The sequence below is a fragment of the Streptomyces sp. NRRL S-337 genome (assembly GCF_000720175.1).
GTDB classification, from domain to species: domain Bacteria; phylum Actinomycetota; class Actinomycetes; order Streptomycetales; family Streptomycetaceae; genus Streptomyces; species Streptomyces siderophoricus.
The window spans coordinates 1-43,060 of the sequence record NZ_JOIX01000081.1 but is presented as its reverse complement, the minus strand read 5'-3'; the positions used below and the strand labels follow the sequence as shown (position 1 = coordinate 43,060).

Sequence of the window (43,060 nt, the reverse complement as noted above, 5' to 3'; positions counted from 1 at the left end):
CAGATCCCGTAAGGGTCGCGAGGGCCCCCTGCGGGGCCACAACCGGACACGCGGGCGGAGCTATTCCCGGTTGTGTGGACGTAAAGCGTCAGCAGTCCACACAACCGGCCCCGGAGGCCCGTCACCGCACCCACCACAAACCCAGCCCGCCGCAGGCGCAACGGCCAGACGACCCGCGGCGGGACGGCCAAGTACGTACGAGGCGCCGCAAAGCCGCAACGGCGACCAAGCCCCGCGGCGGGACAGCCAGGTACGTGGGAGGCACCGCAAAGCGCAACGGCCGAATACACTCGCTTGCCGTGGATATGACGCTCCAAGATCCCCTCGTGGGCCAGCTGCTCGACGGCCGCTACCGCGTCCAGGCGCGCATCGCCGCAGGGGGGATGGCCACGGTCTACCGGGCCGTGGACACCCGCCTCGACCGGGTGCTCGCGCTGAAGGTGATGCACCCGGGCCTCGCCGAGGACGGTGCGTTCGTCGAGCGCTTCATCCGGGAGGCGAAGTCCGTCGCGCGGCTGTCGCACCCGAACGTGGTGGGCGTCTTCGACCAGGGCACCGACGGTACGTACGTCTATCTGGCGATGGAGTACGTCGCCGGCTGCACCCTGCGCGACGTGCTGCGCGAGCGCGGCGCCCTGCAGCCGCGGGCCGCGCTGGACATCCTGGAGCCGATCCTGGCCGCGCTGGGGGCCGCGCACCGCGCCGGGCTCGTGCACCGCGACATGAAGCCCGAGAACGTCCTCATCGGCGACGACGGGCGGGTCAAGGTCGCCGACTTCGGGCTGGTGCGGGCGGTGGACACCCACACCACCGCCTCGACCGGCTCGGTGCTGGGGACGGTCTCCTACCTGGCGCCCGAGCAGCTGGAGCACGGCACCGCGGACGCCCGGGTCGACGTCTACGCGTGCGGCGTGGTGCTCTACGAGATGCTCACCGGCACCAAGCCGCACACCGGCGGCTCCGTGGCGCAGGTGCTCTACCAGCACCTGCACGAGGACGTCACGCCGCCGTCCGAGCGGGTGCCGGGGCTCGCCGGGCAGCTGGACGAGCTGGTCGCGCTGGCCACCGCCCGTGATCCGCAGGCGCGCCCGCAGGACGCGGTGGCGCTGCTGTCGCGGGCCCGGGCCGCCCGGGCGGCGCTGACCGACGAGGAGCTGGACGTCGTCCCGCCGGGCGCCAAGGAGGTGCCGGCGGACTCGGACGCGGAGGCCACGGACGTGATACCCCGGCCCGGTGGCGTACAGCTGCCGCTGCCGGGTGCGGACGAGGCGGCGCTGAACCGCACCAGCCGCCTGGAAGTGCCCCCGGTACCGGAGGAGCGGACGGCTCGGCTGCGTCCGGCCCCGGCCGCGGCGCCCGCCACGGCCGCCGGGCTGCTGCAGCGGCACCGGCTGGCCACGATCGTCGCGGCCGTGCTGCTGGTCCTCGGCGCGGGCACGGGCGTCTGGTACATCACTTCCGGCCAGTTCACCAGCGTTCCCCCGGTGCTGGACATGACGCAGGCCAAGGCCGCCAAGACGCTGCGGGACGCGGGGCTGGGCGTCAAGGTCGTGCGCGGCTTCAGCCCCAACGTCGAGCGCGGGCACGTGATGAAGACCGACCCGGCGACCGGCGGGCGGATCCGCGGTACGGGGACGGTCACGATCACCGTCTCCCGCGGCCCGGATCACGTCGCGGTGCCCGATCTGTCCGGCACTCCGGTCGCGGACGCCAAGCGGAAGCTGCGCGACCTCGGGCTGCGGCCGGGCATCGTGACCCGGGCGTTCGACAAAGACGTCGCCAACGGCTCGGTGATCCGTACGGACCCGGCCGCGGGCAGCGAGCGGCGTCCCGACACGGCGGTGGGGCTGACCGTCAGCCGGGGCGCCCAGATCGACGTGCCCGGTGTGATCGGCAGCGAGCGGGCGGACGCCGAGGCCGCGCTGCAGGCCAAGGGGCTGCATGTGAAGGTCGCCGAGGAGCCGGTGTTCTCGCCGCAGGACAAGGGCACGGTCGCCCGGCAGGACCCGGCGCAGGGGGAGCCGGTCGGCACGGGCGAGACGGTCACCCTCACGCTCTCCAAGGGCCCGGAGATGGTTCCGGTGCCCGACGTGACCGGGAAGAACGTCGACGACGCCAAGAAGGAGCTGACCGCGCTCGGCTTCCGGGTCGAGGTGAAGAAGCCGTTCCTGTTCCCGCAGGACGAGGTGGACACGCAGTCCGTCGACCCGAGCGAGAAGGCTCCGAAGGGCAGCACGATCACGATCAAGCTGAAGGGCGCCCTGTAGCGGGGGTGCCCCTCGGGACAGGGGCCGTCCGGCGCCTGGCACCCTTGGAGGGTGAGCGAAACCCCCTCCCCCCAGGACGCCGGACGGTCCGCCCGGGCCCGTAATCCGGTCGGCGGCCATGTGCCGGTGGCCGGCGGGCTGGCCAAGACAGGTATCGCCTACGCCCGCGAGATGGGCGCCGAGGCCGTGCAGGTCTTCGTGGCCAATCCGCGCGGCTGGGCGACGCCGCCCGGCAACCCCGAGCAGGACGAGGCGTTCCGGGCGGCCTGTGCGCTGCAGGGCCTGCCGGTGTACGTCCATGCGCCGTACCTGATCAACTTCGGTTCGCACACCGAGGCCACCGTGGAGCGGTCGGTGGAGTCGTTGCGTCACTCGCTGCGGCGCGGCCGGGACATCGGCGCGCTCGGGGTGGTCGTGCACACCGGGTCCGCGACCGGCGGGCGGCCGCGTGCGGAGGCGCTGGCGCAGGTCAGGGCACGGTTGCTGCCGCTGCTGGACGAGCTGACGCACCCGGACGACCCGTATCTGCTGCTGGAGTCGACCGCGGGTCAGGGTGCGTCGCTGTGTTCCCGGACCTGGGACTTCGGGCCGTACTTCGAGGCGCTGGACGCCCATCCGAAGCTGGGGGTGTGCCTGGACACCTGCCACATCTTCGCGGCGGGGCACGACCTGACCGGGCCGAACGGGACGCAGCAGACGCTCGACCTGCTGGTCGATACGGTCGGCGAGGGGCGGCTGAAGCTGATCCACGCCAATGACTCCAAGGACGTGGTGGGCGCCCACAAGGACCGGCACGCGAACATCGGCGCCGGGCACATCGGCGAGGACGCGTTCCGGGCGCTGATGACGCACCCGGCCACCGAGGGCGTCCCGCTGGTCATCGAGACGCCGGGCGGCAAGGAGGGGCACGCGGCGGACGTCGAGCGGCTGAAGAAGCTCCGGGACGGCTGAGGCGCGACCCGGCCGGGGTCAGGCACGACCCGCCGGGGTCAGAGCTCGGGGCCCTCTCCGGGCTCCTCCTGGTAGGAGTAGCGCTGCTCCTGCCAGGGGTCGCCCAGGTTGTGGTAGCCGCGCTCCTCCCAGAAGCCGCGGCGGTCGGCCCGCATGTACTCGATGCCGCGGACCCATTTGGGGCCCTTCCAGGCGTAGAGGTGCGGCACGATCAGCCGGACCGGGAAACCGTGCTCGGCGGTGAGCAGTTCCCCCGAGCGGTGTGTGGCGAAAATGCAGTTCTCGGCGGCAAAATCCGCCAGCCGGAGATTCGAGCTGAAGCCGTATTCGGCCCACACCATCACATGGGTGACATCGGGCGCGGGCGGAGCGAGATCAAGAATGGTCTTGGTGAGCACCCCGCCCCATTCGGCGCCCAGCATGCTGAATTTCGTCACGCAGTGCATGTCGGAGACGACCGTGGCATACGGCAGTGCCGTGAATTCCTCGTGCGACCAGCAGTGTTTCGCGTCGTCCGCGGTGGCGCCGAACGCGCGGAACTCCCAGCGTTCGGGGCGGAACTTCGGGACCGGGCCGTAATGCGTCACCGGCCAGCCCCGCTGGAGCCGCTGCCCCGGAGGAAGCTGCGGATGCTCCTCTTCGCGGCTTTCCGGCTGACCCATGCCCTCCATGTTGTCAGACCGGAAGGGGTGCCGATGACCAGGGAGGGAGAGATTCGGGCAACTCGTACTAAGCGTGTACTTACTGGACGGTCCGCCGAGGGCGGTGCGAGGATGCGCGGCACCTGCCCAGTTCTCGCGTGGAAGGAGCCCGCAGCCATGCAGGGCGACCCCGAGGTCATCGAATTCCTCAACGAGCAGCTGACCGCCGAGCTGACCGCCATCAACCAGTACTTCCTGCACGCCAAGATGCAGGAGAACTTCGGCTGGACCAAGCTCGCGAAGTACACCCGCGCCGAATCGTTCGACGAGATGAAGCACGCGGAGGTGCTGACCGACCGGATTCTCTTCCTCGACGGGCTGCCGAATTACCAGCGGCTGTTCCACGTACGGGTCGGCCAGACCGTCACCGAGATGTTCCAGGCGGACCGGCAGATCGAGGTCGAGGCGATCGACCGGCTCAAGCGCGGTATCGAGCTGATGCGCAGCAAGGGCGACATCACCTCGGCGAACATCTTCGAGGACATCCTCGCGGACGAGGAGCACCACATCGACTACCTCGACAGCCAGCTGGAGCTGGTGGAGAAGCTCGGGGAGGCGCTGTACATCGCCCAGGTGATCGAGCAGCCGAGCTGACGGCTACGCGGCCTCCGGGAACGCCGCGGGCCCCACGGCGTCCTCCTCCGCGTCCGCCGGCGACAGCCCGTCCGTCGGCGACCGCCCGGACGATGCCCGCTCGGACGCCAGCGGGTCGGCGCCGTTCTCGATGAGCTCCCGGCGCGGGCAGGCACCCCGCCCGAGGAGCGCCTGGATGCGGCGCACGCAGTTGCCGCAGTCGGTGCCGGCCTTGCAGGCGGAGGCGATCTGGCGGGGCGTGCAGGCACCCGTCGCCGCGTGCTGGCGGACCTGCTGCTCGGTGACCCCGAAGCAAGAGCAGACGTACACGCGGTGTCTCCTCCGTGAGGGGCGGCTTGGGACGGTTCCGGCGACTGGTCGGCGGAAGGGCCTCGTCGACCGGTCCAGCCGATCTTGAGTGAGGTTACCCTTACCTTACCCGGCACGTCCTGGCTCCACAACGCCCGACGGGCCCCCGGCAACGCAATGGGGCGCGGATCACAGATCCGCGCCCCACTCACGTTCACCGGCGATCACTGATCGCGGTACATCTCCGCCACCAGGAAGGCCAGGTCCAGCGACTGGCTGCGGTTGAGCCGCGGGTCGCAGGCGGTCTCGTAGCGCTGGTGCAGGTCGTCGACGAAGATCTCGTCGCCGCCGCCCACGCACTCGGTGACGTCGTCGCCGGTCAGCTCGACGTGGATGCCGCCCGGGTGCGTGCCGAGGCCCTTGTGGACCTCGAAGAAGCCCTTGACCTCGTCCAGCACGTCGTCGAAGCGTCGGGTCTTGTGCCCGGAGGCCGCCTCGAAGGTGTTGCCGTGCATCGGGTCGCAGATCCAGGCGACCTGCGCGCCGGAAGCGGTGACCTTGTCGACCAGCTCGGGGAGCTTGTCGCGGATCTTGTCCGCGCCCATGCGGGTGATGAAGGTCAGCCGGCCCGGCTCACGCTCCGGGTCGAGGCGCTCGATGAGGGTGAGCGCGTCCTCCGCGGTCGTCGTCGGGCCCAGCTTGACGCCGATCGGGTTGCGGATGCGGGAGGCGAACTCGATGTGCGCGTGGTCCAGCTGCCGGGTGCGCTCGCCGATCCAGAGCATGTGCCCGGAGACGTCGTAGAGCTTGCCGGTGCGCGAGTCCACCCGGGTCAGCGCCGACTCGTAGTCGAGCACCAGCGCCTCGTGGGAGGAGTAGAACTCCACCGTCCGGAACTCCTCCGGGTCCACCCCGCAGGCGTTCATGAAGTTCATCGCCCGGTCGATCTCGCGGGCCAGCGCCTCGTAGCGCTGCCCCGAGGGCGAGGACTTCACGAAGTCCTGGTTCCAGGCGTGCACCTGGCGCAGGTCGGCGTAGCCGCCGGTGGTGAAGGCGCGCACGAGGTTCAGGGTCGCCGCGGACGCGTGGTACATCCGCTTCAGCCGCTGCGGGTCCGGGATGCGGGCCGCCTCGGTGAACTCGAAGCCGTTGACGGAGTCGCCGCGGTACGTCGGCAGGGTCACGCCGTCACGGGTCTCGGTGGGCTTGGAGCGCGGCTTGCTGTACTGGCCGGCGATCCGGCCGACCTTGACCACCGGCACCGAGCCGGCGTAGGTCAGGACGGCGCCCATCTGCAGGAGGGTCTTGAGCTTGTTGCGGATGTGCTCGGCGGAGACGGCGTCGAAGGCCTCCGCGCAGTCGCCGCCCTGGAGCAGGAACGCCTCACCACGGGCGACGGCTCCCAGGCGCTCACGCAGCTGGTCGCACTCGCCCGCGAAGACGAGCGGCGGATAGGACTCGAGCTCCGCGATCACATCGCGCAGAGCCTCTTGGTCCGGCCAGTCAGGCTGCTGCGCCGCGGGAAGGTGTCGCCAGGTGTTGCCACCGGCGTGGGTTTCAGCGTTCACGGTCACATGCCCCACATTACGGGGTCCGGTGGGGGTGTCCGTCCGGCATCCGGACTGTGAGACGCACGGCACCCGGACGGTCCGGTAGGGTGCGCCGCATGTGCACGCGACCGATGCCGACCATGAACTGGTGGTGGACCGCTCATCCGGCGGCCCACTGATTCGCGCGCACATCCCACACTCCGCGAAGGCCGCCCGAGGGGCGGCCTTCGGCGTTTCCGGCGGTCTTCCCCCTCTTTCCCGGCCCTCCGGCCCACCCGGAAGGAACCGCCATGCACCGCGCCCGACCCGACGTCCGCCCCGATGCCGCCGCGCTCGTCCGGCGGCTGCTCGACCCCGCCGGTCCCGCGTTCGCCCTGCTGCGCCGCCGCTCCCCCGGCCGGGAGGCAGGCTCCCCCACCATCGAGGTGCTGATCGGCGAGGTCACCGAGGTCGCGCGGCTGGCGGACATCCCACTGGGTGAGACGGCGCCCGGCGCGCCGGTGACCGACGCGCTCGCGCTGGTCCCGTTCCGGCAGATCCGCGAGCGCGGCTTCCAGGCCCATGACGACGGCACCCCGCTGGCCGTGCTGCGCCCCCGTGAGAGCTACGAGCTGCCGCTGGCGGAGGTGCTGGCGGCGCTGCCGGCGCACGACGTACGGGTGACGGACGGGGCGTTCGACGTGTCCGACGAGCGGTACGCGGAGATCGTCGACCGGGTGGTGCGGGAGGAGATCGGCACCGGCGAGGGGGCGAACTTCGTCATCCGCCGGACGTTCGAGGGCTCGATCGCGGACTTCTCGGCGGCCGACGCGCTGGCGCTGTTCCGGCGGCTGCTGGCCGGTGAGCGCGGCGCGTACTGGACGTACGTCGTACACCGCCCGGGTGTGCGCACGCTGGTCGGGGCGAGCCCGGAGGTGCACGTCCGGATGACCGGCGGGACTGTCGTGATGAATCCGATCAGTGGCACCTACCGGTACCCGGCCGGCGGTCCCACCGCGGAGAGCCTGCTGGCGTTCCTCGGCGACCGCAAGGAGGTCGAGGAGCTGTCCATGGTGGTGGACGAGGAGCTCAAGATGATGTGCACGGTCGGCGACCGGGGCGGGGTGGTGATCGGGCCCCGGCTCAAGGAGATGGCGCATCTCGCGCACACCGAGTACGAGCTGCGCGGCCGGTCCACCCTCGATGTGCGCGAGGTGCTGAAGGAGACGATGTTCGCGGCGACGGTCACCGGGTCGCCGGTGCAGAACGCCTGCCGGGTCATCGAGCGGCACGAGCCGGTCGGCCCGGACGGGCGGGGCCGCGGCTACTACGCGGGCGCGCTGGCGCTGATCGGCCGGGACGCGGGCGGTGCCCAGACGCTGGACTCGCCGATCCTGATCCGGACCGCGGACATCACCGCCGAGGGCCGGCTGCGGGTGCCGGTCGGCGCCACACTGGTGCGCGCCTCCGACCCGCGGAGCGAGGTCGCCGAGACGCACGCGAAGGCGGCGGGCGTGCTGACCGCGCTCGGCGTACGCCCGGCACCGGCGCGCCCGGCGGACGGCGGGCGGCCGCCGCGGCTGGCCGACGACCCGCGGGTGCGCGCCGCCCTGGACGCCCGCCGGGCGGACCTGGCGCCGTTCTGGCTGCGGATGCAGACCACCGCGCCGACCGCCGAGCTGAGCGGGCACGCGCTGGTGATCGACGCGGAGGACACCTTCACCGCGATGCTGGCGCATCTGCTGCGGACGTCGGGGCTGACCGTGACGGTGCGCCGGTTCGACGAGCCGGGGCTGCGCGCGGCGGCCCTTGCCCACGAGGGGCCGGTCGTGCTGGGTCCGGGGCCGGGCGATCCGTCGGACCCGGCCGATCCGAAGATGCGTTTCCTGCGGTCGCTGACCGCGGAGCTGGTCGCCCGACACCGCCACGGCCTGCTGGGGGTGTGCCTGGGCCATGAACTGCTCGCCGCGGAGCTGGGGTTGGAGATCGTCCGCAAGGAGGTGCCCTTCCAGGGGGCGCAGGAGCGGATCGACTTCTTCGGGCGGCCCGAGACGGTCGGCTTCTACAACACCTTCACGGCCCGCTGCGACGACCGCACGGAGGCCGAACTGGCCATGCACCGTGTGGAGTTGAGCCGGGACGCGGAGTCCGGTGAGGTGCATGCGCTGCGCGGTCCGGGCTTCGCGGGGGTGCAGTTCCACCCGGAGTCGGTGCTGACCCTGGACGGGGCCGCGGTCACCGCGCAGCTGCTGGCAGCTGTCCTCGTGTGACCAGCATGTTCTCGTTGGTGCGGTGGGCGAGGTGGTCCTCGACGTTGGTCACGGTGGCCTCGGTGATCTGGACCACCGCATCCTCGGTGAAGTACGCCTGGTGCGAGGTGACCAGCACGTTGGCGAAGGTCATCAGGCGGGCGAGGGTGTCGTCGTCGATGACGTCCAGGGACCGGTCGCAGTAGAAGAGCCCGGACTCCTCCTCGTAGACGTCCAGCGCGACGCCGGTGAGCCGGCCGGCCTTGAGCGTGCGGACCAGTGCGCGGGTGTCGACCAGGCCGCCGCGGCTGGTGTTGACCAGGATGGCGTCGTCCTTCATGAGGGCCAGCGCGGCGGCGTCGACGAGGTGCCGGGTCTCGTCCGTCAGCGGGAGGTGCAGGGAGATCAGGTCGGCCTCGGCGAACAGCCGCTCGCGGGGGACGTACCTCATACCCAGCGCAGCGCAGTGCGGGTTCTCGGCAAGGTCCCAGCCCAGCAGGTCCATGCCGAAGCCGTGGGCGATCCTGGTGAACGCCTCGCCGATCCGGCCGGTGCCGAGCACGCCGGCGGTGCGGCCGCGCAGGTCGCGGCCCATCAGGCCGTTGAGCCGGAAGTCGAAGTTGCGGGTGCGCTGGGCGGCCCGCACGATCTTGCGGTCGACGGCCAGCGCGAGCGCCCAGGCGAATTCCGCCACCGCGTACGGGGAGTAGTGGGAGACCCGGCCGATGCTCATCCCGAGATCGGCCGCGGCCTCCAGATCGATGTTGTTGAAGCCGGTGGAGCGCTGGGCGACCATCTTCGTCCCGCCGGCCGCGAGGGTCTGCAGCACGTCGGCGCCCAGGTCGGCGTTGACGTCGGAGCTGACGACCTCGTAGCCGTGGGCGATCGGGGCGGTGTCGCGGTCGAGGACCACGTCCAGGCTGCGGACCTGGTGGCGGCCGGCGAAGGCGCGCTCCAGAAACGGCCGCTCGTCCGCCTGCACGCCGAAGGCGACGATCTCCACGTTCCCTCCCGCCGGTACGTGCTCACGAGGAGCGATGGGCCGGATATGTCGCGTAGGGCGAATATACGGCCCCTCGCCCGGCGGTGCCGCCCGGAGCGGCGGCGCCCGGGTCAGCCGAAGAAGACCCCGGCCTCGGCGTAGAGCGCCGGGTCGACGGTCTTCAGCTTGGCGGTCGCCTCGGAGATCGGCACCCGGACGATGTCGGTGCCGCGCAGCGCGACCATCGTGCCGAAGTCGCCGTCGTGCACCGCCTCGATGGCGTGCAGGCCGAAGCGGGTGGCCAGCCAGCGGTCGAAGGCGCTGGGCGTCCCGCCGCGCTGGGTGTGGCCGAGGACGGTGGTCCGGGCCTCCTTGCCGGTGCGCGATTCGATCTCCTTGGCCAGCCACTCCCCCACGCCGGAGAGCCGGACGTGGCCGAAGGAGTCCTGGGAGTCGTCCTTGAGCACCATCTGGCCGTCCTTGGGCATCGCGCCCTCGGCGACCACCACGATCGGGGCGTAGCGGACCTTGAAGCGGGACTCGATCCACCCGCAGACCTGATCGACGTCGAAGCGCTGCTCGGGGATGAGGATGACGTTGGCGCCGCCGGCGAGGCCGGAGTGCAGCGCGATCCAGCCGGCGTGCCGGCCCATGACCTCGACGACCAGGACCCGCATGTGCGATTCGGCGGTGGTGTGCAGCCGGTCGATGGCCTCGGTGGCGACGCCCACGGCGGTGTCGAAGCCGAAGGTGTAGTCCGTGGCCGAGAGGTCGTTGTCGATGGTCTTGGGGACGCCGACGCAGGGGACGCCGAACTCGCCGGACAGCCGGGTCGCCACGCCCAGGGTGTCCTCGCCGCCGATCGCGATCAGCGCCTCGACCTCCTGCTTGGCGAGGGTCTCCTTGATCCGGCGGACGCCGTCCTCCGCCGTGAAGGGGTTGGTCCGCGAGGAGCCGAGGATCGTGCCGCCGCGGGGCAGGGTGCCGCGCACCGCGGGGATGTCCAGCGGCACCGTGTCGTTCTCCAGCGGCCCGCGCCAGCCGTCCCGGAAGCCGAGGAAGTCGTAGCCGTATTCCTGGGTGCCCTTGCGGACGATTGCCCTGATCACCGCGTTCAGTCCGGGGCAGTCGCCGCCGCCGGTCAGTACTCCGACCCGCATCGCTGCAATCACCTACATCCCGTCAGTGGCCGCGCACGGCCGTGGTTGAGCTGACGCCGGTCACGCTAATGGTGATCTGGGTCACTCCGGGATGCCGGAAGCGGCGGTTCCGGTGATTTTTGGGGGAGTTGACGCCCCGTCTTCACCCGTACGAGCGGATCGATCATGCCCGGCCGCCGTCTCCCTCTCCGGGAAGCCGGCCCGGGCGCGGCTCAGTCCTCGTCCAGGCCGCGCTCTATCGCGTACCGCACCAGCTCGACGCGATTGTGCAACTGCAGCTTGCCGAGGGTGTTCTGGACGTGGTTCTGCACCGTGCGGTGCGAGATGACCAGCCGCTCGGCGATCTGCTTGTACGAGAGGCCCTTGGCGACCAGGCGCAGCACCTCGGTCTCCCGCTCCGTCAGCCGCGGGGCGCCCGGCTCGTCGGGGGTCGCCGGGGCCGGCTCGGTGGCCAGCCTGCGGTACTCGCCGAGCACCAGGCCCGCGAGGCCGGGGGTGAACACCGCGTCCCCGGCGGCCGTGCGCCGCACCGCGTCCAGCAGCTCCTCGGTGCTCGCCGACTTCAGCAGATAGCCGGTCGCACCGGACTTGACCGCCTCCAGCACATCGGCGTGCTCCCCGCTCGCCGACAGCACCAGCACCCGCAGCGCCGGATTGGCGCCGACCAGCTCCTGGCAGACCCGTACGCCGGGCAGGCCCGGCAGATTGAGGTCCAGCACCAGCACGTCCGGCGAGGCGGCCTGCGCCCGGCGGACCGCCTGGAGGCCGTCACCGGCCGTCGCCACCACCTCGAACCCGGCCTCGGCCAGGTCCCGCGCGACCGCGTCGCGCCACATCGGGTGGTCGTCGACCACCATCACCTTCAGGCCCGTCTGCTCCGTCATGCCCGGGTCTTCCCCCGCCTTCCGCCCTCGGGCGCCGTGCCCTTGGGGACCGTCAACTCCACTTCCGTGCCCTGGCCGGGGACCGAGACCCATTCCGCGGTGCCGCCGAGGTCCCGCAGCCGGCCGCGGATCGACAGGGCCACCCCCAGGCGGCCCTCGCGCTCGGCGTCCGCGAGGCGGCCCTCGGGGATGCCGGGGCCGTCGTCGCGGACCGTCACGATCACCGCGTGCGGTTCGTCCTCCACCAGGATCCACGCCCGGGCGCCGGCCCCCGCATGGACCCGTACATTGTCCAACGCGGCACTGACAGCGGCCGCGAGCTCCGCCGCCGCGGCGGCCGGCAGCTCGACCGGGGCGCCCGGCTCGGAGAAGGTCACCCCGGCACCCGCGTACGGCGCGAGCAGCGCCCGGACGTCACAGGGCCCGTCGGCGGCCGGCGGCGGGGGCGGCACGGGCACCGCGGCCGGCGTCGGCGCCAGGACCGGGGCGGGCGGCCGCGACACCGGGCCGCCGGAGACCAGGGTGCGCAGCGCGACCTCCTGCTCGCCCGCCATCCGGCCCAGCTCCGCCGCCTCACCGCCGATCGCCGCCCCGCGCCGCTGCACCATCGCCAGGACCTGCAGCACGCTGTCGTGGATGTCGCGGGCCAGCCGCTCCCGTTCGCGGGTGGCGGCCTCGACCTGCAGGGCCCGGGCGAGGGTGCGCTCACTGGCCCGGGCGACCTCGACGACGTAACCGAGGCCGACGCTGGCCACCCACACCAGGATCACGTTGTGGATGGTGTCCCGGGCCAGCACCTCGCGTTCGACGAGGTTGGCGGCCGCCACGGCGCTGGAGGCCACCGCGGCCCAGCGCCAGCCACCCTTGATCGCGAAGCCGAGGACGGCGCCGGCCGCCCAGATGGAGGGCAGCGTGGGCGCGCCGCCCATGATGCGCGCGTGGCTGTCGACCACCGTCGTGAGCAGGATGCCGCCCACCGCGAAGCTCAGATCGGTGATGAGGAAGCGGCGGGTACAGCGCTCCGGCGAGGTCGTCCGCCGCCAGGTCAGCGCCATCCACAGGGTGAGCGCGCCCATGTAGGCGGCGGCCACCAGCGGGTGCGCGTACTTGCGGTACGACATCGCGGCCAGGACCAGGACGTAGAGGAGGGTGAGGATCCGGTAGCCGGTGAGCGCACGCCACAGCGGCAGCTCGACGGACATCCGCAGCACCTTCGGAGGGCGCTTGCCGTGGCGCCGGGCGGCGGCCATGCCGCCGGTCACCGTCCGTATGTCCGCATCCGTCATTGCCGGCCCCCACCCCTCACCGGACGCACCCGCGCCCGGCCTCGGCCCTGCCCGTCCTTGTCGGCCTATTCGGCGGCGGCCTTCTTGGCCTGCTCCGCCTCGGCCTTCTTCTTCGCCTCCGCGGCCTTCGCCGCGTCCGCGATCTGCCGCTTGGCGGCGGTCGCGTAGATGTCCACGTACTCCTGGCCGGAGAGCTTCATGATCTCGTACATCACCTGGTCGGTGACCGACCGCAGGATGAAGCGGTCGCCCTCCATGCCCTGGTAACGGGTGAAGTCCAGCGGCTTGCCGATGCGGATCCCCGGCCGGATCATCTTCGGCACGACCTTGCCCGGAGGCTGCACCTTCTCGGTGTCGATCATCGCCACGGGGATGACCGGCGCGCCGGTGGCCAGCGCCACCCGGGCCAGGCCGCCCGGCTTGCCGCGGTAGAGCCGGCCGTCCGGGGAGCGGGTGCCCTCCGGGTAGATGCCGAACAGCTCACCGCGCCTGAGGACCTCTATGCCGCTCTTGATCGCCGCCTCGCCCGCGCCGCGGGCGCCCGAGCGGTCCACCGGCAGCTGGCCCACGCCCTTGAAGAACGCGGCGGTCAGCTTGCCCTTGACGCCCGGGGAGGTGAAGTACTCCGACTTCGCGATGAAGGTGACCTTGCGGTCGAGCACCGCGGGCAGGAAGAACGAGTCCGAGAAGGACAGGTGGTTGCTCGCGAGGATCGCCGGACCCTCGGCGGGAACGTTCTCGATGCCTTCCACCCACGGCCTGAAGGCAAGCTTCAGCGGTCCCCCGATGGAAAACTTCATTGCGCCGTAGATCAACCGACTGCCTCCTGTGTGTGACGCAAAGACCTTAACCTGCCCGGGTGGCACGCTCGCCCCGACCGGGCCTCCAAGGCCTCCGGGGAGTACCGGCGGTCCGGCCGGGCCGCGCGCCGTCGGACCTATCCGCCCGCCGTCACTTTGCGTACCCTGAGGTAACTCGCCAGGTCCCTTCATCGAACGGAGTCCCCCGGTGCCGCTCCTTCCCGGAGCCGAGCCGTTCCGCCGCGACGGCGGAGAGGTCGGCGTCCTTGTGTGCCACGGCTTCACCGGCTCCCCCCAGTCCCTGCGCCCCTGGGCCGAATATCTGGCCGACCGGGGGCTGACCGTCTCCCTTCCGCTGCTGCCCGGTCACGGCACCCGCTGGCAGGACCTGCAGATCACGACCTGGCAGGACTGGTACGCCGAGGTCGACCGCGAACTGCGGGCGCTGACCGAGCGCTGCTCGAAGGTCTTCGTCTGCGGCCTGTCGATGGGCGGCGCGCTGGCGCTCCGGCTGGCCGCCAAACACGGCGCCGCGGTCAGCGGGGTGGTCGTGGTCAACCCGGCCAACAAGGTCCATGATGCCGCGGCGCCGCTGCTTCCGGTGCTGCGCCATCTGGTCCGCACGACCAAGGGCGTGTCCAACGACATCGCCAAGCCCGGCGCCGAGGAGCTGGCCTACGCCCGGGTGCCGCTGCACGCCGCGTACTCGCTGCGCCGGTTCTTCCAGCTGGTGGACTCCGAACTCCCCTCCGTCACCCAGCCGTTGCTGGTGATGACCAGCCCGCAGGACCACATCGTCCCGCCGGTGGACTCCGAGCGGATCCTCGCCCGGGTCTCCTCGACGGACGTCCGGCAGACCCTGCTGGAGCGCAGCTACCACGTCGCCCCGCTCGACCACGACGCGGAGAAGATCTTCGAGGACACCTTCGCCTTCGTCTCCCGGCTCGCCCCGCAGGCGGGCGCGGACACCGTGGACACGGCCCGGAAGGGGACGGCGGCCAGTGGCGGAGCGTAGCCCCCGCGACCCCCGGGACCCGCTGGACGAGGAAGCCGCCTGGGCGGAGATCGTCGCGGGCTACGGCAAGCAGCCGTCCTTCCCCGCCGCCGACGACGACGCGCCCGCCAAGCGGCCCGACGAGGACGGCGGGACGAAGGACCGCAAGGGCGGGCCCGGCGACCCGGGGAAGGCCGGCACCGACCGCCCGGGCAGCTTCGTGGTCTACGCACCGGGCGTCGGCCCGCGGGACTGGAACGCCGCCGAACCGTCCGACGACGACTTCGACGAGACCGACGAGGGCCACTTCACCCCACCCGAGCCGCCGCCGCTGCCGAAGGCCGACGTCACCAGCAAGTTCGCCTGGATCGCGGTGCTCGGCGGCCCGCTGCTGCTGATCGCGATGGTGATCTTCCAGCAGCCGGTGACGTGGTGGAGCACGGTCCTGGGCATCGGCGGCTTCCTCGGCGGCTTCGCCACGCTCGTGGCCCGGATGAAGCACGACGACGAGGACGACGACCAGCTGCCGGGCGGCGGCGCGGTGGTGTGAGTCAGTCCCCGGCCGGCACCCGCAGGGCGGCCAGCACCGGCAGGTGATCCGAGGCGGCCAGCAGGTCCGCCTCGCGTACGCCGGGGAGCCCGTGCGGCACCCCGCAGCCCAGCACCTCGACGCCGTCCGTGGTGAGGACGGCGTCGATGCGCTGCACCGGCTCGTGGGGCGTGGAGGTGAACTCCCCGCCCCACGGCTCGGCCGCCCAGGCATCCGTGAGCCGGTCCGCCAGCCGCCGGAAGCTGCGGCCCTCCGGCCGGTCGTTGAGATCCGCGCCGACGACCGCGTGCCGCGTCCCGAGGGCGGCCAGCCGCTCCAGCAGCAGCCCGGCCTGCTCGTACCGCTCCCGGTCGGCGAGGCTGAGGTGAGCGCTGACGACGCCGAGCCGGGCCCCGCCGATCCGGACCACGGCGGTGGCGAGACCGCGCTGGTGCAGGCCGGGGGTACGGGGCAGCAGGACGTCCTCGGTGCGCTCGACATGGGCGCGGAGCGTGGCGAGGATCATCGGGCCCGCGGTCGTGCCGCCGCCGGTGACGTACACCAGGCCGGCCGAGCGGGCCAGCCGCTCGGCGGCCTTGCGCCAGCGGAAGAACCGCGGCGCCTCCTGGATCAGCACGAGATCGGGGGCGCAGGCCCGGATGACCCTGGCCAGCGCCGCCCGGTCGTCGCGCATCGAGCGGATGTTGTAGCTGAGCACGCGGACCCGTACGGCGTCCTCCTCGGTGCCGGACGCCCGGAGTCCGGGGTGCTCGGCCACCACCGCGGTCAGCCCTGGCGTGCCAGGTCGGCCGCCCCCACCAGTCCGGCCTTGCCGCCGAGCTGGGCGGCGAGGACCTGGGCGTGCGGCCGGTACTGGTTGCCGACCAGCCAGCGGCGGAAGGACTTCCGGATCGGTTCGAGGACCAGTTCGCCCTCGTCCGAGACGCCGCCGCCGACGATGAAGGCGGACGGGTCGAACAGCGAGGCCAGGTCGGCGAGACCGGCACCGGCCCAGCGGGCCAGCTCCCGGAACGAGTCGATGGCCACCGGGTCGCCCTGGCGGGCGGCCTCGCTGACGTGCCGGCCCTCGATGCCCTCGGAGGTGCCGTCGCCGAGCGAGAGCAGGATCTGGGCGTTCTCGGGGGTGGCGAAGGCGCGCTGCCTGGCGTAGCGCAGCAGGGCGCGGCCGGAGGCGTACTGCTCCCAGCAGCCCTGGCTGCCGCAGCCGCACAGCAGGCCGTCCGGCACGACCCGGATGTGGCCGAACTCCGCGGCGACGCCGAAGCGGCCGCGGCGCAGCTTGTTGCCGATGATGATGCCGCCGCCGAGGCCCGTGCCGAGCGTGATGCAGATGACGTCGCTGTGGCCCTGGCCGGCACCGAAGCGGTACTCGCCCCAGGCGGCGGCGTTGGCGTCGTTCTCGACGACGACGGGGAGGCCGACGCGCTGTTCGACCTTGTCCTTGAGTGGTTCGTGGCGCCAGTCGATGTTCGGTGCGAACAGGACCGTGGCGCGCTTCTCGTCGACGTAGCCGGCGGCCCCGATGCCCACCGCCTCGATGTGGTGGCCGGCACCTACCGTGCGGACCGCGTCCGCGATGGCCTCGGTCAGGGCATCGGTGGCCTGGGGGGTCGGTACCTTGCACGTCTCAAGGATCGAACCCTCTTCGTCGACCACGCCGGCCGCGATCTTCGTGCCGCCGATGTCGACGCCGATGGTGAGTCCCATGTGTCCCTCAGTTTTTCGCTCGAACCCCGCCGGGACCCACCGTACCGGAGCCCGGGTCAGTCGAGATCGATTCGCTCGGTGCCGGTGGGACCGTCGTCGTCCCGCGGGTCGTCGGCACGGCCGGTGCCGGGCCGTTCGGTGGCGTCGTCGCGGGTCCAGCGGCGCTCGCTGCGCTCGACGGCGGAGCGGTAGGCGGCGACGATCTCGGAGCCGGCCGCGGCGAGGTGGTCGAAGACGTCGGGGTTGCGCTCGATGACCGGTTCGACGGCGGCCCGGGCCTGCTTGAACAGCTGGCTCACGGCGCTCTGCGCGGCCATCCCGCCGAGCGCGCCGGGCAGCTGGATGCCGGCGAGCTTGTCGGTCACCGCCTCGGCGAGCTTGCGCAGTTCCTCGGCGGCGCTGCCCGGCTGGGGGCCGTACTCGGAGCGGCGGCGGGCCTTCTCCGCGGCGAGGTCCTCGGCGCAGGCGGCCTCCCAGGCGTCGGCGTCGGGCCCGGCCGCGCGGTCGGCGGGGCGCTCGGTGGCATCGCTCATGATGAACTCCGTGGACTGCTGCGGCGGGGCGTACGGCAGGTCGGGACGGGTGCACGCGGGGGCGGGTTCCTGGCCCACCCCCGACGTTACCCGAACGGTGGTACCGCGTTCAGTCGCTCTTGGGCCACAGGTCGGGATCCGGGGTGAAGCGGATCTCCAGGGCGCCGTCGCGGAGGCCGGCACCGGAGACGGAGCAGCGGCGCAGCGCGGAGGGCAGGGTGCGGATCCGGCGGAAGCGGCCGACCGTCACCACGATCTCGTCGCCGCGGCGCACCAGGCCGAGGCCCCGGCGCTCGGCACCGGGCAGCGGTACCCGCCAGACCAGGATGCCGTCGGTGGCGAGCCGGTCCTCGACGGTCCAGGGGTCGCGGCGGTCGGCCGCCGCGGGGCCGGGGACGCCGATCCCGCCGTCCGGTCCGCCGATCAACTCGTCGAGCTCCGCGACGCCCTGGGGGTCGCGGCCCAGGTGCGGCACCTCGTGGACGGGGACGTCGGGGAACTCCTCGCGCAGTGCCTTGAGGGCGGTCTGCTGGCTGCCGGAGAGCGCGGCGAGGAAGGGGTCGACGGAGCCGGTGGGCAGCAGCCGGTTGACGACCACGCCGTCGGTGCGGCGGCCGTGCAGGGCCAGGCCGGCGCGGATGGTGCGCAGGTTGGCGGCGGCGACCGGGCCGGCCTCGGTGACCAGGCGGACGGAGGTGCCGGGGTCGTCGATGGCCTGCTGGACGGCGGCGAGTTCGGTCTCCCAGCGGCCGGCGGCGTCGTACAGCTTCTGGGTCGGCATGGGGACCCCGGCGAGCTGGGCGAGGACCGGGCGCAGCGCGCGGGCGGCCTGGCGCTCGGGTGGCAGCAGCCGGCGGAGGTAGCGGCGGACCTGGGCGGGGAGCGCCAGCAGCCGGATCGTTTCGGCCGCCGAGGGCATGTCGACGACGACCAGGTCCCAGTCGTCCGAGGCGTGTTCGGTGCGCAGCGCCTGGAGCAGGGCGAAGTCCTCGGCGCCGGGGAGTTCGGTCAGTTCGTCCTCGTCGAGGGGCGCGGCGCCCAGCAGGTCGAGGGCGGCGCCGGCGCGCTCCTGGAAGGCGAGGAATTCCTGGCGGAAGCGGTCGCCGGGGTCGATGCGCCGGGCGTGCAGGCCGGGCGCTATCGGGGTGGGCCGCTCGGCGCCGAGGGGGGTGCCGAGCACCGCTTCGCAGGCGCTGGGCTCGGTGGTGAGCAGCAGGGCCCGGGCGCCCTGGCGGGCGCCGGCCAGGGCGGTCGCGGCGGCGAGCGTGGTGCGGCCCGCGCCGCCGGGGCCGGTGACGAGGACGGTGCGCACGCTCAGAGCTTCTTGGCCTCGTCGGCGGGCGCGGACTCGTCGGCGGGCGCCGGGCCGGCGTCGGGGCGGCTCTCGACGCGCCGCTTCAGCCCTTCCAGGGCACGCTCGATGATGACCTTCTCGGCCTTGCGCTTGATCATGCCGAGCATCGGGATCTTGACGTCGACGGTGAGCTGGTACGTGACCTCGGTGACGGTGCCGTCCTTCAGCGCGGCGAGGCGGTAGGAACCGTCCAGGGCGCGCAGCATCTGGGACTTGACCAGGGACCAGCTGACCTCGTCGGCGCCGGTCCAGGTGTAGGCGAGGGTGTGGTCGTCCTTGATCGCGCCGGCGTCGAGCAGCAGGCGCACCTGTACGGCGCGGCCCCGGTCGTCCGTGGCGAGCACCTCCGCCTCCTTGACCTCTCCGGTCCACTCCGGGTAGCGGTCAAAGTCGGCGATCACTCCCATCACTTCGGCGGGCGCCGCCTCGATCGTGATGCTAGAGCTGGTGTGTTCGGCCATCGCCGTGACTCCTCCATGCCGATTCATGCCGGTCCGCCGACGCTCACGCGGTGTCCGCAAGGTGCTGTCTCTGCTGCTGAAGGCTACCGCGCGGGGAAACGGGAGCGAACGCAGCCGGACGCAGCCGGATGCAGCCGGATGCGGGCCATACGCGGCCGACCGCGCCCGCCCGGGCTCACCACGTCAGGACGTAGGGCCTGCCGGTGGCGTTGAAATGGCCGACATTGACGCATTCGGTGTCGCCGACGCGCATCCGGCGGGCGAGCGGCTGGTGGACGTGGCCGAAGAGGGAGTAGCGGGGGCGGGTGGTGCGGATGGCGTCCAGCAGGGCGCTGCTACCGCGTTCGAAGCGGCGGGCGACGGTGTCGTAGCAGAGCTCGGGGACGTCCGGCGGGATGTGGGTGCACAGCACGTCCACCTCGCCGACCGCCTCGATCTTCGCGGCGTACTCCTCGTCGCTGATCTCGTACGGAGTCCGCATGGGGGTGGTGAGGCCGCCGCCGACGAAGCCGAAGACCCGGCCGCCGATCTCGACCCGCTGACCGTCGAGGACGGTGGTGCCGGGTCCGGCGTATTCGGGCCACAGGCGCGGCATGTCGACGTTGCCGTAGGTCGCGTACGTGGGGGTCGGGAAGGCCGCGAAGAGTTCGGCGTACTGCTTGCGGACCGCGCCCTCGATGACCGCCTCGCGACTGTGGCCGGCGGCGTCGAGTTCGGCCCAGAGCCGGCGGCCCAGTTCGCGGGCCTCGTCGAAGCGGCGGGCGGTGCGGAGTTCGACGAGGGTGTCGGCGTGCGCGACGCCGAAGAGGTCGGGGAAGATGCCGCGCGAGTGGTCGGCGTAATCGAGGAAGAGCACCAGGTCGCCGAGGCAGACCAGGGCATCGGCACCGTTCCCGGCCGCCGCCAGGTCCCGGCTGTTGCCGTGAACGTCACTGACCACATGCACACGCATGGCGTCACCCTAGATCGCCCGCCGGGCGACGGGGAGGGCCCCCACCGGTTCACCGGGGCCGCGGTTACTTTCGGGTCACCGACCCGCTGGTCTAGTCTGCGCGGAAGAGTCCCCATGGCGTGTCCGCAAGCGTGTGACGCATCAAACATCTGGTCGCGACCCCCTATCCCAAAAGCAATACCGGTGGGTAACGTCCGGGCAGTCCAATCCCCCAGCTTGATCATGGACCGCCGCCGGTGTGCACACAGCGTCGTGGCGCCGGCGCTTTTGAGGAGCAGCAGTCTTGCGCGAGTTCAGCCTTCCGGCCCTGTACGAGGTCCCCGCGGACGGCAATCTGACGGATCTCATCCGCCGAAATGCCGCGCAGCACCCGGATGTTGCCGTCATGGGGCGCAAGGTGAACGGCGGGTGGCAGGACGTCACCGCCGCCACCTTCCTCGCCGAGGTCCGCGCCGCCGCCAAGGGCCTGATGGCGTCCGGCATCCAGCCCGGGGACCGGGTGGGGCTGATGTCGCGTACCCGTTACGAGTGGACGCTGCTGGACTTCGCCATCTGGAGTGCCGGCGCGATCACCGTGCCCGTGTACGAGACCAGTTCCGCCGAGCAGATCCAGTGGATCCTCGGCGACTCGGGCGCGGTGGCCTGTCTGGTGGAGACGCCCACCCACGAGGCGACCGTCGAATCGGTCCGCGACCGGCTGCCCGACCTGGAGAACATCTGGCAGATCGAGCGGGACGCGATCGCCCGGCTGCGGGCCGCCGGCGCCGGGATCACCGACGACGAGGTGGACGCCCGCAGCGCCCTCGCCGACGCGGACGCGCCCGCCACGATCGTCTACACCTCCGGCACCACCGGCCGCCCCAAGGGCTGTGTGCTCAGCCACCGCAGCTTCTTCGCCGAGTGCGGCAACGTCGTCGAGCGGCTGCGCCCGCTCTTCCGCACCGGGGACTCCTCGGTCCTGCTCTTCCTGCCCATCGCCCATGTCTTCGGGCGCCTGGTGCAGGTCGCCTCCGTGATGGCCCCGATCAAGCTGGGCCACGCCCCCGACATCAAGAACCTCACCGAGGACCTCGCGTCCTTCCGGCCGACGCTGGTGCTGGGCGTGCCCCGGGTCTTCGAGAAGGTCTACAACTCTGCGCGGGCCAAGGCGCAGGCCGACGGCAAGGGCAAGATCTTCGACAAGGCGGCGGACACCGCGATCGCCTACAGCCGGGCGCTGGACACCCCCGAGGGCCCGCCGCTCGGCCTGAAGCTCAAGTACAAGGTCTTCGACCGCCTGGTCTACGGCAAGCTGCGCGCCGTGCTCGGCGGCCGGGCCACCCACGCGATCTCCGGCGGCGCGCCGCTCGGCGACCGGCTGGGCCACTTCTACCGCGGCATCGGCTTCACCGCCCTGGAGGGCTACGGCCTGACGGAGTCGTGCGCGGCCACCGCGTTCAACCCCTGGGACCGCCAGAAGATCGGCACCGTCGGCCAGCCGCTGCCCGGTTCGGTGGTCCGGATCGCCGACGACGGCGAGGTCCTGCTGCACGGTGAGCACCTCTTCACCGAGTACTGGAACAACCCCACGGCCACCGAAGAGGCGCTGTCCGACGGCTGGTTCCACACCGGCGACCTCGGCACCCTCGACGAGGACGGCTATCTGGCCATCACCGGCCGCAAGAAGGAGATCCTGGTCACCGCGGGCGGCAAGAACGTCGCGCCGGCCGTCATCGAGGACCGCATCCGGGCGCACGCCCTGATCGCCGAGTGCATGGTCGTCGGCGACGGCCGGCCGTTCATCGGCGCGCTGGTCACCCTCGACGAGGAGTTCCTGCCGCGCTGGGCCGAGGAGCACGGCCGCCCGGCCGGCAGCACCCCGGCCGAGCTGGCATCCGACCCGGAGCTGCTCGCCGCGGTGCAGCGGGCCGTCGACGACGGCAACGCGGCCGTCTCGCAGGCCGAGTCGGTGCGCAAGTTCCGTATCCTGCCGACCCAGTTCACCGAGGAGTCGGGCCATGTCACGCCGTCGCTGAAGCTGAAGCGGAACGTGGTCGCCAAGGACTTCGCGGAGGAGATCGAGGCGATCTACCGGGGCTGACGACATCCCTGGTGATCATGGGCGGAATCCGCCGCCGTGGCTGTGTGCCGCGGCGGCGGTTCGCGTACGGGCGTCCGTACGGCCCCGGCTACAGCAGCTCCTTGAGCCGTTCCGCGAGCAGGTCCCAGCGCCACTTCTCCTCCACCCAGGCGCGCCCGCGCTCGCCCATGGTGCGGCGCAGGACGGGGTCGTTGAGGAGGGTGACCAGGCGCTCCGCGGTGGGGGTCGGGGAGCCGCCGGGCACCACCCAGCCGGTCTCGCCGTCGAGCACCGCGTCCGGCGCACCGCCGGAGTCGCCCGCCACCACGGGCAGGCCGGTGGCCGAGGCCTCCAGATAGACGATGCCCAGCCCCTCGACGTCGAGGCCGCCGCGGCGGGTGCGGCAGGGCATCGCGAAGACGTCACCGGCACCGAAGTGGGCCGGCAGCTCCTCCCACGGCACCGCGCCGGTGAAGCGCACGGATTCCGCCACGCCCTTCTCCCGCGCCAGCGCGCGCAGGTCCTTCTCGTACGGGCCGCCGCCGACGATCAGCAGGACGGCGTCCGGGACGGCGGCGAGGACCGCCGGCATCGCCTCGATGAGGGTGTCCTGGCCCTTGCGGGGCACGAGCCGGGAGACGCAGACCACGACCGGGCGGCCGGCCAGTCCGAGCCGGGCGCGCACCGCGTCGCCGCCGGAGCCGGAGTGGAAGGTCTTCTCGTCGACGCCGGGCGGGAGTTGGACCATCCGGGACGCGGCCGCCGGGGTCAGCGCGGCGGCGATCCGGGAGCGGGTGTACTCGCCGAGGTAGGTGAGGGTGTCGGTGCCCTCGCCGATCCGCCGCAGCAGCTGCCGGGCGGCCGGCAGCTGCGCCCAGCCCGCCTCGTGGCCGTGCGTGGTCGCCACGATCCGCCGCGCACCGGCCTCGCGGAGCGCGGGCGCCATCAGGCCGAGCGGTGCCGCGGCACCGAACCAGACGGAGGAGCAGCCGTGTTCGCGCAGCAGGCCGACGGCCCGCCGGGTCACCCTCGGGGTGGGCAGCAGCATCGTCGTACGGTCCCGGACCACCGGGAACGGCTGGTCGGCGTCGAACGCGGCGGTGGCCGCGATCCCCTCCGCGCTCCGCTTCCAGGTCGAGGCGTAGACGACCACCTGGGTGGGGTCCAGCCGCAGCGCCATGCTGTGCAGGAAGGCCTGGATGCCGCCGGGCCGGGGCGGGAAGTCGTTCGTGACGATCAGGGTCTTGTGCACGAGGCCCGAGGCTACCCGCCGACGGGCGCACGGTGGCCGGGAGGCCCGCCACGCCCGTACCGCGGCGACGCCGCGTGACCGGCCGCCGACGGCATGATGCAGACGACGGCGGACAGGCGGAGGTGGCGATGGACGGCGCCGGCGGGGCGCGCGGGAGGTGGCTCGCGGTCGCGGCCTGGGCGGTGACCCGGGCGGTGCTGCTGCTCTGCGTGCTGAAGGTGCTGGTACTGCCGGGCCCGGACGTCACCACCGACGTCTCGGTGATCTACCACGGCTGGGCCGAGGTGCTGCGGACCGGCACCTTCCCGCTGGACGACGTGACCTGGCAGTACCCGCCGGCCGCCGCGCTGGTGGTGCTCTCCCCCGGCCTGCTGCCGTTCCTCGGCTACGCCCCGGCGTTCTCCCTGCTGGTCCTGGTCGCGGACGCGGCGACGCTGGCGCTGTTCCTGCGGGCCGGGCGGCGGCCGGGCCACCGGGCGGCCGGGGCGTGGGTGTGGATCGCGGGCGTCGCCCTGCTGGGCCCGACCGGGTACGCCCGCTACGACCTGATGGTCACCGCGGTCGCGGTCGCGGCGTTGCTCGCGGCGGCCCGCCGGCCCCGGGTGGCGGGCGCGCTGATCGCGTTCGGGACGCTGCTGAAGGTGTGGCCGGCGCTGCTGCTGACCGGGGCGGCGCTGCGCGGCCGCCGGGCGCGGGCCCTGTGGCGGAGCGCGGCCGGCACCGGGGCCGGGCTCACCCTGTGCTTCGTGGCTGCCGCACCGGGCGCGCTGGCGTTCCTGACCTTCCAGCGCGACCGCGGTACGGAGGTCGAGTCGCTCGGCGGGCTGGTGTTCCACCTCGCCCGCCACTACGGCTGGGACGGCCGGGTGCTGCTGAACTACGGCTCGGTGGAGTTCCTCGGGCCCGGCGTCCCGCTCGTCAGCACCGCCGCGGTCATGCTGAGCGGGGCGGCGCTGGGCTGGCTGGTGCTGTGGCGGAGCCGGGCGCGCCGGTTCACCCGGGCGACGCCCGCCGACGCGGCCTTCACCGCCACGCTGCTGTTCACCACCACCAGCCGGGTGATCAGCCCGCAGTACCTGCTGTGGCTGGTGGGGCTGGCCGCGGTGTGCCTGGCCGTACGCGGCAGCCGGCAGACGCCGGCGGCGGCGCTGGTACTGCTCGCCGCGGGCGTCACGCTGCTGGAGTTCCCGGTCCACTTCGCCGACGTGGTGGCGAGCAGCCCCTTCGGTGTCGCGCTGCTGGCGGTGCGCAACGGGCTGCTGGTCGCCGCGTCGCTGCTGGCCTGCCGCCGGCTGTGGACCGCCACCGGCGCCGGCCGGCGGGGCACCGCGGGCGGCGGCTTGGGCCTGCGCCGGGCGCCCGCGCCGCGCACCGTCACCGCTCCAGCAGCTGCTTCACATAGGCCCGCCACCGCCGGGTGAACTCCCCCAGCCCGATGCCCAGTTGGGTGCGCAGGGCCCGGTCGGTGAGCTCGCTGCGGCCGGCCGTCGGATGGCGTCCGGCACCGGCCGCGTGGGGCCCCGGACGGGCGGCGGAGGCGTGGGCGGTGGCCGCCTCGATCGGCGCATCCCCGGTCGCCGCCGAGGTGCGCAGCGCGCTGCGGCCCGCCGCCTTGTAGAACGCCAGCAGCTTGGCCTCGCCCCACTTGTCGGCGATCATGCGGCACGCCAGCCAGCTGCCCTCGTACGCCGTCGCCAGCCGGTCGGCGCCGGCCCGGAAGCCGAAGTCGGCGTCGGTCGGGAGCCGGCCGGGCGGCTTGCCGGCCCGCACCGCGCGGGTCAGCTCGGGCGCGGCGGTGGCGGGCTTGCGGCGCGCCCCTCGGTAGGCGACCCAGTCGGCGAAGCCCTCGGACAACCACAGCGGGGTGGCCGCCGTGGTGACCGTACGGGTGGCGACATGGGTGGTCTCGTGGGTGAGGACGACCTTGCGGCCCAGGTCGTTGAGCTCCTCGTAGGCGTCCGGGTTGACGATCACCCGGTCCGCCGGTGCGTTGGTGGTGACGCCCGCCTCGCCGGTGGTGACCGCCGCGATGCCGGTGTAGCCGGACGGGTCGTCGCTGCCCATCAGCTGCGCCATCCGCTCGACCGAGTCCGGCGCCTCCACCACGACCTTCTCGGACCACCGGCCCTTCCAGGCGGCGGAGACCGCGGGCACCGCCCGGTCCACCCGGCGCGCGAGGTCCTCCAGCCGGGCCGGGTGGGAGGCGCCGCCCAGCACCACGCTGTACCGGCCGCGGACCACCCGTACCGGGCCCTGGTCCCACAGCTGCCGGTTGCCGCTGCGGCCGGCCGGTGCGCCGTCGCGGTCCGAGGAGATCAGCCAGCGGCCGTCCCGCTCGGTGAGGGTGAGGTACTGGACGGCGTTGACCGGGGCGGTGTCGTAGCCCTTGAGGCGGTAGCGCAGCCGGACCTTGGCGGCCAGCCGCTCGCCGCCGTCGCCGGGCGGCAGCGGGAAGGCGTCGGTGGCGTCGAGGTCGTAGTGCCAGTCGGTCACCGGGACGCCGGCGAGGTTGCCGAACACGGCGCGCTGGCGGGCGCGGAAGGCGGTGGCCCGCGGGTCCACGGCGGCCAGGAAGCCGGCCTCGTCGCGCTGCTCGACGGCGTGCGCCCGGCTGTCGAGCATCCGCTGGACGTCCGGGAAGCGGGCCGCCGACGAGGGCCCGGGTGCGCAGCCGGCCAGAGGGGCGAACAGCGCGAGTCCGCTCAGGGCGGCGCAGGCCGCCGCCCCGGCCCGTACCGGCCGTTTCGCCCGCTGGTCCGACATGCGGACGATCGTAGAGCGGGCCCGGCCGGGGCAAAAACGCAGGAAGCGGCGGTCAGGGCCGGGTGACGGCCGAGATCGGCATCATCCCGACCGGGTCGTAGCGCACCCGGGCGCCGGGATAGGGCGCGTGCACGACCTGGCCGTTGCCGACGTACATCCCGACGTGGCTGGCGTCCGAGCGGTAGATGACCAGGTCCCCGGGCCGGATCCGGCCGAGCGGCACCGGGCGCCCGGCGCCGCGCTGGGCCTGTGACGTACGGGGAAGCGAGACGCCGGCCCGGCGGTAGGCCCATTGGGTGAGTCCGGAGCAGTCGAAGGCGCCGGGGCCGGCGCTACCCCAGGCGTACGGGGAGCCAACCGCGGCACGGACCGCGGCGACGGCCGCGGCGGCCCGCCCGGAGGCCGGCACCGCCCCGGCCGGGTCGGGCACCGCCGCGGCCCGCCCCTCGCTGCGGGCAGCTCGCTTCCAGGCCTCCCGGTCCGCCCGCGGCAGCGCGTTCAGCAGCCGCTGGGCGGTGGCCAGCTTGCGCTGGACGTCCTTCTTGTGGCGGGCGACCTGCGTGCGGCTCGCCTCCAGCTCGGCGAGCTTGGCGGCGGTCTCCCGGCGCTGCTGTTCCAGCGAGCGCTGCGCGGCGCGCAGTTCGTGCAGCCGGTCGGCCTGGTGCCGGCCGAGCCGGTTCAGCGCGGAGGCCTTCTCCAGGTAGCTGTCGGGGCGCTCGGAGAGCATCAGCTTCAGGGCCGGGTCCATGCCGCCGGCGCGGTACTGGGCGGCGGCCAGCGCACCGAGCCGGCCGCGCATCCGGTTGACCCGCTCCTGGGCGCGGGCGGTGCGGTCCTGGAGGTCGGCCACCTCGGCGCGCAGCTTCCTGGTCCGGGCGTCCGCGCCGTCGTACTTCTCGGTGGCCCGCTCCGCCTGCTCGTAGAGGGCGTCGACCCGGGCGGTGGCCGCTTCCTGGCCGGCGGCCGGCCGGGCGGCGGGATCGGCGGACGCCGGCGGTGCCGACAGCGCGGCGGCCGCGGTCGCCAGAGCGGCCGACAGAACGGTGACCCCGGCGAGGGTGACCTGGCCGTGCTGCGGGATACGGCGATGGGACGCCACGGGAGCCGCACTCCTTCCCCTGTGCAGCCCCTGCCGCCCGGGAGGGCGGTCGGTGACCGGATGCTGCGAGGGCAGACAGTAACGGCGCCGGTCCACACCGACCAAAGACCCCATTTCGTACGCAAAGAGCCGCCCCGCCGGTGACTGTGCAGGTCACCGGCGGGGCGCCGGGTCAGCCGTGGAGGCCGTAATTCGCCCGTTCGGGCGGCAGGTTGAGAGGTTTGTGAGGCTTTTCAGACCCGTACACCGGCGCATTGGTCACACCGGTGAACAGCAGCCCCGTGCGTTCTCAGACCCGCACGCCGAACGCGAACGGCATGTTGTTGATCGACTCGTAGCGCACCGAGGCACCGGGCTTCGGGGCGTGCAGCACCGTGCCGTTGCCGGCGTAGAGGCCGATGTGGTGCAGGTCGCTGTAGAAGAGCACCAGGTCGCCGGGCTTGAGGGCGCTCTCCGAGGCGATCCGGGTACCGGCGTTGGCCTGCTGCTGCGAGGTGCGCGGCAGCGACTGGCCGGCCTGTGCGTAGGCCCAGGAGGTCAGACCGGAGCAGTCGAAGGACGACGGGCCGGTGGCGCCCCAGACGTAGGGCGAACCAATCTTGGACTGGGCGGCGGCGAGGGCGGCCGCACCGCGCTGCGAAGCAGGCACGTCGTCACCGAGGTTGACCCGGTCGTTGCTGCGGTTGGCGCGGTCCTCCTTGGCCTGCATGGCCGCCCGCTCCTTGGCGGTCATGGAGTTGAGCAGCGCCTGCGCCTTGGCGAGCTTGCCCTTGATCTCGTCCTTCTTGTCGCCGAGCGCCTTACGGGTGTCGGCGAGGTCCTTGATCTTGGCCGCGGCCTCGGCGCGCTCCTGGGCGAGCCGGCGCTGCTTCTCCGCGATGACCTTGAGCTGCTCGGCCTGCTTGCCGCTCAACTGGTCGAGGGTGGCGGCCTTGTCGAGGTAGCTGTCCGGGTCACCGGAGAGGAAGAGCTGGACCGAGGGGTCGATGGACCCGCTGCGGTACTGGCCGGAGGCGACCGCACCCACGCTCTTGCGGAGCTGGTTCAGCTCGCCCTGCCCACGGGCGACCTTGTCCTGGAGGTCGTCGACCTCCTTCTGGAGCTTGTCCTGCTGCTCCTTGACACCGTCGTACTTCTCGGTGGCCTGCTCCGCCTCGTTGTAGAGCTTGTCGACCTCGGACTTGACGTCCTTCTTCGACTGGTGGGGGTCGGCCTGGGCGACCTGGGACGACAGGGCGACGGCCGCCGCGGCGGTGGCGGTGAGCACGGTGACGCGAGTACGGCTCGGCTGCTTGGGTCGACGGTGGGACGCCACGGGGGCGAGCTCCTTCTTCCTCCAGCCGCCTACCGGGTGGGGGGGTGAACCCCGGCTCCGCGGGAACGCTGCGGACTCGGCGGTACCTTCACTGTTCATCCCGGTTGGATGATCACCTTAATGAAGGCTCGGGCCCTGACCTTAGTAACCGAGCTGTGATCGCTTCAAATCCTCAGGGGAAAAAACTGCGCCACCAGCCCCACTCTTTACCAACATCACACAGGCAGTAAGCACCAATTGACGCTCAGATACGGATTGGCCGCGCAGGTCAAGCGAATTACTTCCGGCCGGAAAGCACTGCCGTCCCGGCGTCACGTACGGGCAAGTCGCTTGAGCAGCAGGGCCGATGCGACCGGACGGGCGCCGGCCTTGGCCACGCCGTCCGCCACCTCGCGGTCCGTGGAGACCACCACGACCGGCCGGCCGGGCGGTTCGGCCCGTACCAGCTGACGAATCAACTCATCGGCCGTTACGCCCGGTTTGCTGAAAAGGACCCTTACGCCCCGCGGTGGCGCGAGCAGCACCGGCGCCGCCAGCTCCGCACCGTCGAAGACACAGGTCATCTCCGCACCGGTCTGCGCCGCCAGCACCGCGAGCCCGCCCAGCAGCCGCAGCCGCTGCTTGTCGAGCGGCATGGTCGGATAGCCGGTTTTGGTGACGTTGTAGCCGTCCACCACCAAATGCGCCTGAGGCAGCGCCAGAAGCTGGTCCAGCAACGCGGGGTCCATCTCGGACAGCGCACGCGTCGCGATGTCCTTCGGCGTCATCCGGCCCGGCGCGACCGCCTCGACGGTGTCGGCCGGATGGACGCTGGCGGGCGGCAGCGCCAGCTCGCGCCGCAGCCCCTGGGCGGCGTCCAGCACCGTGTCCAACAGCAGACGCAGCCGCATGTCCTCGACGCTGCGCCCCTCGCGGGCGGCCCGCCGGCTGGTCTCCAGCGCGGCCTCGGCCTCGGCGATCCGGGCCTTGAGCCGGCGCACCTCGCTGTCCGCCGCGGTCTTCTCCGTCGACGCCCGGTCCCGCGCGTCGACCAGCGCGGCCTCGGCCTTGCGGACCGCCGCCTCCCCGCGCTTGACGTCGCTGAGCGCACTGCGCAGCTTGCGGCGCAGCGACTCGTTCTCCCGGCGGGCGGCCTCCAGGTCGCCCCGGATCCGCTCGGTCTCCGTACGCGCCTCGCCGCGCGCCTGCGCCAGTTCCTCACGCAGCCGGGCCAGCTCCCGCTCGGCCTCCGCGCCGGCCCGCTCGTCACGCGCCCGCTGCGCCTCCTCACCGGCCGCCGCGACCAGCTTCACCCAGCCGTCCGGGCGCAGCACATAGGCGGCCGCGGCGACGTCGAGCGGATCGGCGGCGGCCGGCGGGGTGCCGCTCTCCAGCGCCTCGGCCAGCTCCGGCTGGGCCTCGCGCAGCTTCCCCGCGATCCGCTGCCGGAAGACCGCGTCGCTCTCCAGCGCAGCGGCCATCGCGTTCCCGGCGAACTTCGCCCGGCGGGTGGGGGTGAACCGGGCGTACTGCCGCAGCGGTGGCGGGAGTTCGGCGACGGTCAGCGCACCGAACGACTCCGCGGTGAGCGCCACGACCCGGCGCCGTACGCCCTCGGGCAGCGGTCGGTCGAGCACCTCGTCCGCCGCACCCTCGGGTACGTCATGACGCTCGGCCCCCGGCTCCCCTTCTGGACGGTCCACCACGGCTGCATCGCTCCGATCTCAGGCGCTCGCGCCCGGCCGGTCCACCAATTCGATCTGGTCGACCGCGTTGCACCAGCGGCAGCGCACGGACTCGATGCTCTCACTGAGGACCTCGCGCTCCTCCACCTTGGGCTCGCCGGCCAGATCCAGGTGGACGTACTCCACGACCTTGGCCTGGCGGGTCACATCGAAACGGGTGAGGTTGCCGCACAGCGTGCAGCGCCACCGGGTTTCGGCCGTCGGCAGGGGAACAGCCATCGTGTCGTCCTCTTTCGTGGTCGTCGGTCGTGCTGCTGCGCCGTTCACGCGGTGCGCCGTCGGACTGCGGAAGTACGCAAAGTACTGCCTGCAACCCTACGGCCTGATGGGGGGCGGGTGCGGCGCTGCCCGGGAGCCGGGACGCGGCGAGGCACTCTGTCCCGATTGCCCGCATTACGCCATGATCACTTCATGACGGCGCCGGCCCCCCCACCCCGTTCTCCCCGCTCTCCCCGCTCTTTTCGTTCTTCTCGTTCTCCCCTTTCCCGCCTCTTCTTCCGTACGCCGCGCTCCTCCGGCCCGCTCCCCCGCCCGACGCATCCGGCCCGGGCCCTGGCCGCGGTGTTCTCCCGGCTGACGAACGTGCTGATCGCCCTGTGCTGTGCGGTCTTCGTGATCGGCCCCGCCTCGGGCCTGAACCGGACGTACGGCACCGGCGACGCGCTGCTGCGGGCCCAGACCGCGTACTTCGAGCGGTGGGGCGTGGTCCCCGTGGAGCTGTGGAGCGGTTCCCTGCGGGCGCTGATCACCCCGCTCTCCGCGCTGTTCGTCCACGGCAGCTGGCTGCATCTGCTCGGCAACATGCTGTTTCTCTACGTCTTCGGCGGCATGGCCGAGGCGCGGATGGGCCGGCTGCCGTTTGCGGCCTTCTACCTCATCATCGGCTACCTGGCGCTGCTCGGCTACGCGGCCGCGCACGCCGCCTCGGGCCAGACGCTGGTGGGTGCCTCCGGCTCGATCGCCGGCATCCTCGGCGCCTTCCTGTACCTCTTCCCCCGGGCCCGGGTCACCAGCGTCTTCCCCTTCCTCTTCTTCCTCCCGCTGCGCTTCCCCGCCTGGGTCGTCCTGTTGTTCTGGTTCTTCCTCCAATGGCAGGCCGCCCAGGACGACCCCAACGGCCCCGGCGTCGCCTACCTCGCCCACGTCATCGGCTTCGCCCTCGGCTTCCTCTACGCATGGCTGCGGTACCGGAGGGATAGTGTGGGGTCCACCAGCGGGAACGTCCGGGCGAATGAGGGAGAGAGCCAGCCGTGATCACGTCGATCGTGCTCATCAAGACCAGCGTGGACCAGATCCCGGAGATCGCCGAGAAGATCGCCGCGCTGGAAGGGGTCAGCGAGGTCTACTCCGTCACCGGCGCGCACGACCTGATCGCGATGGTCCGCGTCGCCAAGCACGATGACCTCGCGGACGTCATCCCCGGCCGCATCAGCAAGATCCCCGGCGTCGCCTCCACGGAGACGCACATCGCCTTCCGCACCTACTCGCAGCACGACCTCGAGGCCGCTTTCGCGATCGGCCTGGACGCGTAGCGCTGCGCTCGGCCTCGGGCCCACGTAGCTGGCTTTCCCGCCACGGGGCTTACTCGCCGTTGCGCTTTGCGGCGCCCCGCACGTAGCTGGCCGTCCCGCCGCGGGTGTTGCTCGCCGTTGCGCTTTGCGGCGCCCCCGCACGTACTTGGCCGTCCCGCCGCGGGGCGTCTCGCCGTTGCGCCTGCGGCGGGCGTTTGTTTGTCGGGTGCGGTGACAGCCCTACAGACTTCGTCCTCCGGTCTGTCCCCTCCCGTGAGTGGGGGGTTGGGAGGCCGGTGGGGCTGAGCGTCGTCGTCCCGGGTGCACGTTGCGTCGTGGGGTGGTGTCGGGAATACCCTCCCCAGCCTGCGAGTTGAGGCCCTGCAAGGGGCACTCGTGTGGACGTAAAGCGACAGCAGTCCACGAACAAGGCCCCGGAGGCCCGTCACCGCACCCAACACAAACCCAGCCCGCCGCAGGCGCAACGGCGAACAACACCCGCGGCGGGACGGCCAAGTACGTACGGGGTGCGCAAAGCGCAGCGCCCCGCGGCGGGACAGCCAGGTACGTGGGGATCAAGCGTCAGCCGCCACGCAACGGCCGTTCTCCGTGCGGTAGTTCCAGCGGGCGCCGTCGGAGACGAGTTCCTTGACCGCGCGCAGGAAGCGGTCGACGTGTTCGTCGGGGGTGCCGGCGCCGAAGGAGACGCGGATGGCGTTTAGGGCGGGGGTCCCCCCGGCCGAAGGCTGGGCGAGTTCGCCGGGGGCCGCGTCGGGGGCGCCGCACTCGCCGGGCTCCTGCGGGTCGGTGCCAAGCAGGGTGCGGACGAGCGGGTGCGCGCAGAAGAGGCCGTCGCGGACGCCGATGCCGTACTCGGCGGAGAGCGCGGCCGCGAAGTGGGAGCTGTTCCAGCCGTCCACCACGAAGGAGAGCACGCCGACGCGCGGGGCGTCGTCGCCGAAGAGGGACAGGACGCGCACCTCGGGGACCTCGGCCAGCCCCGCGCGGACCCGCGCGATCAGCTCCTGCTCGCGGGCGACGAGCGTGTCGAAGCCCGCCTCGGTGAGCGCCTTGCAGGCGGAGGCGATGGCGTAGGCGCCGATGACGTTGGGCGAACCGGCCTCGTGCCGGGCGGCCGTGGTGTGCCACTCGACGTCGACGCCGCCGTCGGTGCGGCGCGAGACCGTGCGGCTGGCGCCGCCGCCCGCCAGGTACGGGTCGGCGTCCTGGAGCCAGTCGGCGCGGCCGGCCAGGACCCCGGCGCCGAACGGCGCGTACAGCTTGTGGCCGGAGAAGGCGACCCAGTCGACGTCCAGTTCGGCGACGTCGACGGGGTGGTGCGGGGCGAGCTGCGCGGCGTCGAGGACGATCCGGGCGCCGTGCGCATGCGCCGCGGCGGCCAGTTCGCGGACCGGCCACAGTTCGCCGGTGACGTTGGAGGCGCCGGTGACGCAGACCAGGGCCGGGCCGCTCCGCTGCGCTCCGCCTCCGCTCTTCACCGAGTCCCCGGAAGCGGAGCAGGGCTCGCGGTCGGCGAGCGCGCGCTCCACGGTCGCGACGGCCTGCTCCGGGGTGCGCGGGGCGTTGAGGTAGGTGACCGTCAGGTCGGCGCGCTGTTCCCACGGCAGCAGCGACGCGTGGTGCTCGGTCTCGAAGACGAACACCCGGGTGTTCTGCGGGAGTACGGCGGCGAGCAGGTTCAGCGAGTCGGTGGTGGAGCGGGTGAGGACGACCTGGTCGTCGGCGCGGCAGCCGAGGAATTCCGCGATCGTGCGGCGGCTGTTCTCGAAGAGGTCGGTGGAGAGCTGCGAGAGGTATCCGGCGCCGCGGTGCACGCTGCCGTAGTAGGGGGCGTAGGCGGCCACGTCGTCCCAGACCCGCTGCAGTGCCGGGGCGCTGGCGGCGTAGTCCAGCGCGGCGTAGTCGACCTCGCCGCCGGTCACGAGCGGGACCAGGACGTCCCGGCCGAGGACCGGCAGCGGGGCACAGACGGAACGGTCGGCGGCAACGGCGGAAACGGACATGGCGAACTCCCGTGAGGCGTAAGCGAATTCGCTGCGAGGAAGGGGCGCGTGCGGCGCTTTCGGGTGTGCGGAAGCGCGCGGCGCGGGACGCAGCGTGAAAAGGAAAAAGGGTGTGGAAAAGGGGCCGTCGAGCCCTATCGCATTCGCTGATTCACGGAAGTTCTCCCTCGGGGACCAGGATCCCTGGCGAGGGATCCGCGCTTGCCGCAGACCTCGCTGCCTGCGGCCTGGTCATCACCCGGGGCACCCCGCCACGGAAGGAGGGTTGCCGGACAGCGGGCCGGGGCCTGTGTCGCTGTCACTCGTGACCTGCGCAGCATCATGCCACAAGAGCATTTACGCGCAAGGGCTCAGTCCATATGACGGACTGAGCCCTGCGTCACACCCTGCGTCACCGGCCGCTCATGCGTTGCTGGCGGCCACCCAGCGCTCCAGCGCCCGCTTGGCCGCGCCCGAGTCGATCGACGCGGCGGCCTGCTCGATGCCGAGGCGGATGCGGTCGGTCAGCGGGGCGTCGGACGGCTCCAGCGCGACGAGCGCGGCCGCGGAGTTGAGCAGCACCGCGTCGCGGACCGGGCCGGTCTCGCCGTCCAGCAGCCGGCGGGCGACGTCCGCGTTGTACGAGGCGTCGGCGCCGCGCAGCGCCTCGACGGGGACGAGCGGGATGCCGACGTCGCGGGGGTCGAAGGACTCCTCGCGGACCGTGCCGTCCCGCACGATCCAGACCCGGGAGGTGGCCGTCGTGGTCAGCTCGTCGAGGCCGTCGTCGCCGCGGAAGACCAGGGCGGACGAACCGCGCTCGGCCAGCACACCGGCCAGGATGGGCGCCATGCGGGCGTCCGCGACGCCGGTCGCCTGGGCCTTGACCCGGGCGGGGTTGGTCAGCGGGCCGAGCACGTTGAACGTGGTGCGGATGCCGAGCTGGCCGCGGGCGTTGGCGACGTGCCGGAGGGAGGGGTGGAACTTCACCGCGAAGCAGAAGGTGATGCCGGCCTCCTGGGCCACCTCGGTGACCCGCTGCGGGGTGAGGTCGAGGTTGACGCCGAGCTTCTCCAGGACGTCGGAGGCGCCACTGGCGGAGGACGCGGCGCGGTTGCCGTGCTTGACGACCCTGGCTCCGGTGCCGGCCACGACGATCGAGGACATCGTGGAGATGTTGACGGTCTTGGCGCCGTCGCCGCCGGTGCCGACGATGTCGACGCTGGGGCCGGGGACCTCGATCAGCCGGGCGTGCGCGTACATCGTCCGGACCAGCCCGGAGATCTCGGCGACGGTCTCGCCCTTGGCGCGCAGGGCCACCGCGAACCCGGCGATCTGGGCATCGCTGGCCTCGCCCCGCATGATCCGGTCCATCGCCCAGGCGGTGTCGTCGGCGGTGAGGTCGCGGCCGTCGAGCAGGGCGTTCAGGAGGCCCGGCCAGGTGTGGGCCGCCACGCTGTCGCCGCCAACCGGGGTCACAACGTTCATGGTCCACGCTCCTGGTCTGTGTCCTGCTTATGTCGTCACCCTATCGAGAGGGGCGATATGCCGGAGGGCCCCGTCCGGTGCTCGGACGGGGCCCTCTGGGTGGCGTACTACCTACGGTGCGCTACGAGGCGCGCAAGGGATCAGTGGTGGCCGTGGCCACTGGTGATCTCCTTGTACTCCTCGACCGTGGGCTTGGGGATGACGTTGTCCTCGCCGTAGTAGCTCTTGGAGAGCTTGGCGCGGAGCTTCTGCGACCGCTTGATCTTGCGGCGGACGCCGTTCTCGTCGACCTCCGGGCCCAGCTCCAGCGGCTCGGGCTGCTCGTGCTGCGTCAGGAAGTGCAGCTGCTCCTGGTCGAGCGGCTCGTGGACCTCGATGAACTCGCCGTGCGGCAGGCGCTTGATGATGCCGGACTCGCGGCCGTGCAGCACCTTGTCCTTGTCGCGCCGCTGCAGACCCAGGCAGATCCGCTTGGTGGCGATGAAGCCCAGCACCGGCCCGACGAAGAACGCGATCCGGACGAACCAGGTGATCGAGTTGATCGACAGGTGGAAGTGGGTCGCCCACAGGTCGTTGCCGCCACCGATCAGCATCACGAAGTACGCGATCAGCCAGGCCACACCGAAGCCGGTGCGGGTGGGCACGTTGCGCGGGCGGTCCAGGATGTGGTGCTCGCGCTTGTCACCGCGGACCCAGGACTCGACGAACGGGTAGACCGCGATGGCGACCAGGACGAGCGGGAAGAGGAGGATCGGGATCAGCACACCGAAGTTGATGGTGTGGCCCAAGAAGTTCCACTCCCAGCCCGGCATGACACGGACCAGGCCCTCGGCGAAGCCCATGTACCAGTCCGGCTGCGCACCAGTGGAGACCTGGTCCGGCCGGTACGGCCCTATGGCCCACACGGGGTTGATGCTGGCGACCGCGGCGATCACCGAGATCACACCGAAGACCAGGAAGAAGAAGCCTCCGGCCTTGGCCATGTAGACCGGCAGCAGCGGCATGCCGACGACGTTGGTGTTGGTCTTGCCGGCACCCGGGAACTGCGTGTGCTTGTGGTAGAAGACCAGGATCAGGTGCGCCACCAGCAGGCCGAGCATGATGCCCGGAAGCAGCAGCACGTGCACCGTGAAGAACCGCGGGATGATGTCGTGCCCGGGGAACTCGCCGCCGAAGATGAACATCTGCAGGTACGAACCGACCAGCGGCATCGCCAGGATGACGCCCTCGATGAACCGCACGCCGGTGCCGGAGAGCAGGTCGTCGGGGAGCGAGTAGCCGGTGAAGCCGGTGAACATGCCGAGCACCAGCAGCAGGAAGCCGAACAGCCAGTTGACCTCGCGCGGCTTGCGGAAGGCTCCGGTGAAGAACACCCGCATCATGTGGACCATCATCGCGGCCAGGAAGACCAGCGCCGCCCAGTGGTGGATCTGGCGGATGAGCAGACCACCCCGGACGTCGAAGCTGATGTCCAGCGTCGACTCGAAGGCCTGGGTCATCCGGATCCCCTGCATGGGCACGTAGGAACCGTGGTAGGTCACCTCGGCCATGCTCGGGTGGAAGAACAGCGTCAGGTAGACACCGGTCAGGATGATGATGATGAAGCTGTAGAGCGCGACCTCACCCAGCATGAAGGACCAGTGGTCCGGGAAGATCTTGCGCATGTTGGACTTGGCGAGGCTGTAGATGCCCAGCCGGCCGTCCGCCCAGTCGGCGATCCGCTCGCCCCGCGGCGCCTGGCCGCGGCGCGTGGTGGTCGCGCTTGTCTCGTTACTCATCCGCGCTCCCAGAAGCTCGGGCCGACGGGCTCCTCGAAACCGCTGGCGGCCTCCAGGAAGCCGTCCTTCACCGTGATGTGCAGCTGCGGCAGGGCGTGTCCGGCCGGACCGAAGATCACCCGACCGCCGTCGGAGAGGTCGAACGTCGACTGGTGGCAGGGGCAGAGCACGTGGTGCGTCTGCTGCTCGTACAGGCTGATCGGGCAACCCACGTGGGTGCAGATCTTCGAGTAGGCCACGATGCCCTCGTGGGACCACGCGAGTTCCTGCTTGTCCTTGATGTTCTGCGGCTGGATCCGCACGAGCATCAGGGCGTCCTTGGCGATCTTCTCGTTGAAGTCCTCCTGGTCCTCCTCCAGGCCCTCGGGCTTGGCGAAGGTCAGGGAGCCGACCGCGATGTCCTCGGGACGCAGCGGGAGGTTGGTGGACTGGTTGACCAGGCGGACGCCCTTCTTCCAGTTCGTCGTGCGCAGCTTCGTGCCGGGCAGCGGCCCGAGGTCACGCAGCAGGACGACACCGGAGAGCGGCACCAGGGCCAGCGCACCGAACATCGTGTTGCGGATCAGCTTGCGGCGGCCGAATCCCGACTCCTCGGCGCCCACCTTGAAGTCCGCCAGGACCTTGGCCTTGACCTCGGGGCTGGCCTCGATCGGGTGGCGGTCGTCGGCGACCTCCACGTCCGACATCAGCGTGCGGGCCCAGTGGACCGCGCCGGCGCCGATGCAGAACAGGGCGGCACCCAGCGTCAGGCCGAGCGCGAAGTTCAGCGCGCTGATGTGGCCGATCGGCCAGATGTAGACGATCTTGTCGATCGGGATGGCCACGTAGGCGGCGATGAAGGCCACCGTGGCAATCATGGACACCAGGAAGAGCAGGGCGACGGTGCGCTCGGAGCGCTTGGCGGCCCGCTCGTCGATGTCCTGCTTGCGGTGCTCGTGGGCCGGCAGGCCCGGGTCGGCGAACGGGTCGTCCGCCGGCGTCACCGCGCCTTCGTGAGCCTCCCGCTCAACGGGCAGGTTTTCTTCTGGCACGTCTTCGTGTCGTCCAGTCTCGCTCATGACTTCTTGGCCTTCGTAGTCCGGGCTGCGACCCAGATGGCGACCGCGACCAGCGCGCCCAGGCCGAAGATGTAGCCGAAGAGACCCTCACTGACCGGACCGAGACCGCCGAGGTCGAGGCCACCGGGGCTCTCGGATTCATCGCCGTTGACGGCGCCGAGGTACGCGATGATGTCCTTCTTGTTCTGCTTGCTCAGCGAGCCGTCACCGAAGGAGGGCATGTTCTGCGGGCCGGTTTCCATGGCCTCGTAGATGTGCTTGGGGTCCACGCCCTCGAGCGTCGGTGCGAACTTGCCGTCGGTGAGGGCGCCGCCCTTACCGGTGAAGTTGTGGCACTGCGCGCAGTTGGTGCGGAACAGCTCGCCGCCCTTGGCGATGTCGGCGCCCTCGGAGTTGTACTGCGACTTCTCCGGGATGGTGGGGCCGGCACCCAGCGACGCGACGTAGGCCGCCAGCTGCTCGCGCTGGGCGTTGTTGTAGATCGGCTTCTTCCGCGGCACCTGGGCGCCGGGCTGCTGGGCCGGCATGCGGCCGGTGCCGACCTGGAAGTCGACGGCTGCGGCGCCGACACCGACCAGGCTCGGGCCGTCGGAGGTGCCCTGACCGCCGGTGCCGTGGCAGCTGGCACAGCCCACGGCGTAGAGCTTCTTGCCCTCCTTGATGGCAAGGGACTGGGCGGTGTCATCGGCCTGAGCCTTGTCCGCCGGCGCGAACGCGGCGTACAGCCCCCCGGTGACCGCCAGCGCGAAGAGTAGGACGACGAGCGCCGCCAGCGGATGGCGCCGTCGTGCGGAGAGCTTTTTCACGGATTACCCCGGTGTCAGGATCTTCTGCGTCGATGCTTTGGCTATGTCTGTCTGATCTGCGGGTCCGGTCGGACCGGTCAGCGGATCAGGTAGATCGTGGCGAAGAGGCCGATCCAGACGACATCGACGAAGTGCCAGTAGTAGGACACGACGATGGCCGCGGTGGCCTGCGTGTGGGTGAACCTCTTGGCCGCGTACGTCCTGCCCAGGACCAGCAGGAAGGCGATCAGACCGCCCGTCACATGCAGTCCGTGGAAGCCGGTGGTCAGGTAGAACACCGATCCGTACGGGCCGGACGAGAGCGACAGGCCCTCGTGCTTGACCAGCTCGGTGTACTCGAAGACCTGACCGCCGATGAAGATGGCACCCATGATGAAGGTGACCACGAACCAGGCCCGGAGCTTCTTGACGTCGCCGCGCTCGGCCGCGAAAACGCCGAGCTGGCAGGTCAGCGAGCTGAGCACCAGGATCGTGGTGTTGGTCGCGGAGAACGGAAGATTCAGCGCGCTGGCAGATTCCTTCCAATAAGCCTCTCCGGTCACGGATCGAAGGGTGAAGTACATCGCGAAGAGGGCCGCGAAGAACATCAGCTCGGAACTCAGCCAGATGATGGTTCCGACGCTGGTGAGGTTCGGCCGATTGACCGACGGGTGCGCGTGCCCGGTTTCTACTGTCGTTGCTGTCGCCACGACCGACATTATGTCGGTCGCTTATCCCGCCCTCACTCCGGGGGGTGCCGTTCGGTGTGTCAAGGACGTATGGCCTGCTCGTACGGCCCATTTCCGGCGTCGCCCGAAGGAGGGAAGGCCGGCCGCCGGTACGGTACTCCGGCTCGTGCGGGCCCGGCCCTGACGGGCCGTCGGGCAGATCTTCGGCCCTTTCGCCCCCTGCTGCCGGGGCCTGCCGCGGGAGTAGCATCCGGCCCATCAGCCCCACCCGATGCTGTGCCGCTACGAAGAGCGTGGAGGAACGATGCAGGCGACTGCCACGGTGCTGGTCTACAGCGACAACGCGGGCACCCGCGAGCAGGTCCGGCTGGCGGCCGGCCGGCGCCCGGCCGCCGATGCCCCCGAGATCGAGATCCTGGAGTGCGCCACCGCGCCGGCGGTCCTGGAAGCCCTGGAGCAGGGCGGCATCGACGTCTGCGTGCTGGACGGCGAGACCGCGCCGGCGGGCGGCATGGGCGTCTGCCGGCAGATCAAGGACGAGATCTTCCGGTGCCCGCCGGTGCTGCTGCTGATCGGCCGCCCGCAGGACGCCTGGCTGGCCACCTGGAGCCGCGCGGACGCCGCGGTGACCCATCCGATCGACCCGGTGGCCTTCGCCGACGCACTGGCCGGCCTGCTGCGCCGCAGGAACCTCGTACAGGCCTGAGGCGCGGGCCTGGAGGGCCGCTGGGAGCCGTGTGGAGGCCCTTCAGATCTTCGGGCGCAGCCGGGCGTCGGAGCTGGGGTCCTGCTGGCGCTCGGCGGCTCCTGTGGTGCTGGACGCCTTGTTCTTCAGGGCGCTGCCGGCGCGCCATTCCTTCCAGGGCATGTTCCAGTCGCCGAAGCCGTTGTCGAACGGCGTCATGGTGTCGCCGCCACTGTTGATGACCTTGACGATGTCGCCGACCCGGACGGTGTTGAAGAACCACTGGGCGTTGCCGGTGGACATGCCGGTGCAGCCGTGGCTGACGTTCGCCGCGCCCTGTGATCCGACGGACCAGGGTGCGGCGTGCACGTACTCCCCGCTCCAGGTCACCCGGGTCGCCCAGTAGACCGGCAGGTCGTAGGAGTCCGAGCTGCCGGCGGCGATGCCGACGGTGGAGCTGCGCATCCGGACGAAGCTCTCCTTGCCCAGGACGACCTTGACGCCGTTGCGGGTGGAGAAGCCGGGCTTGCCGGTGGTGACCGGGATGGTGTTGATGGACGTGCCGTTGCGCAGCACGGTCATCTGGTGCGCCGCCGCGTCGGTGATGGCTTCCAGGCGGTCGCCGGTGGTGAGCCTGACGGGCTTGGAGGGGCCGCCGTAGAGGCCCTTGGCGATCTTCAGGCCGGCGAGGTTGCTGTGCACCGAGATGGTGGCGTGGGCCGGCCAGTAGACCTTCGGGCGGAAGTGCAGCTTCTTGTCGTCGACCCAGTGCCAGGCGCCCTCGACGCGCGGCATGGAGTCGACCTTCAGGGCGCTTTCGACGATGGCCCGGGCCTTGGGGTCCGTGAGGGGCCGGCTCAGCTCGGCGGTGACCGGCTGTCCTACGCCGTATTCGCCGCTCTCGGGGCCGAAGGTGGCGGTCAACTGGCCGTCCGCGTCGGTGGTGTGCACCACCAGCGTCTTGCGGCCGGGCGTGCCGTCGTCCTCCTCGGTGCTGACCCGCACCGTGTAGCGGGTGCCGGCGGCCAGCGGCACGGTGGTGCGCCAGTGCCTGCCGTCGGCGCTCAGTTCGCCGCGTACGAAGCGGCCGGTGGAATCGGTGGCGGTGACGTCCGTGATGCGCGCGTCGTCGTCCTTGACGGAGACCTCGATCGGTTTGTCGGGGTCGGCTTTCTGCTTTCCGTCCGGGGTGTTGGCGGTGATCTGGTCGCCCGCGTCGTAGGGATTGGCGGAGAGCGGTTCCGACGCCGAGCCCCCGCACGCGGCGGTGCTCACCGCGAGGGGCACGAGCAGGAGGCCGCAGCTCAGCACCGTCCGGGTTCGAGGTCTGTGACTCATGCCCCAAAAATATGAAGAATCACCTGCTCCGGCGCGCTGGAGGACTGCAAACGGGTCGCCCCCCGCTGCGCCGAACGGGGCGGGCCCGGACACCTTTTGAGGTGTCCGGGCCCGCTGTACGGCGTGTTGCCGTGCTTTTGGCGCCTGAAGCGCCTACTGCGTGCGGTTCTCGCCGCGGTAGTACTCGAAGACCCAGCCGAAGAGGCCGACCAGGATCACCGGGGCCGAGAAGTACAGCAGCCACCAGCCGAAGACGACGCCCAGGAAGGCGAGCGCACCACCGACGGCCAGGGACAGCGGCTGCCAGCTGTGCGGGCTGAAGAAGCCCAGCTCACCGGCGTCGTCGGAGACCTCCGCGTTCTCGTTGTCCTGCGCGCCCGCGTCGACCCGCCGGGCCGTGAAGGCCAGGTAGTAGCCGACCATGATGCACAGGCCGAAGGCGAGGAACAGTGCGGTGGTACCCGCGGGCTCCTTCGACCAGACGCCATAGACGATCGCCATGGCCAGGACGAAGACGGAGAGCCAGATGAACATCTTGCCCTGGATCTTCACTTGCCCGCCTCCTTGCCACCGGCGATGGCCTTGTCCTCGTCAGTGCCGTGGCCGTTGTGCAGCGCGTCGAGGGCCGCGATCTCCGGGTGGTGCAGGTCGAACGCCGGGGATTCGGAACGAATGCGCGGCAGGGTGAGGAAGTTGTGCCGCGGCGGCGGGCAGGAGGTCGCCCATTCGAGCGAACGGCCGTAGCCCCACGGGTCGTCGACCTCGACCTTCTTGCCGAACTTCGCCGTCTTCCAGACGTTGTAGAGGAACGGCAGGATCGACAGGCCCAGCACGAACGAGCTGATCGTCGAGATGGTGTTCAGCGCCGTGAAGCCGTCGGCCGCGAGGTAGTCCGCGTAGCGCCGCGGCATGCCCTCGGCACCCAGCCAGTGCTGGACGAGGAACGTGCCGTGGAAGCCGATGAACAGCGTCCAGAACGTGATCTTTCCGAGCCGCTCGTCCAGCATCTTGCCGGTGAACTTCGGCCACCAGAAGTGGAAGCCGGAGAACATCGCGAAGACGACCGTTCCGAAGACGACGTAGTGGAAGTGCGCCACGACGAAGTACGAGTCGGAGATGTGGAAGTCCATCGGCGGCGAGGCCAGGATGACACCGGTCAGACCACCGAAGGTGAAGGTGATCAGGAAGCCGACCGCCCAGAGCATCGGCGTCTCGAAGGACAGCGAGCCCTTCCACATCGTGCCGATCCAGTTGAAGAACTTCACACCGGT

At 71.7% G+C, this 43,060-nt stretch carries 40 protein-coding genes and 1 riboswitch; of the genes, 11 read left to right on the top strand and 29 right to left on the bottom strand.

The window, feature by feature from the left end:
- Positions 1–299: 299 nt before the first annotated feature.
- Together pknB and IG62_RS0134695 are read left to right on the top strand one after the other, a co-directional pair.
- Positions 300–2,267, top strand: a complete 1,968-nt coding sequence (gene pknB, locus IG62_RS0134700) for a Stk1 family PASTA domain-containing Ser/Thr kinase (RefSeq protein WP_030812915.1) — start codon at positions 300–302, stop codon at positions 2,265–2,267.
- A 51-nt stretch (positions 2,268–2,318) separates the two neighbouring features.
- Positions 2,319–3,218: a deoxyribonuclease IV gene (locus IG62_RS0134695; RefSeq protein WP_030812912.1), complete on the top strand. Its 900-nt coding sequence runs from the start codon at positions 2,319–2,321 to the stop codon at positions 3,216–3,218.
- Between the two features lie 38 nt (positions 3,219–3,256).
- Here the strand turns inward: IG62_RS0134695 and IG62_RS0134690 are convergent, their stop codons facing one another.
- Positions 3,257–3,880, bottom strand: coding sequence for a sulfite oxidase-like oxidoreductase (locus IG62_RS0134690; protein ID WP_030812909.1), 624 nt, complete (start codon positions 3,878–3,880; stop codon positions 3,257–3,259).
- A 156-nt stretch (positions 3,881–4,036) separates the two neighbouring features.
- Between IG62_RS0134690 and bfr the strand changes: the two genes are divergently transcribed.
- Positions 4,037–4,513, top strand: coding sequence for a bacterioferritin (gene bfr, locus IG62_RS0134685; protein WP_030812906.1), 477 nt, complete (start codon positions 4,037–4,039; stop codon positions 4,511–4,513).
- 3 nt (positions 4,514–4,516) lie between these two features.
- Here bfr and IG62_RS0134680 read toward each other — a convergent pair whose 3' ends face one another.
- On the bottom strand, positions 4,517–4,822 hold the full coding sequence (locus IG62_RS0134680) for a (2Fe-2S)-binding protein (RefSeq protein WP_030812902.1): 306 nt from the start codon (positions 4,820–4,822) through the stop codon (positions 4,517–4,519).
- Positions 4,823–5,025: 203 nt separating this feature from the next.
- Positions 5,026–6,375: a class II 3-deoxy-7-phosphoheptulonate synthase gene (locus tag IG62_RS0134675; protein ID WP_030415481.1), complete on the bottom strand. Its 1,350-nt coding sequence runs from the start codon at positions 6,373–6,375 to the stop codon at positions 5,026–5,028.
- A gap of 266 nt (positions 6,376–6,641) precedes the next feature.
- On the opposite strand from IG62_RS0134675, the gene IG62_RS0134670 reads away from it, so the two are divergent.
- On the top strand, positions 6,642–8,600 hold the full coding sequence (locus IG62_RS0134670; RefSeq protein ID WP_030812898.1) for an anthranilate synthase family protein: 1,959 nt from the start codon (positions 6,642–6,644) through the stop codon (positions 8,598–8,600).
- Here IG62_RS0134670 and IG62_RS0134665 read toward each other — a convergent pair.
- The 5 genes from IG62_RS0134665 to IG62_RS0134645 form a co-directional block, all read right to left on the bottom strand.
- Positions 8,566–9,582: a 2-hydroxyacid dehydrogenase gene (locus tag IG62_RS0134665; protein WP_030812896.1), complete on the bottom strand. Its 1,017-nt coding sequence runs from the start codon at positions 9,580–9,582 to the stop codon at positions 8,566–8,568. The genes IG62_RS0134670 and IG62_RS0134665 overlap by 35 nt on opposite strands.
- 110 nt (positions 9,583–9,692) lie before the next feature.
- The gene (locus tag IG62_RS0134660; protein ID WP_030812893.1) at positions 9,693–10,721 is read right to left on the bottom strand and encodes a 6-phosphofructokinase; all 1,029 of its coding nucleotides are present in this window, start codon (positions 10,719–10,721) and stop codon (positions 9,693–9,695) included.
- A gap of 212 nt (positions 10,722–10,933) precedes the next feature.
- On the bottom strand, positions 10,934–11,605 hold the full coding sequence (locus IG62_RS0134655) for a response regulator (RefSeq protein ID WP_030812890.1): 672 nt from the start codon (positions 11,603–11,605) through the stop codon (positions 10,934–10,936).
- A complete protein-coding gene (macS, locus tag IG62_RS0134650; RefSeq protein WP_420711151.1) occupies positions 11,602–12,855 on the bottom strand; it encodes a MacS family sensor histidine kinase in 1,254 nt (417 codons plus the stop codon). Before macS ends, IG62_RS0134655 begins: the two co-directional genes overlap by 4 nt.
- Positions 12,856–12,956: 101 nt before the next feature.
- A complete protein-coding gene (locus IG62_RS0134645) occupies positions 12,957–13,691 on the bottom strand; it encodes a lysophospholipid acyltransferase family protein (protein ID WP_030812884.1) in 735 nt (244 codons plus the stop codon).
- A gap of 208 nt (positions 13,692–13,899) precedes the next feature.
- Here IG62_RS0134645 and IG62_RS0134640 point away from each other — a divergent pair, with 208 nt between their 5' ends.
- Positions 13,900–14,706 carry an alpha/beta hydrolase gene (locus tag IG62_RS0134640; protein WP_030812881.1) on the top strand — a complete coding sequence of 269 codons (807 nt, stop codon included), beginning with the start codon at positions 13,900–13,902 and terminating at the stop codon, positions 14,704–14,706.
- Positions 14,693–15,235, top strand: coding sequence for a hypothetical protein (locus IG62_RS0134635; protein WP_030812879.1), 543 nt, complete (start codon positions 14,693–14,695; stop codon positions 15,233–15,235). Before IG62_RS0134640 ends, IG62_RS0134635 begins: the two co-directional genes overlap by 14 nt.
- A 1-nt stretch (position 15,236) precedes the next feature.
- On the opposite strand, the gene IG62_RS0134630 is transcribed toward IG62_RS0134635, so the two are convergent.
- The 6 genes from IG62_RS0134630 to IG62_RS0134605 form a co-directional block, all read right to left on the bottom strand.
- Positions 15,237–15,992, bottom strand: a complete 756-nt coding sequence (locus IG62_RS0134630; RefSeq protein WP_030812876.1) for an endonuclease/exonuclease/phosphatase family protein — start codon at positions 15,990–15,992, stop codon at positions 15,237–15,239.
- Between the two features lie 8 nt (positions 15,993–16,000).
- Positions 16,001–16,942 carry an ROK family glucokinase gene (locus IG62_RS0134625; RefSeq protein ID WP_030812873.1) on the bottom strand — a complete coding sequence of 314 codons (942 nt, stop codon included), beginning with the start codon at positions 16,940–16,942 and terminating at the stop codon, positions 16,001–16,003.
- A 56-nt stretch (positions 16,943–16,998) separates the two neighbouring features.
- Positions 16,999–17,475 carry a DUF5304 domain-containing protein gene (locus tag IG62_RS0134620; RefSeq protein WP_030812870.1) on the bottom strand — a complete coding sequence of 159 codons (477 nt, stop codon included), beginning with the start codon at positions 17,473–17,475 and terminating at the stop codon, positions 16,999–17,001.
- 109 nt (positions 17,476–17,584) lie between these two features.
- Positions 17,585–18,787 (bottom strand): ArsA family ATPase, encoded by a 1,203-nt coding sequence (locus IG62_RS0134615; RefSeq protein WP_030812867.1) that lies wholly within the window; start codon positions 18,785–18,787, stop codon positions 17,585–17,587.
- A 2-nt stretch (positions 18,788–18,789) separates the two neighbouring features.
- Entirely contained in the window at positions 18,790–19,290 is a 501-nt protein-coding gene (locus IG62_RS0134610; protein ID WP_030812864.1) for an SRPBCC family protein, read from the bottom strand.
- A gap of 175 nt (positions 19,291–19,465) precedes the next feature.
- Entirely contained in the window at positions 19,466–20,242 is a 777-nt protein-coding gene (locus IG62_RS0134605) for a metallophosphoesterase family protein (protein WP_030812861.1), read from the bottom strand.
- Positions 20,243–20,525: 283 nt separating this feature from the next.
- On the opposite strand from IG62_RS0134605, the gene IG62_RS0134600 reads away from it, so the two are divergent.
- Positions 20,526–22,322 (top strand): AMP-dependent synthetase/ligase, encoded by a 1,797-nt coding sequence (locus IG62_RS0134600; protein ID WP_030812858.1) that lies wholly within the window; start codon positions 20,526–20,528, stop codon positions 22,320–22,322.
- A gap of 88 nt (positions 22,323–22,410) precedes the next feature.
- Here IG62_RS0134600 and IG62_RS0134595 read toward each other — a convergent pair whose 3' ends face one another.
- A complete protein-coding gene (locus IG62_RS0134595) occupies positions 22,411–23,553 on the bottom strand; it encodes a glycosyltransferase family 4 protein (RefSeq protein ID WP_030812855.1) in 1,143 nt (380 codons plus the stop codon).
- A gap of 128 nt (positions 23,554–23,681) precedes the next feature.
- Here IG62_RS0134595 and IG62_RS0134590 point away from each other — a divergent pair, with 128 nt between their 5' ends.
- Entirely contained in the window at positions 23,682–24,974 is a 1,293-nt protein-coding gene (locus IG62_RS0134590) for a glycosyltransferase family 87 protein (RefSeq protein ID WP_051799026.1), read from the top strand.
- Here the strand turns inward: IG62_RS0134590 and IG62_RS0134585 are convergent.
- From IG62_RS0134585 to IG62_RS0134565, 5 genes are all read right to left on the bottom strand, one after another.
- Complete coding sequence (locus tag IG62_RS0134585) at positions 24,928–26,316, bottom strand: hypothetical protein (RefSeq protein ID WP_030812849.1); 1,389 nt, start codon at positions 26,314–26,316, stop codon at positions 24,928–24,930. The genes IG62_RS0134590 and IG62_RS0134585 overlap by 47 nt on opposite strands.
- Before the next feature lie 52 nt (positions 26,317–26,368).
- The gene (locus tag IG62_RS0134580; RefSeq protein WP_030812846.1) at positions 26,369–27,415 is read right to left on the bottom strand and encodes a C40 family peptidase; all 1,047 of its coding nucleotides are present in this window, start codon (positions 27,413–27,415) and stop codon (positions 26,369–26,371) included.
- 289 nt (positions 27,416–27,704) lie between these two features.
- Positions 27,705–28,730: a C40 family peptidase gene (locus IG62_RS0134575; RefSeq protein WP_030812843.1), complete on the bottom strand. Its 1,026-nt coding sequence runs from the start codon at positions 28,728–28,730 to the stop codon at positions 27,705–27,707.
- A 311-nt stretch (positions 28,731–29,041) separates the two neighbouring features.
- Entirely contained in the window at positions 29,042–30,415 is a 1,374-nt protein-coding gene (locus IG62_RS0134570) for an NYN domain-containing protein (protein ID WP_030812840.1), read from the bottom strand.
- A gap of 18 nt (positions 30,416–30,433) precedes the next feature.
- On the bottom strand, positions 30,434–30,673 hold the full coding sequence (locus IG62_RS0134565) for a hypothetical protein (protein WP_030415459.1): 240 nt from the start codon (positions 30,671–30,673) through the stop codon (positions 30,434–30,436).
- 354 nt (positions 30,674–31,027) lie between these two features.
- Here IG62_RS0134565 and IG62_RS0134560 point away from each other — a divergent pair, with 354 nt between their 5' ends.
- Together IG62_RS0134560 and IG62_RS0134555 are read left to right on the top strand one after the other, a co-directional pair.
- Positions 31,028–31,708 (top strand): rhomboid family intramembrane serine protease, encoded by a 681-nt coding sequence (locus IG62_RS0134560; protein ID WP_030812836.1) that lies wholly within the window; start codon positions 31,028–31,030, stop codon positions 31,706–31,708.
- A complete protein-coding gene (locus tag IG62_RS0134555; RefSeq protein ID WP_030415457.1) occupies positions 31,705–31,986 on the top strand; it encodes an Lrp/AsnC family transcriptional regulator in 282 nt (93 codons plus the stop codon). The genes IG62_RS0134560 and IG62_RS0134555 overlap by 4 nt, the downstream gene beginning before the upstream one ends.
- Before the next feature lie 554 nt (positions 31,987–32,540).
- Here IG62_RS0134555 and IG62_RS0134550 read toward each other — a convergent pair.
- The 6 genes from IG62_RS0134550 to IG62_RS0134525 form a co-directional block, all read right to left on the bottom strand.
- A complete protein-coding gene (locus IG62_RS0134550; protein ID WP_030812833.1) occupies positions 32,541–33,989 on the bottom strand; it encodes an aminotransferase class V-fold PLP-dependent enzyme in 1,449 nt (482 codons plus the stop codon).
- Between the two features lie 192 nt (positions 33,990–34,181).
- A riboswitch (SAM riboswitch) is annotated at positions 34,182–34,299 on the bottom strand.
- A gap of 92 nt (positions 34,300–34,391) precedes the next feature.
- Entirely contained in the window at positions 34,392–35,456 is a 1,065-nt protein-coding gene (trpD, locus tag IG62_RS0134545; RefSeq protein ID WP_030812828.1) for an anthranilate phosphoribosyltransferase, read from the bottom strand.
- Positions 35,457–35,596: 140 nt separating this feature from the next.
- Positions 35,597–37,234, bottom strand: coding sequence for a cytochrome b (locus IG62_RS0134540; RefSeq protein ID WP_030812825.1), 1,638 nt, complete (start codon positions 37,232–37,234; stop codon positions 35,597–35,599).
- Positions 37,231–38,292: a ubiquinol-cytochrome c reductase iron-sulfur subunit gene (locus IG62_RS0134535; protein WP_030812823.1), complete on the bottom strand. Its 1,062-nt coding sequence runs from the start codon at positions 38,290–38,292 to the stop codon at positions 37,231–37,233. The genes IG62_RS0134540 and IG62_RS0134535 overlap by 4 nt, the downstream gene beginning before the upstream one ends.
- A complete protein-coding gene (locus IG62_RS0134530; protein WP_030812820.1) occupies positions 38,289–39,098 on the bottom strand; it encodes a c-type cytochrome in 810 nt (269 codons plus the stop codon). The genes IG62_RS0134535 and IG62_RS0134530 overlap by 4 nt, the downstream gene beginning before the upstream one ends.
- Positions 39,099–39,175: 77 nt before the next feature.
- Complete coding sequence (locus IG62_RS0134525; RefSeq protein ID WP_006606088.1) at positions 39,176–39,796, bottom strand: cytochrome c oxidase subunit 3; 621 nt, start codon at positions 39,794–39,796, stop codon at positions 39,176–39,178.
- A gap of 274 nt (positions 39,797–40,070) precedes the next feature.
- Between IG62_RS0134525 and IG62_RS0134520 the strand changes: the two genes are divergently transcribed.
- Complete coding sequence (locus tag IG62_RS0134520; RefSeq protein WP_030812816.1) at positions 40,071–40,472, top strand: hypothetical protein; 402 nt, start codon at positions 40,071–40,073, stop codon at positions 40,470–40,472.
- 42 nt (positions 40,473–40,514) lie between these two features.
- Here the strand turns inward: IG62_RS0134520 and IG62_RS0134515 are convergent, their stop codons facing one another.
- From IG62_RS0134515 to IG62_RS0134505, 3 genes are all read right to left on the bottom strand, one after another.
- Positions 40,515–41,789, bottom strand: a complete 1,275-nt coding sequence (locus IG62_RS0134515; RefSeq protein WP_030812813.1) for a L,D-transpeptidase — start codon at positions 41,787–41,789, stop codon at positions 40,515–40,517.
- Between the two features lie 153 nt (positions 41,790–41,942).
- Positions 41,943–42,341, bottom strand: a complete 399-nt coding sequence (locus IG62_RS0134510) for a cytochrome c oxidase subunit 4 (RefSeq protein ID WP_030812810.1) — start codon at positions 42,339–42,341, stop codon at positions 41,943–41,945.
- Positions 42,338–43,060, bottom strand: a 723-nt coding sequence (locus IG62_RS0134505; RefSeq protein ID WP_030812807.1) for a cytochrome c oxidase subunit I, incomplete at its 5' end; no start/stop codon positions are given. The genes IG62_RS0134510 and IG62_RS0134505, both read right to left, overlap by 4 nt.

Bases quoted from the DNA above. Each gene is read 5' to 3' on its own strand.
- IG62_RS0134690 (WP_030812909.1), bottom strand. From the start codon at position 3,880: ATGGGTCAGCCGGAAAGCCGCGAAGAGGAGCATCCGCAGCTTCCTCCG.
- bfr (WP_030812906.1), top strand. From the start codon at position 4,037: ATGCAGGGCGACCCCGAGGTCATCGAATTCCTCAACGAGCAGCTGACC.
- IG62_RS0134670 (WP_030812898.1), top strand. From the start codon at position 6,642: ATGCACCGCGCCCGACCCGACGTCCGCCCCGATGCCGCCGCGCTCGTC.
- IG62_RS0134660 (WP_030812893.1), bottom strand. From the start codon at position 10,721: ATGCGGGTCGGAGTACTGACCGGCGGCGGCGACTGCCCCGGACTGAAC.
- IG62_RS0134655 (WP_030812890.1), bottom strand. From the start codon at position 11,605: ATGACGGAGCAGACGGGCCTGAAGGTGATGGTGGTCGACGACCACCCG.
- macS (WP_420711151.1), bottom strand. From the start codon at position 12,855: ATGGCCGCCGCCCGGCGCCACGGCAAGCGCCCTCCGAAGGTGCTGCGG.
- IG62_RS0134645 (WP_030812884.1), bottom strand. From the start codon at position 13,691: ATGAAGTTTTCCATCGGGGGACCGCTGAAGCTTGCCTTCAGGCCGTGG.
- IG62_RS0134625 (WP_030812873.1), bottom strand. From the start codon at position 16,942: ATGGGACTCACCATCGGCGTCGACATCGGCGGCACGAAGATCGCGGCC.
- IG62_RS0134620 (WP_030812870.1), bottom strand. From the start codon at position 17,475: ATGAGCGATGCCACCGAGCGCCCCGCCGACCGCGCGGCCGGGCCCGAC.
- IG62_RS0134610 (WP_030812864.1), bottom strand. From the start codon at position 19,290: ATGGCCGAACACACCAGCTCTAGCATCACGATCGAGGCGGCGCCCGCC.
- IG62_RS0134605 (WP_030812861.1), bottom strand. From the start codon at position 20,242: ATGCGTGTGCATGTGGTCAGTGACGTTCACGGCAACAGCCGGGACCTG.
- IG62_RS0134590 (WP_051799026.1), top strand. From the start codon at position 23,682: ATGGACGGCGCCGGCGGGGCGCGCGGGAGGTGGCTCGCGGTCGCGGCC.
- IG62_RS0134585 (WP_030812849.1), bottom strand. From the start codon at position 26,316: ATGTCGGACCAGCGGGCGAAACGGCCGGTACGGGCCGGGGCGGCGGCC.
- IG62_RS0134565 (WP_030415459.1), bottom strand. From the start codon at position 30,673: ATGGCTGTTCCCCTGCCGACGGCCGAAACCCGGTGGCGCTGCACGCTG.
- IG62_RS0134550 (WP_030812833.1), bottom strand. From the start codon at position 33,989: ATGTCCGTTTCCGCCGTTGCCGCCGACCGTTCCGTCTGTGCCCCGCTG.
- trpD (WP_030812828.1), bottom strand. From the start codon at position 35,456: ATGAACGTTGTGACCCCGGTTGGCGGCGACAGCGTGGCGGCCCACACC.
- IG62_RS0134540 (WP_030812825.1), bottom strand. From the start codon at position 37,234: ATGAGTAACGAGACAAGCGCGACCACCACGCGCCGCGGCCAGGCGCCG.
- IG62_RS0134535 (WP_030812823.1), bottom strand. From the start codon at position 38,292: ATGAGCGAGACTGGACGACACGAAGACGTGCCAGAAGAAAACCTGCCC.
- IG62_RS0134525 (WP_006606088.1), bottom strand. From the start codon at position 39,796: ATGTCGGTCGTGGCGACAGCAACGACAGTAGAAACCGGGCACGCGCAC.
- IG62_RS0134520 (WP_030812816.1), top strand. From the start codon at position 40,071: ATGCAGGCGACTGCCACGGTGCTGGTCTACAGCGACAACGCGGGCACC.
- IG62_RS0134515 (WP_030812813.1), bottom strand. From the start codon at position 41,789: ATGAGTCACAGACCTCGAACCCGGACGGTGCTGAGCTGCGGCCTCCTG.